Annotated in this window: 54 protein-coding genes; 37 read left to right on the top strand and 17 right to left on the bottom strand. The window is 72.9% G+C overall.

What is annotated here, in order from left to right; translation table 11 throughout:
• The first annotated feature begins 199 nt into the window (after window positions 1–199).
• Entirely contained in the window at window positions 200–862 is a 663-nt protein-coding gene (locus tag ACFVU9_RS31100; protein WP_380509611.1) for a hypothetical protein, read from the top strand.
• A 72-nt stretch (window positions 863–934) separates the two neighbouring features.
• Here ACFVU9_RS31100 and ACFVU9_RS31095 read toward each other — a convergent pair whose 3' ends face one another.
• From ACFVU9_RS31095 to ACFVU9_RS31080, 4 genes are all read right to left on the bottom strand, one after another.
• Entirely contained in the window at window positions 935–1,315 is a 381-nt protein-coding gene (locus tag ACFVU9_RS31095) for a hypothetical protein (protein WP_380446753.1), read from the bottom strand.
• A 137-nt stretch (window positions 1,316–1,452) separates the two neighbouring features.
• Window positions 1,453–1,725, bottom strand: a complete 273-nt coding sequence (locus ACFVU9_RS31090; protein WP_380446751.1) for a chaplin — start codon at window positions 1,723–1,725, stop codon at window positions 1,453–1,455.
• Window positions 1,726–1,831: 106 nt separating this feature from the next.
• A complete protein-coding gene (locus tag ACFVU9_RS31085) occupies window positions 1,832–2,074 on the bottom strand; it encodes a chaplin (RefSeq protein ID WP_329929032.1) in 243 nt (80 codons plus the stop codon).
• 236 nt (window positions 2,075–2,310) lie between these two features.
• A complete protein-coding gene (locus ACFVU9_RS31080) occupies window positions 2,311–2,562 on the bottom strand; it encodes a chaplin (protein ID WP_380449117.1) in 252 nt (83 codons plus the stop codon).
• Window positions 2,563–2,790: 228 nt separating this feature from the next.
• On the opposite strand from ACFVU9_RS31080, the gene ACFVU9_RS31075 reads away from it, so the two are divergent.
• The 5 genes from ACFVU9_RS31075 (at window position 2,791) to ACFVU9_RS31055 (ending at window position 8,502) form a co-directional block, all read left to right on the top strand.
• A complete protein-coding gene (locus ACFVU9_RS31075; protein WP_329929030.1) occupies window positions 2,791–3,030 on the top strand; it encodes a chaplin in 240 nt (79 codons plus the stop codon).
• A gap of 337 nt (window positions 3,031–3,367) precedes the next feature.
• A complete protein-coding gene (locus ACFVU9_RS31070) occupies window positions 3,368–4,966 on the top strand; it encodes an RICIN domain-containing protein (protein WP_387599059.1) in 1,599 nt (532 codons plus the stop codon).
• A 162-nt stretch (window positions 4,967–5,128) separates the two neighbouring features.
• Window positions 5,129–6,412 carry a hypothetical protein gene (locus ACFVU9_RS31065; RefSeq protein ID WP_380444721.1) on the top strand — a complete coding sequence of 428 codons (1,284 nt, stop codon included), beginning with the start codon at window positions 5,129–5,131 and terminating at the stop codon, window positions 6,410–6,412.
• Window positions 6,413–6,509: 97 nt separating this feature from the next.
• Window positions 6,510–6,998, top strand: coding sequence for a MarR family winged helix-turn-helix transcriptional regulator (locus ACFVU9_RS31060; RefSeq protein WP_380444722.1), 489 nt, complete (start codon window positions 6,510–6,512; stop codon window positions 6,996–6,998).
• A gap of 94 nt (window positions 6,999–7,092) precedes the next feature.
• Complete coding sequence (locus ACFVU9_RS31055; protein WP_387599055.1) at window positions 7,093–8,502, top strand: MFS transporter; 1,410 nt, start codon at window positions 7,093–7,095, stop codon at window positions 8,500–8,502.
• An 85-nt stretch (window positions 8,503–8,587) separates the two neighbouring features.
• On the opposite strand, the gene ACFVU9_RS31050 is transcribed toward ACFVU9_RS31055, so the two are convergent.
• A complete protein-coding gene (locus ACFVU9_RS31050) occupies window positions 8,588–9,217 on the bottom strand; it encodes a hypothetical protein (protein ID WP_380444724.1) in 630 nt (209 codons plus the stop codon).
• Window positions 9,218–9,526: 309 nt separating this feature from the next.
• On the opposite strand from ACFVU9_RS31050, the gene hemL reads away from it, so the two are divergent.
• From hemL to ACFVU9_RS31015, 7 genes are all read left to right on the top strand, one after another.
• Entirely contained in the window at window positions 9,527–10,855 is a 1,329-nt protein-coding gene (gene hemL / locus ACFVU9_RS31045) for a glutamate-1-semialdehyde 2,1-aminomutase (RefSeq protein WP_380444726.1), read from the top strand.
• Between the two features lie 62 nt (window positions 10,856–10,917).
• Window positions 10,918–11,568: a histidine phosphatase family protein gene (locus ACFVU9_RS31040; protein ID WP_380444772.1), complete on the top strand. Its 651-nt coding sequence runs from the start codon at window positions 10,918–10,920 to the stop codon at window positions 11,566–11,568.
• 197 nt (window positions 11,569–11,765) lie between these two features.
• Entirely contained in the window at window positions 11,766–12,383 is a 618-nt protein-coding gene (locus ACFVU9_RS31035; protein WP_387599051.1) for a TlpA disulfide reductase family protein, read from the top strand.
• On the top strand, window positions 12,380–13,168 hold the full coding sequence (locus tag ACFVU9_RS31030; RefSeq protein ID WP_380444729.1) for a cytochrome c biogenesis CcdA family protein: 789 nt from the start codon (window positions 12,380–12,382) through the stop codon (window positions 13,166–13,168). Before ACFVU9_RS31035 ends, ACFVU9_RS31030 begins: the two co-directional genes overlap by 4 nt.
• 2 nt (window positions 13,169–13,170) lie before the next feature.
• Window positions 13,171–14,898: a cytochrome c biogenesis protein ResB gene (locus tag ACFVU9_RS31025; RefSeq protein WP_380444731.1), complete on the top strand. Its 1,728-nt coding sequence runs from the start codon at window positions 13,171–13,173 to the stop codon at window positions 14,896–14,898.
• Between the two features lie 3 nt (window positions 14,899–14,901).
• The gene (ccsB, locus tag ACFVU9_RS31020; protein WP_380444732.1) at window positions 14,902–16,098 is read left to right on the top strand and encodes a c-type cytochrome biogenesis protein CcsB; all 1,197 of its coding nucleotides are present in this window, start codon (window positions 14,902–14,904) and stop codon (window positions 16,096–16,098) included.
• Between the two features lie 125 nt (window positions 16,099–16,223).
• The gene (locus ACFVU9_RS31015; RefSeq protein ID WP_380497348.1) at window positions 16,224–16,628 is read left to right on the top strand and encodes a hypothetical protein; all 405 of its coding nucleotides are present in this window, start codon (window positions 16,224–16,226) and stop codon (window positions 16,626–16,628) included.
• 29 nt (window positions 16,629–16,657) lie between these two features.
• Here the strand turns inward: ACFVU9_RS31015 and ACFVU9_RS31010 are convergent, their stop codons facing one another.
• Entirely contained in the window at window positions 16,658–17,707 is a 1,050-nt protein-coding gene (locus ACFVU9_RS31010; protein WP_380444734.1) for a ScbA/BarX family gamma-butyrolactone biosynthesis protein, read from the bottom strand.
• A 353-nt stretch (window positions 17,708–18,060) separates the two neighbouring features.
• Here ACFVU9_RS31010 and ACFVU9_RS31005 point away from each other — a divergent pair, with 353 nt between their 5' ends.
• Window positions 18,061–18,687 carry a ScbR family autoregulator-binding transcription factor gene (locus tag ACFVU9_RS31005; protein ID WP_380444735.1) on the top strand — a complete coding sequence of 209 codons (627 nt, stop codon included), beginning with the start codon at window positions 18,061–18,063 and terminating at the stop codon, window positions 18,685–18,687.
• Window positions 18,688–18,735: 48 nt separating this feature from the next.
• Here ACFVU9_RS31005 and ACFVU9_RS31000 read toward each other — a convergent pair whose 3' ends face one another.
• From ACFVU9_RS31000 to ACFVU9_RS30985, 4 genes are all read right to left on the bottom strand, one after another.
• Window positions 18,736–19,362: a ScbR family autoregulator-binding transcription factor gene (locus ACFVU9_RS31000; RefSeq protein ID WP_380444736.1), complete on the bottom strand. Its 627-nt coding sequence runs from the start codon at window positions 19,360–19,362 to the stop codon at window positions 18,736–18,738.
• Window positions 19,363–19,594: 232 nt separating this feature from the next.
• Window positions 19,595–19,804, bottom strand: a complete 210-nt coding sequence (locus ACFVU9_RS30995; RefSeq protein ID WP_380444737.1) for an acyl-CoA carboxylase subunit epsilon — start codon at window positions 19,802–19,804, stop codon at window positions 19,595–19,597.
• Between the two features lie 107 nt (window positions 19,805–19,911).
• Window positions 19,912–21,513 carry an acyl-CoA carboxylase subunit beta gene (locus tag ACFVU9_RS30990; protein WP_380444738.1) on the bottom strand — a complete coding sequence of 534 codons (1,602 nt, stop codon included), beginning with the start codon at window positions 21,511–21,513 and terminating at the stop codon, window positions 19,912–19,914.
• A 451-nt stretch (window positions 21,514–21,964) separates the two neighbouring features.
• Window positions 21,965–22,369: a PLD nuclease N-terminal domain-containing protein gene (locus ACFVU9_RS30985; RefSeq protein WP_380444739.1), complete on the bottom strand. Its 405-nt coding sequence runs from the start codon at window positions 22,367–22,369 to the stop codon at window positions 21,965–21,967.
• Between the two features lie 106 nt (window positions 22,370–22,475).
• On the opposite strand from ACFVU9_RS30985, the gene ACFVU9_RS30980 reads away from it, so the two are divergent.
• Window positions 22,476–23,927, top strand: a complete 1,452-nt coding sequence (locus ACFVU9_RS30980; RefSeq protein WP_380444741.1) for a menaquinone biosynthesis decarboxylase — start codon at window positions 22,476–22,478, stop codon at window positions 23,925–23,927.
• A complete protein-coding gene (gene mqnP, locus ACFVU9_RS30975; RefSeq protein ID WP_380444742.1) occupies window positions 23,924–24,853 on the top strand; it encodes a menaquinone biosynthesis prenyltransferase MqnP in 930 nt (309 codons plus the stop codon). The genes ACFVU9_RS30980 and mqnP overlap by 4 nt, the downstream gene beginning before the upstream one ends.
• Window positions 24,854–24,873: 20 nt before the next feature.
• On the opposite strand, the gene ACFVU9_RS30970 is transcribed toward mqnP, so the two are convergent.
• A complete protein-coding gene (locus tag ACFVU9_RS30970) occupies window positions 24,874–25,740 on the bottom strand; it encodes an NAD(P)H-binding protein (RefSeq protein WP_387599041.1) in 867 nt (288 codons plus the stop codon).
• A 219-nt stretch (window positions 25,741–25,959) separates the two neighbouring features.
• Window positions 25,960–27,186, bottom strand: coding sequence for an FAD-dependent oxidoreductase (locus tag ACFVU9_RS30965; protein ID WP_387599039.1), 1,227 nt, complete (start codon window positions 27,184–27,186; stop codon window positions 25,960–25,962).
• 102 nt (window positions 27,187–27,288) lie between these two features.
• Between ACFVU9_RS30965 and ACFVU9_RS30960 the strand changes: the two genes are divergently transcribed.
• Window positions 27,289–28,062 carry a TetR/AcrR family transcriptional regulator gene (locus ACFVU9_RS30960; protein WP_387599036.1) on the top strand — a complete coding sequence of 258 codons (774 nt, stop codon included), beginning with the start codon at window positions 27,289–27,291 and terminating at the stop codon, window positions 28,060–28,062.
• A 67-nt stretch (window positions 28,063–28,129) separates the two neighbouring features.
• Window positions 28,130–28,498, top strand: coding sequence for a VOC family protein (locus ACFVU9_RS30955; protein WP_387599033.1), 369 nt, complete (start codon window positions 28,130–28,132; stop codon window positions 28,496–28,498).
• 42 nt (window positions 28,499–28,540) lie between these two features.
• Here the strand turns inward: ACFVU9_RS30955 and ACFVU9_RS30950 are convergent, their stop codons facing one another.
• Window positions 28,541–29,257, bottom strand: a complete 717-nt coding sequence (locus ACFVU9_RS30950; protein ID WP_380444749.1) for an MOSC domain-containing protein — start codon at window positions 29,255–29,257, stop codon at window positions 28,541–28,543.
• 132 nt (window positions 29,258–29,389) lie between these two features.
• Entirely contained in the window at window positions 29,390–30,133 is a 744-nt protein-coding gene (locus tag ACFVU9_RS30945) for a cyclase family protein (protein WP_380444750.1), read from the bottom strand.
• Window positions 30,134–30,199: 66 nt separating this feature from the next.
• Between ACFVU9_RS30945 and ACFVU9_RS30940 the strand changes: the two genes are divergently transcribed.
• The 6 genes from ACFVU9_RS30940 to ACFVU9_RS30915 all read left to right on the top strand — a co-directional run bounded on the left by ACFVU9_RS30940 (window position 30,200) and on the right by ACFVU9_RS30915 (window position 36,137).
• Complete coding sequence (locus ACFVU9_RS30940) at window positions 30,200–30,874, top strand: UbiX family flavin prenyltransferase (RefSeq protein WP_387599031.1); 675 nt, start codon at window positions 30,200–30,202, stop codon at window positions 30,872–30,874.
• Between the two features lie 119 nt (window positions 30,875–30,993).
• On the top strand, window positions 30,994–31,452 hold the full coding sequence (locus ACFVU9_RS30935) for an Lrp/AsnC family transcriptional regulator (RefSeq protein ID WP_329930404.1): 459 nt from the start codon (window positions 30,994–30,996) through the stop codon (window positions 31,450–31,452).
• A gap of 4 nt (window positions 31,453–31,456) precedes the next feature.
• Window positions 31,457–32,419 (top strand): threonine/serine dehydratase, encoded by a 963-nt coding sequence (locus ACFVU9_RS30930; protein WP_380444752.1) that lies wholly within the window; start codon window positions 31,457–31,459, stop codon window positions 32,417–32,419.
• A 51-nt stretch (window positions 32,420–32,470) separates the two neighbouring features.
• Entirely contained in the window at window positions 32,471–33,634 is a 1,164-nt protein-coding gene (gene mqnE, locus ACFVU9_RS30925; RefSeq protein WP_380444753.1) for an aminofutalosine synthase MqnE, read from the top strand.
• A 137-nt stretch (window positions 33,635–33,771) separates the two neighbouring features.
• Window positions 33,772–35,049, top strand: a complete 1,278-nt coding sequence (locus tag ACFVU9_RS30920) for a L,D-transpeptidase family protein (protein WP_387599026.1) — start codon at window positions 33,772–33,774, stop codon at window positions 35,047–35,049.
• A gap of 143 nt (window positions 35,050–35,192) precedes the next feature.
• Window positions 35,193–36,137, top strand: coding sequence for a beta-ketoacyl-ACP synthase III (locus ACFVU9_RS30915; RefSeq protein WP_387599023.1), 945 nt, complete (start codon window positions 35,193–35,195; stop codon window positions 36,135–36,137).
• Window positions 36,138–36,344: 207 nt separating this feature from the next.
• Here ACFVU9_RS30915 and ACFVU9_RS30910 read toward each other — a convergent pair whose 3' ends face one another.
• Window positions 36,345–36,992, bottom strand: coding sequence for a TetR family transcriptional regulator (locus ACFVU9_RS30910; RefSeq protein WP_359964992.1), 648 nt, complete (start codon window positions 36,990–36,992; stop codon window positions 36,345–36,347).
• Window positions 36,993–37,417: 425 nt separating this feature from the next.
• Here ACFVU9_RS30910 and ACFVU9_RS30905 point away from each other — a divergent pair, with 425 nt between their 5' ends.
• Window positions 37,418–39,886: a PQQ-binding-like beta-propeller repeat protein gene (locus ACFVU9_RS30905; protein WP_387599020.1), complete on the top strand. Its 2,469-nt coding sequence runs from the start codon at window positions 37,418–37,420 to the stop codon at window positions 39,884–39,886.
• Here the strand turns inward: ACFVU9_RS30905 and galE are convergent.
• Window positions 39,883–40,872 (bottom strand): UDP-glucose 4-epimerase GalE, encoded by a 990-nt coding sequence (gene galE / locus ACFVU9_RS30900; RefSeq protein ID WP_387599017.1) that lies wholly within the window; start codon window positions 40,870–40,872, stop codon window positions 39,883–39,885. The two genes, ACFVU9_RS30905 and galE, sit on opposite strands and share 4 nt — an antisense overlap.
• 209 nt (window positions 40,873–41,081) lie before the next feature.
• Here galE and ACFVU9_RS30895 point away from each other — a divergent pair, with 209 nt between their 5' ends.
• On the top strand, window positions 41,082–42,179 hold the full coding sequence (locus ACFVU9_RS30895; protein ID WP_387599072.1) for a S1C family serine protease: 1,098 nt from the start codon (window positions 41,082–41,084) through the stop codon (window positions 42,177–42,179).
• Between the two features lie 152 nt (window positions 42,180–42,331).
• On the opposite strand, the gene ACFVU9_RS30890 is transcribed toward ACFVU9_RS30895, so the two are convergent.
• Window positions 42,332–43,501 (bottom strand): sensor histidine kinase, encoded by a 1,170-nt coding sequence (locus ACFVU9_RS30890; protein WP_380444776.1) that lies wholly within the window; start codon window positions 43,499–43,501, stop codon window positions 42,332–42,334.
• 370 nt (window positions 43,502–43,871) lie between these two features.
• Between ACFVU9_RS30890 and ACFVU9_RS30885 the strand changes: the two genes are divergently transcribed.
• The 11 genes from ACFVU9_RS30885 (at window position 43,872) to htpX (ending at window position 54,991) form a co-directional block, all read left to right on the top strand.
• Window positions 43,872–44,288 (top strand): NADH-quinone oxidoreductase subunit A, encoded by a 417-nt coding sequence (locus ACFVU9_RS30885; protein WP_380444760.1) that lies wholly within the window; start codon window positions 43,872–43,874, stop codon window positions 44,286–44,288.
• Entirely contained in the window at window positions 44,279–44,968 is a 690-nt protein-coding gene (locus ACFVU9_RS30880; RefSeq protein ID WP_387599014.1) for an NADH-quinone oxidoreductase subunit B, read from the top strand. The genes ACFVU9_RS30885 and ACFVU9_RS30880 overlap by 10 nt, the downstream gene beginning before the upstream one ends.
• Window positions 44,965–46,080 (top strand): NADH-quinone oxidoreductase subunit C, encoded by a 1,116-nt coding sequence (locus tag ACFVU9_RS30875; protein WP_387599011.1) that lies wholly within the window; start codon window positions 44,965–44,967, stop codon window positions 46,078–46,080. The genes ACFVU9_RS30880 and ACFVU9_RS30875 overlap by 4 nt, the downstream gene beginning before the upstream one ends.
• The gene (gene nuoH / locus ACFVU9_RS30870; RefSeq protein ID WP_380444763.1) at window positions 46,077–47,036 is read left to right on the top strand and encodes an NADH-quinone oxidoreductase subunit NuoH; all 960 of its coding nucleotides are present in this window, start codon (window positions 46,077–46,079) and stop codon (window positions 47,034–47,036) included. Before ACFVU9_RS30875 ends, nuoH begins: the two co-directional genes overlap by 4 nt.
• Window positions 47,033–47,596, top strand: a complete 564-nt coding sequence (locus ACFVU9_RS30865) for a NuoI/complex I 23 kDa subunit family protein (RefSeq protein ID WP_380444764.1) — start codon at window positions 47,033–47,035, stop codon at window positions 47,594–47,596. Before nuoH ends, ACFVU9_RS30865 begins: the two co-directional genes overlap by 4 nt.
• Window positions 47,593–48,285, top strand: coding sequence for an NADH-quinone oxidoreductase subunit J (locus ACFVU9_RS30860; protein WP_380444765.1), 693 nt, complete (start codon window positions 47,593–47,595; stop codon window positions 48,283–48,285). The genes ACFVU9_RS30865 and ACFVU9_RS30860 overlap by 4 nt, the downstream gene beginning before the upstream one ends.
• Window positions 48,285–48,656, top strand: coding sequence for an NADH-quinone oxidoreductase subunit NuoK (gene nuoK / locus ACFVU9_RS30855; protein WP_329930390.1), 372 nt, complete (start codon window positions 48,285–48,287; stop codon window positions 48,654–48,656). The genes ACFVU9_RS30860 and nuoK overlap by 1 nt, the downstream gene beginning before the upstream one ends.
• Window positions 48,653–50,728, top strand: a complete 2,076-nt coding sequence (locus ACFVU9_RS30850) for an NADH-quinone oxidoreductase subunit L (protein ID WP_387599007.1) — start codon at window positions 48,653–48,655, stop codon at window positions 50,726–50,728. The genes nuoK and ACFVU9_RS30850 overlap by 4 nt, the downstream gene beginning before the upstream one ends.
• Window positions 50,729–50,784: 56 nt before the next feature.
• Window positions 50,785–52,341: a NuoM family protein gene (locus tag ACFVU9_RS30845; protein WP_387599004.1), complete on the top strand. Its 1,557-nt coding sequence runs from the start codon at window positions 50,785–50,787 to the stop codon at window positions 52,339–52,341.
• A 1-nt stretch (window position 52,342) separates the two neighbouring features.
• On the top strand, window positions 52,343–53,965 hold the full coding sequence (locus tag ACFVU9_RS30840) for an NADH-quinone oxidoreductase subunit N (RefSeq protein ID WP_387599001.1): 1,623 nt from the start codon (window positions 52,343–52,345) through the stop codon (window positions 53,963–53,965).
• Window positions 53,966–54,127: 162 nt separating this feature from the next.
• Window positions 54,128–54,991, top strand: coding sequence for a zinc metalloprotease HtpX (gene htpX / locus ACFVU9_RS30835; RefSeq protein ID WP_380444771.1), 864 nt, complete (start codon window positions 54,128–54,130; stop codon window positions 54,989–54,991).
• The last annotated feature ends 95 nt before the right edge of the window (window positions 54,992–55,086 follow it).

Raw genomic sequence — 55,086 nt, 5'->3', positions numbered from 1 at the left:
GGGGATTTTTGAAAAGAGTCCGGGAGGCGCGTCCGGGAGTGGTTTCCGGTCGGATTATTAGGCCGAATCGGTTAACCGCCGCAATCGGTACTCCCGCTCACTCGTTGAGACAGATTGCTTTACGGCTGCGGTACTCGGGTAGCGCGGCCGTACCCCCCTCGGAAGATCTCCAGTACGGACAGGCAGAACGGTGAAAAGCATGAAGTTCTCCAAGCGGGCCGGCGCGATGCTGCTGGCGGTCGGTGCGGGCGTGCTCGCCTCCCAGGGGGCGGCCTCCGCCGCCCCCATGAGCCCCGACCAGGTCGGAGCGCTGGAGGACAGGCTGGCCACCCAGCAGGTCCCCGCGGACATCCCGCTCGCCCCGCTGGACAGCCACCTCACCGCGGGCATCCCCACCTCGCTGGTCATGCCGCCGGCGCCGGGGCGGACCACCAGCACCAGCACCGAGCTGCTCCCCGACCGCCTCGTCCCCGAGCTGCGCACCGGCAAGGTGGGCCCGAGCGCCAAGGCCGAGCTGCCCGTCCCGCTGGTGGACCAGAGCACCGACCTCGGCAAGGTGCTGCTGGACGCCCCCGCGGCGCCGCTGCGCGCCGACACCCCGGGCCTCGCCCTCGGCAAGCCGCTCTCGCTCGCCCAGGACGGCACCGGCCAGCTGGCCGGCGGTCGCCTGAAGGTCGACGAGGTGGACCCGCGGCTGGTCACCGGCGCCGTCCAGGCGGTGCCGGGCGCCACGGCGACCCTCGGCAACGAGGACCACCGCCTCTCGGTCACCGACGAGGTGAACGACCTGGCCACGACCACCGCGGCCACCACGACCGGCGTCGTGCAGGAGACCGGGCTGACGGACCTCGCGCAGCTCTGAGTCCTCCGCGCACATGCGAGAGCCCGGCACCCCGCCTCGTACGGGTGCCGGGCTCTCGCGTGTGCGCGGGCCTCAGCCCGGCAGGACGCCGGTCAGTCCGCCGACCAGCGGGAGGTCCTTGGCGCCGCCCCCGGCGCTCAGCGGACCGGTCAGCGTACCGGTGCCGACCGGCGCGAGGCCCTGGTCGGGCTGCACGGTCGCGCCGTTGTTGAGCACGTCGGCCGAGGAGTTCGCCCACGGGTCCAGGCGCAGGCTCTTGATCGGCGCGACGCCGTAGCCGAGCCCGGAGGTCGTCCCGTTCAGCGCCTGGCCGACGTCCGTCTTCGTCAGCGTGGCCGGGCCGGTCTCCGGGACCGGGTGCGGGGCGGTGGCGGCCTGCGCGGAGCCCGCGCCGAGCAGCACCGCGGCGCCGACGGCGGCGGCCAGCCCGGCCCCGCCCTTCTTCGAAACCATGCGGATCACCCTTCGGTGGATCGGGATCCGGTCGGCCGGCGGCCGGCCGGGAGCAGGGGGCCGTCCGGAGATGCCGAACTGCCCCCCGGCCGGTCGGTCGGGGGGCAGTTCGGCCGGAACGCGTGCCGACCGGAGGATCAGCAGTCGTCCGCGTCGTGGTGCGGGTGCATGTCCACGTTGGCGCAGCTGTTGCCGAAGGCCGGGTTCAGCAGGCCGACCACGTTGATGGAGTTGCCGCACAGGTTGATCGGCACGTGCACCGGGACCTGGATCTGGTTGCCGGAACCGACGCCGGGGGAGCCGGCGGCCACGCCCTCGGCGCCCGAGCTGGCGGCGGCGGAGCCGGCCGCGCCGAGCACCAGGCCGGCGGCGGCGGCGGAGAGGACGGCGACCTTCTTCACGTTCTGCATGGGGGTTGATCTCCTCGATCACACACGGGTGGAGCGTGCCGCGCCCCGTCGCGGGGCGCGGCACGGACTCGGTGAATCAGCTGTCGCCGGGGCGGCGACCGCGGGTTCAGCCGACGTTGGCGCAGCTGTTGCCGAAGGCCGGGTTCAGCAGGCCGATGACGTTGACGGTGTTGCCGCAGACGTTCAGCGGGATGTGGATCGGCACCTGGATCTGGTTGCCGGAGAGCACGCCGGGGGAGCCGGCGGCCACGCCCTGGGCGCCGGAGCTGGCGAACGCGCCGCCGGCCGCACCGAGGACCAGACCGGTGGTGGCCAGCGTCAGGACGGCGGCCTTCTTGAGGTTGCGCATGTTATTTCCTCCGTTTTCTGCCCGACGGATCGCGAATGTCGGGAGCCGGGCGAGCAGGAATGCTCGCCCGCTGGCTTCTGGGATTGCCGTGGTTTGTCACTCCGTCGGCGCACACCGGCGTGTTCCGCCCATGGCTCGGGCGTGGCCGCGGTGGCCGCTTCTCGGCGCCTCGCGGACGGTTTCCCGCACGGCCGGGATAAGGTCCGGGGCAAGGCGCGACCAGGAGGAATTCCCGGTCAGGCGTTGAGGCAGTGATTGCCGAACGCCGGGTTCAGGAGGCCCGCCACGTCGACCGAGTTGCCGCACACGTCGAGCGGGATGTGCACGGGGACCTCCACCGAGTTGCCCGAGACCACGCCGGCGGAGCCGGCCGCGACACCCTCGGCGGTCGCGCCGTGCAGGTGGTGGGCGGACGCGACGCCGGCACCGGCGGCGAGCAGGGCGGCGGTGGCCGCGGTGCCGGCGACGCCGTGGGCTAGCTTGCGCATGGGCGGTACTCGATTCGTGTAGGGGCCTGAGTGGAGCGTGTTCCGCCAGGGAGAACGAGGCAGGGCGCGAGGGGAAACGGTCCGGTCCGGTGATCACCCGAATGCCGGGTACCACCACCGTTGCGCCACACGGGTGACATGGCGTGTGCGCTCGCAACCGCTCCCGACGGGTCTCGTTCTAGTTGTCGCACTCCCCGTGCATCTCTGTTGAACAGTCAGGAGGCTCGTATGAGCATCAAGAAGACGGCTGCCGTCGGTGCCGCCGTGGTGGGTATCGTCGCCGCGGGCGCGGGCTCCGCGATGGCCAGCTCGGGCGCCGAGGGCGTCGCCGCGGGTTCCCCCGGTGTCATCTCCGGCAACCAGATCCAGATCCCGGTGCACATCCCGGTCAACCTGTGCGGCAACTCGGTCGACGTCATCGGTGCGCTGAACCCTGCGTTCGGCAACCACTGCGCCAACCTGGGCTGATTCCGCACCCGGTTCGGCCGGGTGTCGAGCCGCCGTCCCGCGCTTCCCTCCTGGGGTGCGGGCGGCGGCTCTTTCGCATGTCCGGGGGCGTCGCGACGGCCCGCGGAGCGTCAACTTCCGCTGCTGTCACAAGCCTTGTTGCGTTACTTGTCAGTACCTAGAATGTGAGACCTGCTCATCTTTCTGCTCCGCGTTCTTGCTCCGCGCCGCTCGGCGCCCCCGGCCGGGCGGTCCCCACCCCCCCCGCAAGGAGTCGCGTGTGATCAGGTCACGACTGTCGGCGGCGCGCAGAACCCGGACGGTTGCGCGCCGCTCCCCGTACGGCGCACTTCTCGCCGTGAGCGCCCTCGTCGCCACCCTCGGCCTGGCCGGCGCACCCGCCGCCCTCGCCGACCAGGCCCCCGCGGCCGACGGCGCCCGCCCGGCCGCGATCGTCGCCCTCGGCGACAGCGCCATCTCCGGGGAGGGCGCCGGCACCGACACCGGTGACGGCTACTTCCCGGACACCGACACCCCCACCAACTACTGCCACCGGCACCCGAAGTCGGAGGTCTTCGTCACCGACATCCCCGGGGTGACCCCGATCGACCTCGCCTGCTCCGGCGCCCAGACCGGCGACCTGGTCAGCGACCCGGAGCTGGCCAAGATCACCGGCGGCGGCAGCGGCGACTTCGGCGAGCCCAAGCAGGACGTCAAACTCGCCGACGCGGCGGGCAAGTACGACGTCAAGATGGTCGTCGTCACGATCGGCGCCAACGACGACTTCGACTTCAGCGGGATCATGATGCACTGCCTCGCGCAGTACTTCCCGATCCCGAAGAGCCAGGGCTGCCGCGACACCATCGGCAGCGCCGACATCGCCCAGCGGGCCAAGCGCGTCCAGCCCAAGGTCGTCGCGGCGCTGCAGAACATCCGGCAGACCATGCGCCGGGCCGGCTACGCGGACTCCTCGTACCAGCTGGTCTACCAGTCGTACTTCAACCCGATCACACCGGACATCCGCCGCAACGACTACCTCGGCAAGATCGCCGACGGCTGCCCGGCCTTCCCCGAGGACCTGGCCTGGGGCCACAACTGGGTGGTGCCGACGTTCAGCGACGCGCTCCGCTCGGCGGCCGAACAGGTGCCCGGCGTCCGGTACCTGGACCAGCGGCGGGTCGCCTTCGGGCACGAGGTCTGCGCCGAGTGGACCAGTTCCCCGTACGAGTACAGCAACGGGGACGTCATCAACCTCTCCGAGTGGGCGCGCAACGGCTGCGACTCGCAGATCGGCATCCCCGGCCTGTGCATGAACATGGTCCGCCAGTCGTACCACCTGCGCGTCGCCGGCTACCGCGGCGAGGGCGTCTGCCTCGGCCAGTTCTTCGCCCGGCCCGACCAGGCGGAGGCCTACTGCACGCTCAACCAGCAGAACACCACGTCCATCCAGCCGCTCACCCCCGGGCAGCCGTTCGGCGACGGCCCCGAGGACGGCGCCTGGTACCAGCTGACCAACGCGGCCACCGGCAACGCGCTCGACCTCACCGGCGGCGGCACCTACGGCGACGCGACCAACGGCCGCGCCGCGATCAGCTACCCGGCCACCGGCGGGCTCAACCAGTCGTTCGTCCTGGAGGCGAAGGCGGGCGGCGGTTACGAGCTCGACTTCAGCGGCAACCGGGACATGTGCCTGGACGCCGACGCCGCGTCCGTCGCCGCCGGCACCCGGATCCAGCAGTGGGGCTGCAACGGCGGCGGCAACCAGCACTGGGTGTTCAAGCCGGCCGGCGGCGGCCGCTACACGGTCGCCGACTCCCAGGACCAGGGCAAGGTGCTCACCGCCGGCGGCGGCCGCGACGCGCAGGGCAACCCGCTCGTCGTGCTCGCGGCCGACACCGGCGCCGCCGACCAGCTGTGGCAGCTCACCAAGCTCGGCATCGTCTACCTCCACGGCTGACACCGCCGCAGACACCGCCGCGCCCCGGTCCGCCGCCCGGGTGTGCCCGCCCGGTTGCGCCCCGCCGCCCCGGGCCGGGCGGGGCCGGTGTCGTAGGCTCACTCGACGTCGCCGCGTTCGCCGGCGCGCCGACCACGAGCCGGGCGGGGAGAGCCACAGCAGATGAGCACGGCATCGAGCACCGAGTCGTCCAGCGCCGAACCCGGCGCCCCGACGCCTCCGGTGACGACGGACGAACGGCCGGAGCCGGAGCGCACCGCCCCGGGCCGCTTCGGCGCCCTGATGGACCGCTTCGCGCCCGCGCTCGGCGCGTACGCCGTGGTCAAGGCCACCGGCCTGACCGTCTTCATGATGCTGCTGGCCCACACCGGGGACTACCTCAAGAAGGACCCGGGCCGCGGCGGCGGCGCCCAGCCGTGGGACGTGCTCGGCACCTGGGACGGCATCTGGTACCAGCGGATCGCCGAGAACGGCTACGACCCGCAGCTGATCCCGCTGCACGGCTTCCCGCTGGCCAGCTACTACGAGAACTCGGCGGCCTTCTTCCCGCTCTACCCGTGGCTGATGCGGCTGGTCGGCGCGGTCACCGGGCTCGGCCCGTACGGCTCCGGAATCGTCGTGTCGGTGCTCGCCTCGTTCGTCGCGGCGGCCGGCATCTTCGCGGTCGCCGAGCGGCTCGGCGGCTGGCGGGCGGGCGTGATCGCCGCGGTGCTCTGGGGCCTGTTCCCGGGCTCCGGCGTCGAGTGGGCGGTCTACTCGGACTCGCTGTTCGTCGCGCTGTCCGCCTGGGCCTGCTACTGCGTGATGACCCACCGCTGGGTCGCCGCCGGGCTGCTGACCCTGGCCGCGGGCCTCAACCGCCCGACCGCCGCCGCCCTGATCGCCGCCGTCTCGGTCGCCGCCCTGGTGGCGCTCGTCCGGCGCACCGACGGCGTCCGCCGCCCGCTCTTCGCGATGCTGATCACGCCGTGGGGCCTGCTCTGGTACGTCGCCTGGGTCGGCTACCGGATGGGGGACTGGGGCGGCTACTTCAAGCTCCAGCGCGGCGCCTGGAACCGCTACTTCGACTGGGGCGCCTCCACCTCCCGCACGGCCCTGGACGTGGTCACCGGGCACTGGAACTTCTGGCAGTCCAACCCGGCCCCCGACCTGATCGCGATCGCGCTGCTGATCGCCCTGCCCGGCCTGCTGGTGCTGCTGCTGCGGCTGCGCCCGCCGCTGGTCCTGGTGATCTACACGCTGCTGACCATCTTCACCGCGCTGAGCAGCAACCAGATCTTCGACAACATCTCGCGCTACCTGCTGCCGGCCTTCCCGCTCTGCGTCGGCCTCGCGGTCGCGCTGCGCCGGGTGCGGACGCCCTCGCTGATCGGGCTGTTCGCGATGCCCGCGATCGCGGCGGGCTGGTACGCCGGGTACGCGCTGTTCGAGATGGGCATCCCGTAGGCCGTCCCGCGCCGGGGCGGTTCGTGTGCGACGGCACGCCGGTTGGTTGGCTACGGGATCATCTGCCGACGGACGGCACGTTGCTAACCTCGGACGCATGACGACGACCCCGCCCGTGCGGCAGATCCGCGACATCTCCGGCCTGCTGGACCACGCGAGCCACGTGCTGGCGACCCGGATGGCGTCGGCCTTCACCGAGCTCGGGATCACCCCCCGCGCGTACTGCGTGCTGTTCCACGCGCAGGAGGCGGAGCGCACCCAGATCCAGCTCGCCGAGCTGGCCGACCTGGACAAGACGACGATGGTGGTCACCGTCGACGAGCTGGAGAAGGCGGGCCTGGCAGAGCGCCGCCCGTCCGCCATCGACCGCCGGGCCCGGATCATCTCGGTCACCGAGGCGGGCGAGCGCGCCGTCGAGCGGGGCACCGAGATCGCCGACCGGGTGCACCGCGAGGTGCTGGACGCCCTGCCGGAGCCCGAGCGCGGGGTCTTCGTGTCGGCGCTGACGCGCCTGGTGGACGGCCACCTGGCGGAGCCCGTGGAGAGCGAGCGGACGGTCCGCCGCGCCCGCCGCGCCCGGAGCTGAGCGGATCGCCGCGAGCTGCTCCCGAGATAGATAGTCCCGAACAAAACAATCTGCTAGCGTCTTACCCGGTACTCGACGAACCGGGAGACCCGCCATGCCCACGCACGCCCCGACCGCGCCCGCCCCGGCGCCCGCCGCCCCCGTCCGTTCCCGCGCACTCGCCCTCGCCGTGCTCTGCGCGGGGATGCTGATGATCGTCCTGGACGGCTCGATCGTCACCGTGGCGCTGCCCGCCATCCGGGACGACCTGCACTTCTCGCCCGCCGGCCTGACCTGGACGGTCAACGCCTACCTGATCGCCTTCGGCGGCCTGCTCCTGCTCGCCGGCCGCCTCGGCGACCTCGTCGGCCGCAAGCGCGTCTTCGTCGCCGGGCTCGGCGTCTTCACCGCCGCGTCGCTGCTCTGCGCCCTCGCCCCCGGCCAGGGCGTGCTGATCGCCGCCCGCTTCCTCCAGGGGGTCGGCGGTGCGACGGCCTCGGCCGTCAGCCTCGGCATGATCGTCACGCTCTTCCCCGAGCCCCGCGAACGCGGCCGGGCCATCGGCGCGTTCAGCTTCGTCGGCGCGGCCGGCGCCTCCGTCGGCCAGGTGCTCGGCGGCGTGCTCACCCAGGCGCTCAGCTGGCACTGGATCTTCCTGATCAACCTGCCGCTCGGCCTCGCCGCCGCCCTGCTCGCCGTCCGCGCGCTGGCGGCCGACAGCGGCCCCGGCCTGCGGGCCGGCGCCGACGGGCTCGGCGCCGCGCTGATCACCGCCGCCCTGATGCTCGGCATCTACGCCATCGTCGGCACCGGCGAGCACGGCTGGGCCTCGGCCCGCACCCTCGGCCTCGGCGCGCTCTCGCTCGCCCTGCTGGCCGGCTTCCTGCTCCGCCAGGCCCGCGCCGCCCACCCCCTGCTGCCGCTGCGGACGTTCCGTTCACGGAACGTCTCCGGCGCCAACGCCGTCCAACTGCTCATGGTCTCCGGGCTGTTCGGCTTCCAGATCCTGATCGCGCTCTACCTGCAGAACGTCCGCGGCTACGGCGCCGCCGCCACCGGCCTCGCGATGCTCCCCGCCGCACTCGCCATCGGCACGGTCTCGCTGGCGCTCTCCGCCCGCCTCAACGCCCGCTTCGGCGAACGCCCGGTGCTGCTGGCGGGTCTCGTCCTGCTGGTCGCCGCCCTCGCGCTGCTCGTCCGGCTGCCCGCCGACGCGGACTACGTCCTCGACCTGCTCCCGACGATGCTGCTCGCGGCCGGATTCGGCCTCGCGATCTCGGCCCTCACCGCGCTGGGCATGTCCGGTGCCGGGCCGGCCGACGCGGGCACCGCCTCCGGGCTCTTCAACACCACCCAGCAGGTCGGCGGCGCACTCGGCGTCGCCGTCCTCACCACCCTCGCCGACCGCTCCTCGGATTCACCCGTGGGGGGCTTCCACGTCGCCTTCGCGGTGGCCGCCGGCCTGCTGGTGCTCGCCACGCTGCTCGCCGCAGTGGTGCTCCGCCCCGCCGGGGCCGACCGGTGACGAGCCGTCAGACACCTTCGCCCCGAGGCCGGTTCGGCCGTCGGGGCGTTCGGTTTCGTCGGATCTGCCGGTCCGTCCGGCCGCGTTACGGCCAGACCAGGCAGTACAGCTGGTGGCCGGCCTCGTGCAGGCGGTTGGCGAAGTCCTGCCACTCGTGCAGCATGCTGTAGATCACGAAGGCGTCGCGCGGGCCCCGGCGGTCGGGCACGGTGGACCAGATGAAGGCCGCCGCGCCGAGCTCGGTCTCGTCGGCCTTGCGCAGCGGTTCGACGACGTTCTGCGGGAGCTGGACGACGGCGTAGTCGGGGTGCAGCACGACGAGTTCCAGCGGCGGGACCTGGTGCAGCGGGACGCCCTGGATGCCGGTGAGGACCATGGCGCTCATGGTCTCCGGCTTGATCTTGGTGGAGAGGTGCCCGTTGGGGGACCCGCTGGTCTCCATCAGGTCGCCGAGGCGCCCCAGCGAGCCCAGCTCACCCGCGTCCAGGCCGAGTCCACCCGGGCCGAGCGCGGTGGGGACTCTGGCGGCCGTCGCACGGTCGGGTGCGCCGAAGTACTTGTACGTCACCCCCACGCGTCCCTCACCCCGCCTCTCGCCGCCGCGGCGACCGCGTCCCGTCCCCGCTCCCGTACCCCCGCGTGCGGCCTCGGCAGGCCTGCGGGAGCCCCCCGCGGCCTCGTCGTAGCCGTCCTGCGCCTCGGACACTCGGACCATCCTCACCGGAATTCGCCGGAATCGACAGACCCCCGCACGCCCGGCGTCCCTCCGGACGTGCTCCTTACCCGTCATGCGCCGCCGTACCCACTCGCGGGCCCTACCCACTCGCGGAAGGCGGCAGTCCTCTCCACACCCCTGCACACAACCGGAGCGCCTGCGCACTCTGAGTGCACAGTCTGACTGGTCCGCGCCGCGGGGCAGTCAGCGCCCCCGTCTCTACGGACAACCGTACAGACAACGGTGCCCGGATCATCGTTCCAGATGATCGGGTCCGACATGCAGAGGTCAAGGACACGATTTGAGACCATGTCTCCCGTGAGCTACCCCTACGAAGCCCCCCAGTCCCAGTCGCTGTTCGACCGCGCGTCGGTCGTCACGCCCGGCGGCGTCAACTCCCCGGTGCGCGCCTTCCGCGCGGTCGGCGGCACGCCGCGCTTCATGGTGTCCGGAACCGGCCCCTACCTCACCGACGCCGACGGCCGCGAGTACGTCGACCTGGTGTGCTCGTGGGGTCCGATGATCCTCGGCCACGCGCACCCCGCGGTGATCGACGCCGTGCAGGCGGCGGTCGTCCGCGGCACGTCCTTCGGCACGCCCGGCCAGGGCGAGGTCGAGCTCGCCGAGGAGATCGTCGCGCGGATCGCCCCGGTCGAGCAGGTCCGGCTGGTCTCCTCGGGCACCGAGGCCACCATGTCCGCGATCCGGCTGGCCCGAGGCTTCACCGGCCGGGCGAAGGTCGTGAAGTTCGCGGGCTGCTACCACGGTCACGTGGACGCGCTGCTGGCCGCCGCCGGTTCCGGCGTCGCCACCTTCGGCCTGCCCGACACCCCGGGCGTCACCGGCGCCCAGGCCGGCGACACCATCGTGCTGCCCTACAACGACCTCGCCGCGGTCGAACAGGCCTTCGCCGCGCACCCGGGCGAGATCGCCTGCGTGATCACCGAGGCCTCGCCCGGCAACATGGGCGTCGTCCCGCCGCTGCCCGGCTTCAACGCCGGCCTGGCCCGCCTCTGCCGGGACAACGGCGCGCTGTTCATCTCCGACGAGGTGATGACCGGCTTCCGCGTCTCCAAGGCCGGCTGGTACGGCCTGGAGGCCGCGCACGAGGGCTGGGCGCCGGACCTGCTCACCTTCGGCAAGGTCATGGGCGGCGGCTTCCCGGCCGCGGCCTTCGGCGGCCGCGCCGACGTGATGGCGCACCTGGCCCCGGCCGGCCCGGTCTACCAGGCCGGCACCCTCTCCGGTAACCCGGTCGCCACCGCCGCCGGCCTCGCCCAGCTGCGCGGCTGCACCGACGAGGTCTACGCGACGGTGGACCGGGTCGCCGCCGAGGTCTCCGGCCTGGTCACCGAGGCGCTCGCCAAGGAGGGCGTGGCGCACCGGCTGCAGACCGCCGGGAACATGTTCTCGGTGTTCTTCACCGAGGCCGCGGTCACCAACTACGACGAGGCCAGGACCCAGGAGGCGTACCGTTTCACCGCCTTCTTCCACGCGATGCTCGCCGAGGGCGTCTACCTGCCGCCGTCCGCCTTCGAGTCCTGGTTCGTCTCGGCGTCCCACGACGAGCGGGCGATCGAGCGGATCGCCGCCGCCCTGCCGGCCGCCGCGCGCGCGGCCGCCGCGGCCACGGCCTAGTCCACCCCGAGCCCCAGGAGTCTTGAGAAGTGAGTGCCGAAGAGATCACCGTCGTCCACCTGATGCGGCACGGTGAGGTGCACAACCCGGAGGGCGTCCTGTACGGCCGCCTGCCGGACTACCACCTGTCCGAGCTGGGCCGGCGGATGGCCGACCGGGTCGCCGAGGACCTGGCCGGACGGGACATCACCCACGTGGTGGCGTCCCCGCTGGAGCGGGCGCAGGAGACCGCCGAGCCGATCGCCAAGGCGCACGGCCTGGAGGTCGCGGCGGACGCGCGGCTGATCGAGGCGGAGAACATCTTCGAGGGCAAGACCTTCGGCGTCGGTGACGGCTCGCTGCGCAACCCGGGCTACTGGAAGTACCTCACCAACCCGTTCAAGCCCTCCTGGGGCGAGCCCTACCTCGACCAGGTCGTGCGGATGATGGGCGCGCTCGGCGCCGCCCGGGACGCCGCCCGCGGGCACGAGGCGGTCTGCGTCAGCCACCAGCTGCCGATCTGGATCGTCCGCTCCTTCGTCGAGCGCCGCCGGCTGTGGCACGACCCGCGCAACCGGCAGTGCTCGCTGGCCTCGCTGACCAGCTTCACCTTCGAGGGCGACAAGATCGTCTCGGTCGGCTACCGCGAGCCGGCCCGCGACCTGCTGCCCGCACACCTGGTGGGCAAGGGCCGCAAGGGCGACAAGCCGGTGGGCAAGAGCTTCGGCGCCTGAGGCTCCGAGGCCCGCGGACGACGCGCCCGAGGGCCCGTTCGAGACTCGCCCGAACGGCCCGTAAGCGGGGTGTAAGTATGGGGCCCGGCCGTCCGAAGATCACCGGACGGCCGGGCCTCGCCGCAGGTCAGAGGGGGTGCGACGCGCAAGGCAGGACCCCCCCGAACCTGCCTGGAACTCCATGCGAAACTTTTCACATGTCTGCCATGGCGCGCCCCCGCCCCCGTGTCGCCGCAGCCGCCGCCGCTACCGCCGCCGCCGCTGCGCTCGTCCTCACCGGATGCTCCTCGTCGGGTTCGTCGAGCAGTGGTGACGGGCAGCTCGGGTTCGTGACGGTCAAGGGCACCAACGTCTCCAAGGCGGAGGCCGGCCACCGCGAGGACGCGCCGGACATCGCCGGGGAGACCCTGGAGGGCAACCAGGTCAAGCTCTCGGACTACCGCGGCAAGGTCGTCGTGCTGAACGTCTGGGGCTCCTGGTGCGGGCCGTGCCGGGGCGAGGCGGACGACCTGGAGCGGGTCTGGCAGAAGTACAAGGACCAGGGGGTCCAGTTCCTCGGCGTCAACACGCGCGACACCGAGAAGGCCAACGCCCTCCGCTTCGAGCAGGAGAAGGGCGTCACCTACCCGAGCATCTTCGACCCGGCCGGCACCCAGCTGATCAAGTTCCCCAAGGGCAGCCTCAACCCGCAGTCGATCCCGACCACGCTGATCATCGACCGGGACGGCAAGCTCGCCGCCCGCGCCGTCGGCGGCACGGTCGACGACGCCCTCGAGTCGGTGCTCCAGCCGGTGGTCGCGGAGCCGAAGCAGTGAGCGCGGAGGCCGCCGGCACCGTCCTGCGGCTCGCCGACACCACCGCGACCGTGCAGAGCGGGGCGCTGCTGGTCGCGGCGCCGGTCGCGCTCGCGGCCGGGCTCGTGTCGTTCTTCTCGCCGTGCGTGCTCCCGCTGGTGCCGGGCTACCTGTCGTACGTGACCGGCTTCTCCGCCGCCGACCTGGCCGACGCGCGCGGCACCCGGCGCGGCCGGATGCTGCTCGGCGTGCTGCTGTTCATCCTCGGCTTCACCGCCGTCTTCGTCTCCACCGGCGCCCTGTTCGGCTACTTCGGCCAGGAGCTGCAGGGCTACAAGCGGACCATCGACATCGTGCTGGGCGGGCTCACCGTCGTGATGGGCCTGGCCTTCATGGGCCTGGTCCCCGGGCTGAGCATGCGCGAGGTGCGCTCGCACCGCCGCCCGGCGGTCGGCCTGCTGGGCGCCCCGGTGCTGGGCGTGGTGTTCGGCGTCGGCTGGACGCCCTGCATGGGCCCGACCCTGACCGCGGTGCAGAACCTGGCGCTCAACCAGGCCGACGCCCAGCGTGGCGCGCTGCTGACCACCTTCTACTGCCTGGGTCTCGGCGTACCGTTCATCCTGGCCGCCGTCGCCTTCCGCCGAGCGCTCGGCGCCTTCGGGTGGGTCAAGCGGCACTACCCGCTCGTCATGAGGATCGGCGGCGGCATGCTCGTCGCGGTCGGTCTGCTGCTCGTCACCGGTGTCTGGGACGCGATGATGTACCAGCTGCAGTCCTGGACCGCCGACTTCCGGATCGGAATCTGACCGTGAGCAACACCACGACCGACACCGAGCAGCCGCCCCCGGCGCCGGCCGACGCGGCGGCCGAGCGGCTCAGCACCGCCCCGGTCGAGTCCGACGGTCCCACCGGCATAGGGGTGCTCGGCTGGCTGCGCTGGATGTGGCGCCAGCTGACCTCGATGCGGGTCGCGCTGATCCTGCTCTTCCTGCTGTCGCTGGCGGCCATCCCGGGCTCGCTGATCCCGCAGAACGGCCAGAACCAGTTCAAGGTCGAGACGTGGAAGGCGCAGCACACCACGGTCGCGCCGATCTACGAGAAGCTCCAGCTGTTCGACGTCTACAGCTCGGTCTGGTTCTCGGCGATCTACATCCTGCTGTTCCTCTCGCTGGCCGGCTGCATCGTCCCGCGCACCTGGCAGTTCGTCGGCGTGCTGCGGGCCCAGCCGCCGGCGGCGCCGCGCAACCTGACCCGGATGCCGGTCTACGCGGCCTGGCGCACCGGGGCGGACGCCGAGGTCGTCAACGCCGCCGCGCACCGGCTGCTGCGCCGGCGCCGGTTCCGGGCGCACCTCGCCGGCGGCGCGGTGGCCGCCGAGAAGGGCTACCTGCGCGAGGTCGGCAACCTGCTGTTCCACCTGTCGCTGTTCGCGCTGCTCGGCGGCTTCGCCTGGGCGAGCCTGGCGGCCGGCACCGGCGGCAAGCTGATGGTGGAGGGCGACGGTTACTCCAACACCATCACCCAGCTCGACGACTTCACCGGCTCGGCCTTCTACACGAGTGACGACCTGGACCCCTTCTACCTCAAGCTGAAGGGCTTCACGGCCAAGTTCCAGGACCAGGGCGACCAGATCGGCGCCGCGCGGCAGTTCACCGCGAACGTCGAGTACTACGCGGGCGACGACGCCGCGAAGCTCAAGCAGGGCACGATCGAGGTCAACCACCCGCTGGAGATCGGCGGTTCGAAGGTCTTCCTGATCGGCCACGGCTACGCCCCGGTCATCACCGTGCGCAACGGCAAGGGCGAGGTCGTCTACACCGGCGCGACGCCGTTCCTGCCGCAGGACGCCAACATGACGTCGACCGGCGTCGTGAAGGTGTCCGACTACGGCATCGGGCCGAAGGGCACGAAGACCCAGATGGGCTTCTCCGGCTTCTTCCTGCCGACCGCCCCGCTGAGCTTCGCGGGCACCGGCCCGATCTCGCTCTTCCCGGGCGACGCCGCCCCGGAACTGGTGCTGAACGCCTACGAGGGCGACCTCGGCACCGACTCGGGCCTGCCGCAGAACGTGTACCAGCTGAACACCAGGAACATGACCCAGCTGCAGCTGGACGAGCAGCCGGCCAAGGCCCTGCTGAAGCCCGGCCAGGGCTGGACCCTCCCGGACGGCTACGGCAGCGTCACGTTCGAGGGCTACAAGCAGTGGGCCAGCTTCAACGTCTCGCACCGTCCGGGCAACGCGATCGCCCTGACCGGCGCGGTGCTGGCGATCCTCGGCCTGATCGGCTCGCTGTTCGTGCAGCGCCGCCGGATCTGGGTGCGGGCGGTCGCCCTGCCGGAGGGCGGCACCCTGGTCGAGCTGGCCGGGCTGGCCCGCAGCGAGTCGGCGAAGATCGCCGAGGAGCTGGCCGAACTCGCGGTGGACCTCCAGGACGACGCCCCGGCGTCCGAGGAGGACGAGGACGACGAACCCGACCGGGCACCGGAAGCACCCGCGGACCCCACAGCCCCTGCCGACCAGAACTCCAAGGAGTAGACGGTGCATCTCGCCTCGGGGGTCGACCCACAGCTGGCCGACCTCTCCAACAAGCTGATCTATTCGGCGATGGCGGTCTACACGATCGCCATGTTCGCCCACATGTTCGAGTGGACGTTCGGTAGCAAGGGCGCCGTCGCCGTCCGCTCGAAGGAGCAGTCGGGCAGCCTGGCCGAGACCGTCGCCGCGGCGGGGAACCAGCCGGCCAGGGCCGCGAAGAAGGTCACCGTCACCGTGGCCGGCGCGGGCGGCGGCACCACCACGCTCACCCGCACCGCCCTGGCGGGCGAGGGTGCCACGGTGGTCACCAGCGGCCGCGGCGACGACGAGGTGGACGGCCCCGGCGCGGCCGGCAGCAGCGAGAAGGCCGACCTGGCCGGCCGCATCGCGGTCTCGCTGACCGTCCTGGCGGCACTGCTGCACGTGGGCGGCGTGGTCACCCGCGGCCTGTCGGTGTCCCGCTGGCCGTGGGGCAACATGTACGAGTTCTCCTGCGCGTTCGCGCTGGCCATGACGGCCGCGTACCTGGTGCTGCTGGCGGCGAGGAAGAACGTCCGCTGGCTCGGCCTGCCGGTCACCGTCGCGGTGCTGCTCACGCTCGGCATCGCCACCACCGTGCTCTACACCGACTCCGAGCAGCTCGTCCCCGCGCTGCACTCGTACTGGCTGGCGATCCACGTCTCCACCGCGATCTTCTGCGGCGGCGCCTTCTACGCGGCCTTCATCGCCACGCTGCTGTACCTGTTCCAGGACTCCTACCACCGCCGGGTCGAGGCCGGGCTGTACGAGTACCTGAAGCCGGGCGCCGCCCGCACGGCCGGCAAGCAGCAGAGCGACCTGCGCACCGGCCTGGCCCGCGTCCGGGTCTCGGTCTGCAACCGCCTGCCCGCCGCGTCGACGCTCGACAAGCTGTCGTACCGGATCAACGCCCTGGTCTTCCCGCTGTGGACCTTCACCATCATCGCGGGCGCGATCTGGGCCGAGGCGGCCTGGGGCAAGTACTGGGAGTGGGACCCGAAGGAGACCTGGTCGTTCATCACGTGGGTGGCCTACGCCTGCTACCTGCACGCCCGTGCGACGGCCGGCTGGAAGGGCCGCAAGGCGGCCTACCTGGCGCTGGCGGCCTTCGCCTGCTGGCTCTTCAACTACTACGGCGTGAACATCTTCGTCACCGGCAAGCACTCGTACGCGGGTATCTGACCGGAGCGGAACACACCCACCGGCCCGGCGCTCCACGGTTGGAAGCCGGGCCGAGGTGCGACAGGGGTAGTTCGTGCCGGCCGCCCTGTGCCGGTACGGGGAGGAACTGAGGAGGAAATCGCGCAATGGAGTGCGACGAGGTCATGCTGACCGTCCGAATCACCGCCGCAGAGCGCACGCTGCTCCGCCGGCTCGCCCAGGGGCACCGCAGCGACGTGTCCGAAGTGGTGGCCGACGGGCTGCTGGACATCATCCCCACGATCAGCTCGCCGTCCGACGCCTACCGGCTGCTGGGCGCCCTCACGGCGCCCGCGCCGTGCGCGCTGACGGTCTGGCTGCCGACCGCGCTGGCCGACCTGCTGGTGCCGGGCGCGGCGAGGCTGGCCCAGGTGACGGGCATCCGGGTCGGGTCGGCCAGTGCCATGCTGGGCGCCGCACTGCGGCTCTGGCTGGCCCAGGACCCGGTCCGGCTGGCCGCCAACCTGAGCGTGATGCACGCCGGCCGCCCGTCCGCGCTCGTCGCGGCGTAGGGCGGCGTAGGTGGCGTAGGGCGGCGGGCTCAGCAGGCCAGCGGCAGTCCGGTGCCGCCGAGGTCCGGCGCGGTGGGGCGGCCGTCGAAGCCGTCCCGCCGGGCCGAGGGGACGCACGGGCCGTCCAGCGGCTCGGTGAGCAGCCGGCAGTCGGCCGCCGTCCGGCCGTCCTGGATCAGCAGCACCCGGACGGGCACCCGGCGGCCGTCCGGGGCCCCCTCGCGGACGGCGCGCACGAGGCAGGGCCGGTCCAGCTCGATGTAGCGGTCGAACGAGGAGACCAGTTCGACCGGGGCGACCGGTTCGGGGTGCCGCAGCCGCTGGGCGGCCTGCCGGGCGGCCTCCAGCACCAGCATCCCGGGCACGTGGTCGAGCGTGTGGTCGAACAGCACCGGGTGCGCGGCGTCCGTCCGCAGCACCCAGCTGTCGGGCAGCAGGGTCGGGCTGAGCACGACGTCGGAGGGGTGCGCGCGGCCGACCAGCTCGGGAGTCGTGGGCGGGCCGGGGCGGACGGGCGTGACGCCGCGCCGCGCCGGGCCGCGCAGCCGCGCGTAGGAGGCGGGGGAGATGACCCGCAGCTGCCCCGAACCGCGTCCGACCGTCCGGCCGCCCCGGGTGATCTCGGCGTGCATCCGCAGGGAGGCGAGCCGGCCGCCGCGCATCCGGACGTCCTCGCAGACGGCGTCGAGCATCAGCGAGGCGGGTTCGGTGGTGACGGCGAGGCCGGCCAGTCCGGCCGGGCCGAGCGAGTAGTCGAGGTCGTCCATCGCGAAGTGGTGGCCCTTGGGCACGCCGAAGCCCACGTGCCCGATCAGCAGACCGGCCTGCCGGACGGTCTCGGCCATCAGCACCGGGTCGTGGTGGCGGTCGCCGGGCAGCCGGTAGAAGCCGTGCATCCGGGGCCACTGGGCGCCGATCCGGAACTCGTACGGGCCGGCCGCCTGCCAGCCGGTGAGGAGCACCTCGGACACCGAGGTGCGGTGGACGAGGTGGCGGGAGACGGTCCGTTCGTGGAAGTCGTAGCCGGTGACGGGGTGGGCGTAGGGGTCGCGGGCATCCGGCTCTACGATCAGTGGCATGACGGGCCCCACTCCAGGGTGTCGGTCGAGCGGCCGGTGCGGACGCTTGGCAAGCAAAACATACAGACCACCCGGTTTGTGAGTCGCGTTCGGGGTCGCCCCCGTCGGGCGGCCCGACGGGACCACGCTACCGGGCCTCTGGGCTGCGGGAATGCCTGGCGTCCGGCACCCAGGACCTTGGGCGGGGGTGCCTCCCCGCTGGACGGCGGGGTTGGCCGAGGCGGTAGATTAGATACCAACCATGCGGTTTAGGTGGCGTCCGTCCGCATGCGAGGCGTCGTACCCCACCTCGTCGGCGCCCTGACACCAGCCGGGCGGCGGGGCCGCGGCCGGTCGAGTCCGGAGGGGCCTCAGTGGTCAAGCAGGAACGCGCGGGGCGGACCAGGCAAGCCGTGCTGCTCGCCGCGGCGAGCACGTTCGCGGACGTGGGCTTCGAGTCGGCGAGCCTGGTCGACATCAGCCGCCGGGCCGGCGTCAGCAAGGGCGCCCTGTACTTCCACTTCGTCTCCAAGCAGGCCCTCGCCGACGGCGTGCGCGCCGCGGCGGGCCGGGAGATCGGCTCGGCCGCGCTGCGGGCCCTGCGCGCCGGCGGGCCCGCCGTCCAGGACCTCGTCGACCTCTCGCACGAACTCGCCCGGCTGCTGCGCGAGGACGTGGTGGTCCGGGCCGGCGTCCAGCTCGGCCGGGCCGGCCACGGCCCCCGCCGGGACGCCGCCGACCCGTCCGGCTCCGGCGCGGCCTGGCGCAGCTTCACCGCCGTCGTCCACCGCCTGCTCGGCCGCGCCGCCGAGGCCGGCGAACTGCGCCCCGGCATCGACCGCTGGGCCGCCGCCGAACTGCTCACGACGCTCGCGGCCGGCCTGGTCCTGCTCGCCGCCGAGGACGCCGCCCGGCTCGGCCCGGAGGCCGTCCGCGGGACCTGGGCGGCCGCGCTGCCCGCCCTGGTGGACACCGGCCGCTGCGCCGCCTACCGGCTCTGACGCCGGCCGGCCTCGGGGCCGGTGGGCCTCAGGGAGCCTCAGAACGCGTCAGGAAGCCGCCGGGACGCGCTCGACGACGCTCAGCCTGGTCAGCGCGTGCGGCTGGACGAGACCGGGCAGCAGCAGCGTCCAGAGGTCGGCGATCCGCTCGATGAGGTCCTGCCGGTCGGTCAGCACCTGGGAGCTCAGCTGGATGCCGGTGACGGCCCCCTGCAGCACCAGGGCCGCGCCGCGCAGGTCGATCCCCGGGTGCAGCTCCCCGGCCTCCTGCGCGCGCTCCAGCAGCTCCCGCGTCGCGTCCGACCAGCCCTGGTAGGCCGCGACCTGGGGCTGGGTGAAACTGCCGTGCTCGATCGTCAGACGGATGCTGCCGCGCACCAGGACGTCGTCCTGGAGGGCGCGGGCGAACGCGTAGGACAGGTCGATCAGGGTCTGCATCGGGCTGTCGGAGGACGGCTCCCAGGTGGCCAGCCACGCGCTCTGGCCCTCCAGGATGACGGCCAGCGCCAGCTCCTCCTTGGAGCGGAAGTGGAAGTACAGCGCGCCCTTGGTGACGCCGGCCCGCTCCAGGATGTCCGACATCGTGGCGGCGGCGTAGCCGCGCTCGTCGAACACCTCGGCCGCCGCGAGGAGTACCGCCTGGCGGGTCGCCAGTGCGCGGGCCTGCCTGGCCATCGCAGCCTCCCTGGATAGTTCTGGTACCTCGGCAGCGGCCGATCCTATGGGGGCCGACGGGCGGGCGGGCCGCATACCGTCCAGTAGGTATCCTACCGAGCCGCTCGCGGCCCGGTCCGGGGCTTCCTCCGGGCCGGCCCGGCCGGGCGGGTACGAACGGCGGAACCGCGACGGCCGGCCACCCGGTGGGGCGGCCGGCCGTCGGCGGCGAATCGTCAGGAGGGGCGGGCCGTCAGGCGGCCTGCTGCCAGCTGACCGGCGAGTAGTAGGCCGGGCGGCGCTCCAGGCGCTGCCAGTTGGCGATCGGCTCGACCGGCGCGACGGCGGCGGCCTGCTGCGCGGCGGCGGCGCGCGCCATCAGGACGGCCGTGAGGGCGGCCAGCTCCTCGTCGGAGAGGGAGCCGCGGACGATGCGGACGAGGGGTTCGGCGGAAGCGGTCATGGTGTGTGGTTTCTCCCCCGGGCTGTGGTGTGTGGTCTCGCTCGGTGCCGTGCGCCGTGGGGCGCGCGGTCTTCCGGGTGCTGCTGCGACGCGGTGGCCCGCGACCGCTACATCGGCGGGTTGCCGTGCTTGCGGCTGGGCAGGTCGGCGTGCTTGGTGCGGAGCATGGCGAGCGCCGAGGCGAGCACCTCACGGGTCTCGGCGGGGTCGATGACGTCGTCCACGAGGCCGCGCTCGGCCGCGTAGTACGGGTGCATCAGCTCGTTCTTGTATTCCTTGATCTTCTGGGCGCGCATGGCGTCCGGGTCCTCGGCGCCGTTGATGTCGCGGCGGAAGATCACGTTGGCGGCGCCCTCGGCGCCCATGACGGCGATCTCGTTGGTCGGCCAGGCGTAGGTGAGGTCGGCGCCGATGGACTGGGAGTCCATGACGATGTAGGCGCCGCCGTACGCCTTGCGCAGGATCAGCGAGATCCGCGGCACGGTGGCGTTGCAGTACGCGTACAGCAGCTTGGCGCCGTGGCGGATGATGCCGCCGTGCTCCTGGTCGACGCCGGGCAGGAAGCCCGGGACGTCCAGCAGGGTGACCAGCGGGATGTTGAACGCGTCGCACATCTGGACGAAGCGCGCGGCCTTCTCGCTGGCGTTGATGTCGAGGACGCCGGCCAGCGACTGCGGCTGGTTGGCGATGATGCCGACCACGTGGCCGTCGACCCGGGCCAGGACGCACAGGACGTTGGTCGCCCAGCGCTCGTGGACCTCCAGGTACTCGCCGTGGTCGACGATCTCCTCGATGACCTTGCGCATGTCGTACGGGCGGTTGCCGTCCGCCGGCACCAGGTCGAGCAGGCTGTCGTTGCGGCGCGCGACCGGGTCCTCGCTGAGGACGGACGGCGGCATCTCGCGGTTGTTCTGCGGCAGCAGCGACAGGAGGTAGCGGACCTCCTCGATGCACGACTGCTCGTCGTCGTAGATGAAGTGCGCCACGCCGGACACGCCCGCGTGGACGTCGGCGCCGCCGAGGCCGTTCTGGCTGATCTTCTCGCCGGTCACGGCCTGGACGACGTCCGGGCCGGTGATGAACATCTGCGAGGTCTCGCGGACCATGAAGACGAAGTCGGTCAGCGCGGGGGAGTACGCCGCGCCGCCGGCGCACGGGCCGAGCATGACGGAGATCTGCGGGATGACGCCCGAGGCCTTGGTGTTGCGCTGGAAGATGCCGCCGTAGCCGGCGAGGGCGGTGACGCCCTCCTGGATGCGGGCGCCCGCGCCGTCGTTCAGGGAGACCAGGGGCGCGCCGGCCGCGATGGCCATGTCCATGATCTTGTGGATCTTCTGCGCGTGGGCCTCGCCCAGGGCGCCGCCGAAGATCCGGAAGTCGTGCGCGTAGGTGAAGACGGTCCGGCCGTGGACGGTGCCCCAGCCGACGACGACGCCGTCGGTGTGCGGCTTCTTGGCCTCCAGGCCGAAGCCGGTGGCGCGGTGCCGGCGCAGCGGCTCGACCTCGTGGAAGGAGCCCTCGTCCAGGAGCAGGTCGATGCGCTCGCGGGCGGTCAGCTTGCCCTTCGCGTGCTGGGCCTCGGTGGCCTTCTCGCTCGGGCCGCGCCGGACCTTCTCGCGCAGTTCGTGCAGCTCGGCGACCCGACCTCGGGCGTCGGCCGGGATCTCCGGGATCTCGCCGCCGACCGGCGCCTCATGCACAACCGTCATCTCGAACCACTCCAAGGGTGAGGGAACTGTCCGACAGCCAACGTCTGCTGTGCCCCCGGCTGCGAATCACTTTCTTCACTTATGACTGTACGAGGGGCCGTGCGCTGGTTTCGGCGTCGATTCCGTACAAGGTCGGGAGCGTTTGGCTGTCAGGCCTGCACAGAAGCGACCGGGCCTCACCCGATGCGCTCGGTGTCCGTTCGAATACCGGGGGTTGTCGGACAGATGATGGTCCGATGATCTGAGCATGAAGGAAAGCGCAGGTCAGGGCCGTCACCCAGGAGCGTAGGCGAGCCGACTGGGGCCCCGCTCAAGCGTCGCTAAAGTCTGGTGGGACGACCGGGGGAAGTCGTGGTAGTGGAGCCGAAGTCGTAGGGAAGCGCCAAAAACGCCACAGCCCACCCGACGCCTGCCGGGTGGGCTGTCCGAGCGATCCCCCGAACGGGCCGGGTCAGCCCTTGGAACCGTCCTCCGGCTCGTCCTTGCCGCGCAGCTCCCGCTCGCGGCGGCGCAGGTCCGCCTCCCACTGCTTGAGCATGTCCTCGTGCCCCTTGTCGTCCTTCTTCAAGGAGGCGAGGAACTCCGGGTCGTCGTCCGGTGCGAGCGGACGGCCGCCGCGCGGGCCCGCGTGCTCCGGACGGCCGGAGGCCGGCCCGCCGCCGGCGACCCGCGCGCCGCCGCGCTGCTTGCCCGCCACGAGCCAGGCGATCGAGCCGACCAGCGGGAACAGCAGCACGATGATGACCCACACCACCTTGGGCAGGTGCTTCACCTCGTCCTCGGGCGTGGTCAGGCAGTCGATGAAGGCCCACACCCACAGGGCGAGCGGAACGACGAAGGTCAGGATCCTGAGCACGGCTGCGATCTCCCCCGGCGACGGCGAGTGTGGCGGGCTGCGTCCTGGGGCCCTCCCCGGGGGCCCTTGACGAAGCCAGGCTATCGGGTGGCGGATACTGACTGGCATGGCATACGACGATCTCCGCTCGTTTCTCCGGGCCCTCGACCGCGAGGGTGACCTCAAGCGCATCAAGGCGGAGGTGGACCCGCACCTGGAGATCGGCGAGATCGTCGACCGGGTGCAGAAGGCCAAGGGCCCGGCGCTGTTGTTCGAGAACGTCAAGGGCTCGTCGATGCCGCTCGCGATGAACGTCTTCGGCACCGAGCGGCGCCTGGCCAAGGCGCTCGGCCTCAAGGGACCGGACGACATCTCCGAGAAGATCGCCGGCCTGCTCAAGCCCGAACTGCCGCAGGGCTTCACCGGCTTCCGGGACGCCTTCGGCAAGCTCGCCTCGATGGCGCACGTCCCGCCGCGGCACGTGAAGGACGCCCCGGTGCAGGAGGTCGTGCTCACCGGCGACGACGTCGACCTGGACGAGCTGCCCGCGCTCTTCACCTGGCCGATGGACGGCGGCTCCTTCTTCAACCTGGGCCTCACCCACACCAAGGACCCGGACACCGGCATCCGCAACCTCGGCCTCTACCGGCTCCAGCGGCACGACCGCCGGACGATCGGCATGCACTGGCAGATCCACAAGGACAGCCGCAACCACTACGCGGTGGCCGCCAAGCGCGGCGAGCGCCTGCCGGTCGCGATCGCCTTCGGCTGCCCGCCGGCCGTCACGTACGCGGCCACCGCGCCGCTGCCGGGGGACATCGACGAGTACCTGTTCGCCGGGTTCGTCGCCGGTGAGCGCGTGCGGATGGTCGACTGCAAGACCGTCCCGCTCCAGGTGCCGGCCGACGCCGAGGTCGTGCTGGAGGGCTGGCTGGAGCCCGGCGAGATGCTCCCCGAGGGGCCGTTCGGCGACCACACCGGCTTCTACACGCCGCAGGAGCCGTTCCCGGCGCTGAAGATCGACTGCGTGACGATGCGCCGCCGCCCGGTCCTGCAGTCCATCGTGGTCGGCCGCCCGCCGACCGAGGACGGCCCGCTGGGCAAGTTCACCGAGCGGTTCTTCCTGCCGCTGCTGAAGATCATCATCCCGGACATCGTCGACTACGACCTGCCCGAGGCCGGCGGCTTCCACAACTGCGTGATCGTCTCGATCGACAAGAAGTACCCGAAGCACGCCCAGAAGACGATGCACGCGATTTGGGGCGCGCACATGATGTCGCTGACCAAGCTGATCATCGTGGTGGACGCGGACTGCGACGTGCACGACTACCAGGAGGTCGCCTGGCGGGCCTTCGGGAACGTCGACTACAGCCGCGACCTGACGGTCGTCGAGGGCCCGGTCGACCACCTCGACCACGCCTCCTACCAGCAGTTCTGGGGCGGCAAGGCGGGCATCGACGCGACCCGCAAGCTCCCCGAGGAGGGCTACACCCGCGACGGCGGCTGGCCCGAGATGGTCTCCTCGGACCCGGCCACGGCCGCTCTCGTGTCGCGTCGCTGGAAGGAGTACGGGCTGTGAGCACGGGAGTCGGTACGCTCGGCAACGGAGGACAGGGCGAATCTCCCCGCACCCGCGGGGGTGTGTCGGCCTTCCTGCGGCTCGTGATGATCGAGCACTCGGTCTTCGCCCTGCCCTTCGCCTACATCGCCGCGCTGACGGCCATGTTCCTCGCCGACAAGCGGGTGCACTGGGGCCAGCTGTTCGTCGTCACGGTCTGCATGGTCGGCCTGCGGACCTTCGCGATGGCCGCCAACCGGATCATCGACCGCGAGATCGACGCCCGGAACCCGCGCACCGCCGGGCGCGAACTCGTCACCGGCGCCGTCTCCCTGAAGACGGCGTACACCGGCTCGGCGGTCGCCCTGGTGGTGTTCCTGGGCGCCGCGGCCATGCTGAACCCGCTGTGCCTCGCGCTCGCGCCGGTGGCCGTCGTGCCGATGGTCGTCTACCCCTACGGCAAGCGGTTCACCGACTTCCCGCAGGCGATCCTCGGACTGGCGCAGGCGATGGGCCCGGTGGGCGCCTGGCTCGCGGTGACCGGCACCTGGTCCTGGGAGGCCGTCGTGCTCGGCGCGGCGGTCGGGATCTGGATCGGCGGGTTCGACCTCATCTACGCCTGCCAGGACGTGCAGTCCGACCGGCACGGCGGCGTGCGCTCGGTGCCGGCCCGCTTCGGCATCCCGGCGGCCATCCGGGGCGCCCGCGCCTGCCACCTCGTCACCACGGCCCTGCTGGCCTGGTTCGGCGTCCTCACCGGCGCCGGCGTCGCGTTCTGGATCGGCCTGGTCGTCGTGGCCGGCGCGTTCGTCTACGAGCACACCATCGTGCGGCCGAACGACCTGTCCAAGCTCAACCGCGCGTTCTTCCAGACCAACGGCTTCGTCGGCATCTCGCTGTTCTTCTTCGCCCTGGTGGACCTGGTCATCCGGGGGCTCGGGGTCTGACCGGCGGCCCCCGGGCGCGCTCAGCGGAACAGGGCCGCGTGGTCGGCGGCCCAGTTGCGCAGGCTGCGCGGCGGGCGGCCGGTGATGTCCTCGACCGTGCTGGTGACCGGCTCGGGGTCGCCGATGCGGGCGTGGACGAAGTCGAGGGCGCGGTCGACGATGGCCGGGGGCCAGCCGGCGGTGAGCATCCGCAGGCGGGCGGCGTCGCGGGGGAGCTCCTCCCAGCGGGCCGGGAGGCCGACCGCCTCGCCGATGATCCGGACCTGCTCCTCCTGGCTGGGGGACTCCGGGCCGGTGAGCACGTACCTGGCGCCCTCGTGGCCGTCCTCGGTGAGGGCCCGTACGGCGACGGCGGCGATGTCCCGCTCGTCGACCAGGTTGAGCCCGGCCCCGCCGCCGAAGCCGCGGACGGCGGCGTCGGTGCGGATCTCCTCGGCCCAGCGCAGGGTGTTGGCGGTGAAGCCGTGCGGGCGCAGGAAGGTGTACCGGACTCCGCTGCCGGCGATCAGGGCCTCGATCACGGCGTCCGGCCGGCCCGGCGACTCGGGGCCCCGGCCGGGCACGTCCCGGACGGCGGCGGAGGAGAGGAAGACCACCTTGCGGACGTGCCGCGCCATCGCCGCGACGGCGGCGGCGGCGCCGTCGGCCGTCGGGTAGGGCCAGATCAGGAAGGCGGCGTCGGCGCCGGTGGCGGCGGCTTCCAGGCTGTCCGGGTCGAGCAGGTCGCCCTGGACGTACCTGGGCTGCCGGGCCAGGTCCGGGTGGCGGGTCAGCGCCCGGACGCGCACTCCGGAGGCGAGCAGCTGCAGGGTGACGTGCCGGCCGACGGTTCCGGTGGCGCCCACCACGAGTATGTCCGACGAGCCGTCAATTCGCTTCTGTGTCATGTCTCGACGGTATGCGGCGAAGATGAGACCCCCCATGCGCGCGGATCTCCGGTTCATGCGCGATCGTCTACCGTCGTGCGCCCTCCGGACCGGCGCCCCCGGCGCGGCCGCGGCCGGTCCCGCGCCTCTCGCGTATGGACGCGTGGAGGCGCACGGCGTCCGCCGCGCGCCTCCCGTGCGACTTCGAGCCCCTCGGCGCCGCCGCCGTCGGCCGACCGGTCAGGCCGACGCCCGGCGGGCGAAGGCCGGCGCGTGCTCCGGGCGCGGGCCGAGGGCGATCAGGCGGGACGGGATCTGCCGGAAGCCCGGCACGAAGCGGGCGAGCAGGACGAGCCGGGTGGGCGGGCCGACCCGGCGGCCGGCCAGGACCGGGGCGAACATCACCTCGTGCAGGAGCCGCTGCATGCGCTGGATCACCGCCATCGGCAGCCACCGGCGCCGCTGCACCCGCGCGAGGTCGGCTTCGGTGACGCGCCCGCGCCGCAGCGGTTCGGCGAGCAGCGCGGCGGTGGCCACCGCGTCCTGGATGGCGAGGTTGATGCCCACCCCGCCGGCGGGGGACATCGCGTGGGCGGCGTCGCCGATCAGCAGGAGGCCGTCGGCGTACCAGCGGTGCAGCCGGTTGAGCCGGACGTCGAGCAGGTGGACGTCGTCCATGCCCGCCAGCTGGTCGACCCGGTCCGCGTACCGCGGCATCAGCCGGGCGATCCGGGCGCGGAAACGCTCGATCCCTTCTGCCCGCAGGCGGGCGTCGGAGCCCTTGGCGGTGAAGTAGGCGATCTGGAAGTAGTCCTCGCGGGTGAGGCTGATCGCCAGCTCGCCGCGCCCGAACGCGGGCGCGAGGTTCGGCGGGACACCCTGCTCGTCGGGGTGCCGGGGCAGCCGGAACCACCAGGTGTCGAACGGGACGGGGAACTCCTCGGGCACCAGCCCGGCCTCCCGGCGGAGCACCGAGTGCCGGCCGTCGGCGGCGACGGTGAGCGCGGCGCGGATCTCGCCCTCCTCGCCGTCCCGGGTGCGGTAGCGCACCCCGGCGACCCGGCCGCCCTCCCGGATCAGGCCGGTGGCCTCGGTGTTCATCCGGACGGTGAACGAGGGCTCCTGCTTCGCCTGCCGGAGGAGGAAGTCGAGCAGGTCCCACTGCGGGATCATCGCGATGTAGTTGTACGGCGCGGGCAGCTTCTCGAAGGCGCTCAGCGCGACGTCGCCCACTCCGGGCACCGGCACCACCATGTTGCCGAGCCGGCTCTGCGGCAGCTTCGCGAACTCGCGGCCGAGCCCGAGCTCGTCCATCAGCCGCACGGTGGACGCGTGGACGGTGTCGCCGCGGAAGTCGCGCAGGAAGTCACCGTGCTTCTCCAGCACGGTCACCTCGACGCCGGCCCGGGCCAGCATCAGGCCCAGCATCATGCCGGCCGGTCCGCCCCCGGAGATGACGACGCTCATGACAGTTCTCCCCTCAGTGCCTGGCTGGTCACTCTCTGCGTGGAACTCGCATAAACAGGCTCTCTGGAACCGTCTCAGGTGTCAAGTAGTACGATGCTCCACATGAAGGATCTGGTGGCCGCGGCGCTGGCGGCGGCGAAGGAGCGCGGCCAGGACGTCGCGGACGTCCCCCTGACGGCGATCGCGACGGCCGCCGGCGTCTCCCGCAGCACGCTGCTGCGCCGCCTCGGCGGCTCCCGGGGCGCCCTGGACGAGGCCGTCCGGCAGGCGGGCGTCGACCCGGGCGGGCGGCGCCCGGTGCGCGAGCGCGCGGTCGACGCGGCGGCCCGGCTGGTGGCCGAGCGCGGCCTGGGCGGGATCACCCTGGACGCCGTCGCGGACCGCGCGGGGTGTTCGCTGCCGAGCCTGCACGCCGTCTTCGAGGGGCGGGACGGCCTGCTCTCCGCCGTGTTCGAGGCGCACGGCCCGCTGCCCGACCTGGAGGCCCTCGCGGCCGATCCGCCCGAGCAGCTCGCGGACACCGTGCGGGCGCTCTACCGGCTGTACGCGGCGGCCCTGGAGCACGAGCCGCGGATCGTCCCCGCGGTCTTCGCGGACCTGTTCAGCCGTCCGGACGGCCCGGCCGCGCGGATGATGACCGCCCACCTGCCCCGGATGGTCGACGGCCTGGGCCGGCTGCTGCTGCCGCACGTCGAGGCCGGGCGGCTGCGGCCGCTCCCGATGCCGGTGCTGGTCCAGCTGCTGCTCGGCCCGGTGATCAACCACGTGCTGCTGCGGCCGGTCCTCGAACCCGCGCTCGGCGCCGGGCTGCCCTCGCTGGACGAGACCATCGAGCTGTTCACCGAGGCCTACCTGCGGGCGGTCGCGCTGCCCTGAGCTCCGGACCGCCCGTCCGGCGGCGAGAATCGGCCCCGGACGCAACCACCGGAGGACGGAGAAGGCCGTGATCGGCAAACTGCAGTGCCTGGTGCTCGACTGCCCGGAACCGGCCGTGCTGGCCCGCTTCTACGCGGGCCTGCTGGGCGGCGAGGTCGACCGGCCGGATCCGCGCTGGGCACTCGGCGACGGCTGGTCCACGCTGCACCTGGACGGCGGCGCGGTGCTCTGCTTCCAGCGCGTCGCCGACCACCGCCCGCCCCGCTGGCCGGATCCGGAGCACCCCCAGCAGGCGCACCTGGACGTCGACGTCGAGGACCTGGACGCCGCCGAGCGCGCGGTGCTCGCGCTCGGCGCCGTCCGTCTGCACGACGCCGGCGGCTGGCGGGTCTTCGCGGATCCGGCGGGGCATCCGGTGTGCCTGATCCGTAGCTGACGCATCGTCAAGTCATTGACCTGCGTGCTCCATTGCGATGGATCAGGCGAGCGTCAGCCGGTCGCCCACGCGCAGCCGGCCCGGCGCGGCGACCTCCGCGAGGGCGTCGAGCCGGCCGTCGTGGGCGGCCACGACGGCCTTGAGCAGCTCCGGCGCGTGCGGGAGCCCCGGCTGGGCGGCGGAGGTCATGGCGCAGCGCTCGCTGGAGCGGACGAAGGCGAGCCGGGCGCCGTCCGGGGCTTCGGTGCGGCCCTCGCGGCCGAACCAGGTGTCCTCGACGAACGGCGGGGTGCCGGGCGGGGTGCGCAGCACGATGTTGGGCCGGAACCGGCGTTCGTCGACGACGGTGAGCGGGGCGGCCTCGCGGGCCCAGTCGAGGGTGGCGGTGGTGATCACGCTCACCGGCAGCTGGTCGAAGTGCGAGACGGCGTCCTCGCGGGCGAGTTCGACGTCCTCGCGCTGGAGGTAGGCGCGCAGGAAGGCGGTCGGGTCGGCGACCGGGCGCCCGAGCGGGTCGAACAGCTCGGGGCCGTCGAGCCGGTGGCCGAGTCTGGAGGAGAGCCGGAGCAGGCCGTCCATCCGCCGGAAGCGGCGGGTGTTCTTGCCCGAGCCGAACCTGCCGGCCGCGTCGCGGACGGCGTAGAGGCGGTCGCCGGCCAGGCCGCGCCGCTCCACCTCGACGGAGTCGAGCCGCTCGCCGCCGGTGGACTTCACGGGGTAGCGCCAGAGTCGCTCGATCACTCCGATGATCTCTGCCATGGGCGGACAGCGTACCGGCGGGTCCGGGGGATGGTCTAGACCAAGTCTGGCTGGGCAGTTGGCCGGAACCGGACGCTCCCGGACCGGCCCGGAAAAGGGCGCGGGCGCGACCCGTTCCCGCGCCCACCGGGGTCACCCCAGCCGGGCCACCGCCCGGACCGGTGCGCCGTCCGCCGCGACCAGCCGCAGCGGGAACAGCGAGACCTCCACCGGCAGTCCGGCCTCCTGGGCGTCCAGCAGGGCCCGCAGGTCGGTCAGGTTCTCCGCGATCACCCCACCGCCGGGCGCCCCCAGCAGCACCCGGTGCGCGGCCAGGGTCGGCTCGTCGGCGGCCGGGTGGTCGTGCTCGTCGGTGAGGTCGGCGAGCAACGCGGCCACCGCCGGGTCGCCCGGCCCCGGGTCGGGGGTGGGGTCGACGCTCAGCGCGTCCACGCCGACCGTGCGGACCCCGGCCGCGACGATCGCCTCGGCCGCGTCGGGGGTCAGGCTCGGGTGCGCGAAGTACGCGTCGGTGGCCCAGTGCCGCGCCCAGCCGGTGGCCAGCAGCAGGACGGTCCCCTCGCCCGCCCGCTCCAGCGCGGGCGCGAGCAGCTCGGGGGTGACGGCCGCCCGGGGCTCCAGCCCGCGCAGGTCGGCGACCACCGCGGGGCCCGTGAAGCGCTCCAGCGGGAGCCCGTCGAGCGTCGGCCAGGTCACGTCCACGTGGTACGGGGCGTCCACGTGCGTCCCGGACTGCGAACCGAGGTGCAGGGCCAGCACGTTCACCCCGGCGGTCGCGGTGGTGAGCGCGGGCTCCAGCACGACCGCCGGATCGCCGGGGTAGACCGGCATCGCGGTGGTCACCTGGTGGGTGAGGTCGACGAGGGTCGCTGCCATGGCCTCATCCTCGCAGGGGGACGCGCGGATGCGGCCACGCCGGGTGGGGCCGGATAGAAATGGCCCATGGGAACAGTGAAGCGTCAACCGTGGGTGGTCGGGGTCTCGGGTGCGTCCGGGACGCCGTACGCCGCGTCCGTGATCCGTGCGCTGCTCGCGGCCGGGGAGTCCGTCGACCTGGTCGTCAGCCGGGCCGCCCGGCTCACCATCCTGGACGAGACCGGCATCTCCTTCCGGGACGCCCACTGGCGCACCGACCTCGCCGAGTGGCTGGGCGGTGACGAGGACCTGGACGACGTCCGCTACTGGTCCGCGGGGGACTTCGCGGCCGGCCCGTCCAGCGGCTCGTACCCGGCCAAGGGCATGCTGGTCGTCCCCGCGACCACCGGCGCGGTGGCCGGGATCGCGCTCGGCCTGAGCAAGGACCTGCTCCAGCGGGTGGCCAGCGTCACCCTCAAGGAGCGCCGCCCGCTGGTCGTGTGCGTCCGCGAGACGCCACTCAACGGGGTGACGTTGAAGCACTTGGTGGAACTGGACGCGCAGGGCGCGGTCGTGCTCCCCGCGTCGCCCGGTTTCTATGCGGGCGGCTCCACCGTGCGCGAACTCGTCGATTTCGTCGCCGGCCGGGTGCTGGACGCCGTCGGCGTGCCGCATTCCCTGTACCTGCGCTGGGAAGGGGAGTTGGGCGCGGCGGCGCGCCGGAGCGGCGGCGGCGCACCGGCGACGGCTGAGGGGGAGTGAGGAAGCCGGGGCCGGGAGAGTATGTTCTCTGCGATATCCGGGTTGGTCCCTGCACGGCGCCTTTGAATCCGGATAATGATCTGTGGGTCTGGTGAGGTTCGGAAGGACGCGGACGGTATATGGACACGGTGGACAGACAGCTCATCCAGGCGCTCCGGGAGAACGGCCGTGCGTCCTACGCCGAGCTGGGCCGGTTGGTCGGACTCTCCGGCCCGAGCGTCACGGACCGCATCAACCGCCTGGAGCAGGCCGGTGTCATCACCGGCTACCGCGCGACGGTCAACCCGGCCTCGCTCGGCTTCGGCGTCACGGCCCTGATCGGTCTCCAGCTGACCGACGCGGCCGACCACGAGGACGTCGCGTTCCGGCTGAAGGACCTCAACGAGGTCGAGGACTGCTGGTTCATCGCGGGTGACGACTCCTACATGCTCAAGGTCCGGGTGGCCGACGTGGCCGGCCTGGAGTCGGTGGTGAAGCGGATCTCGGGCACGAAGGGCGTGGCCCGCACCCGCACCACCGTCGTACTCTCCACCAAGTGGGAGAACCGGGTGAGCGATCTCCCTCCCGAAGGAGAGTGACGTCATGGCACTGGTCGGTCTGGAGGAGCTGCACGCGGCCCGGGAGCGGATCGCGGGGGTCGCGGTGCGCACCCCGCTGGTCCCCGCCCCGTGGGCGGCCGAGGGCGAGCGCCGCCTCTGGCTGAAGCCGGAGAACCTCCAGCCGACCGGTGCCTTCAAGACCCGCGGCGCCTACAACCGGCTGGCCGTGCTCACCGACGACGAGCGGGCCCGCGGGGTGGTCGCGCAGTCGAGCGGCAACCACGCGCAGGCGGTCGCGTACGCGGCCGGGCTGCTGGGGATCAAGGCCGTCATCGTCATGCCGGACACCTCGCCCGCCGTCAAGGTGGAGGCCACCCGCGGGTTCGGCGCCGAGGTGATCCTCGTGCCGCCGGGGGAGCGGGACAGCCTGCCCGGCGAACTGGCCGAGCGGCACGGCTACGTGTGGGTGCCGCCGTACGACGACCCGTACATCATTGCGGGCCAGGGCACGGTCGGCCTGGAGATCGCCGAGGACGCCCCGGCCGGACTGGACACCGTCCTGGTGCCGGTCAGCGGCGGCGGCCTGATCGGCGGGACGGCGGCCGCGCTCAAGCTCACCCGTCCGGAGATCCGGGTGGTCGGCGTCGAGCCGGAGCTCGCGGCGGACGCGCGGGAGAGCCTGCGCACCGGCCGCCGGGTCGAGTGGCCGGTCGCCGACACCTACCGCACCATCGCGGACGGCCTGCGCACCCCGTCCGTCGGGGTGCTCCCGTACGAGCACCTGACCGCCTACGTGGACGACATCGTCACCGTCACGGAGGACGAGATCCGGGCCACCGTCGCCCTGCTCGCCCGCCGCGGCCGCCTCGTCGCCGAACCCTCCGGCGCGGTCGCCCCGGCCGCCTACTTCCACCGCGCGGAGCAGACCGGCGGCCGGTCGGTCGCGGCCGTCGTGAGCGGCGGGAACATCGAACCGGCACTGCTCGCGGAGCTGCTCTCGGCATAGGCGTACGCTCGTTCCGGCAAGGAATCGAAGTCGGAGGAGGCGGGTCACCGCATGGACGCAGGGCTCAAGCGCGAGCTGGAGGCGAAGGTCTACGCGGGTGAGCGGCTGACCCGCGAGGACGGGATCGCGCTCTACGAGAGCGACGACCTGGCCTGGCTGGGCGGCCTGGCGCACCACGTGCGGACGCGGAAGAACGGCGACGTCGTCCACTTCAACGTCAACCGCCACCTCAACATGACCAACGTGTGCAGCGCGTCCTGCGCCTACTGCTCGTTCCAGCGCAAGCCGGGCGAGAAGGACGCGTACACGATGCGCATCGAGGAGGCCGTCCGCCTCGCCAAGGCGATGGAGGTCGAGTCCCTCACCGAGCTGCACATCGTCAACGGCCTGCACCCGACCCTGCCCTGGCGCTACTACCCGCGCTCGCTGCGGGAGCTGAAGGCGGCCCTGCCGAACGTCTCGCTGAAGGCCTTCACCGCCACCGAGATCCACTGGTTCGAGAAGATCAGCGGCCTGTCCGCGGACGAGATCCTCGACGAGCTGATCGACGCCGGCCTGGAGTCGCTGACCGGTGGCGGCGCGGAGATCTTCGACTGGGAGGTCCGCCGGCACATCGTCGACCACGACACCCACTGGGAGGACTGGTCGCGGATCCACCGGCTGGCGCACTCCAAGGGCCTCAAGACGCCCTGCACCATGCTGTACGGGCACATCGAGGAGCCCCGCCACCGCGTCGACCACGTGCTGCGGCTGCGCGAGCTGCAGGACGAGACCGGCGGCTTCCAGGTCTTCATCCCGCTGCGCTACCAGCACGACTTCCACGACTCCAAGGACGGCGTCGTGCGCAACCGCCTGATGGCGCGCACCGAGATGGCCACCGGCGCCGAGGCGCTGAAGACCTTCGCCGTGTCCCGGCTGCTCTTCGACAACGTCCCGCACGTCAAGGTCTTCTGGGTGATGCACGGCGTCACCACCGCCCAGCTGGCGCTCAGCCACGGCGCGGACGACATGGACGGCTCGGTGGTCGAGTACAAGATCACCCACGACGCGGACAACTTCGGCACCCCGAACAAGCTCGGCCGCGACGACCTGCTCGGCCTGATCCGCGACGCCGGCTTCCGCCCGGTCGAGCGCAACACCCGCTACGAGGTCATCCGCGAGTACGAGGGCCCCGACCTGACGCTCCGCGAGACCCCGCAGGCGATGCGCCTCTGAGCTGCGCCCGTCGCGCTCCCACCTGCACGTTCCCGTCCCCCGGGCCGCACCGCCGGCCCGGGGGACGGGCGTCTTCACAGCTCCCGTACAACGCCCCGGGTTTACCAACGGGTACGCCGTTTGGCAGGATCGGCCCCATGTCCGGTTCACATCGCGCCACCGCGTACCCGCCGTACGAGCCGATGCAGGAGCCGGCGCACGGCGTGCCGCAGCAGCCGCACGAGCCGTCGTACGGCTCCTACGAGCCGTACCAGGAGCCCGTCCACGAGGCCCCGTACGGCCAGTACCAGCCGTACGCGCAGCCGGCTGACGGGTACTTCGCCGCGTACGACGAATCGTTCCAGCCGTACGCGCAGGCACCGGAGGCCTACGAGGCTCCGGAGCCGCTGTACGAGCCCGAGCCGCTGTACGAGGCGGCGTCGCTGTACGAGCCCGAGCCGCTTTACATGCCCGAGCCGCTGTACGCGCCGGAGCCGCCGTACGAGCGCGAGCCGGTCTACCTGTCCGAGCCCGCGCCGCAGGCCGCCGCCACCCCCGCCGTGGGCGCCAGGACGGCCGCCCGGGGCCGCCGCCGCAAGGCGAAGAAGAAGAGTCACGGCAAGGCCGTGATGGCCGGCACCGCGCTGCTGGTCGCGGCCGCCGCGGGCTGGTACACCGTCGGCCAGGACACCGCCAAGCCCGGCGTCACCACCGCCGACGGCCCCGGCCCGGAGGGCGTCAGCACGCCCGACCGGCCCGCCCCGGCCGCCGCCGCCCAGGCCGCCGCGGACCGGCAGAACCAGGCCGCCGTGGCCGGCCGGAGCGAGACCCGCGACGACGGCTCGGTGGCCGCGATACCCGGCCTCGGCGCGTCCTTCACGGCCCGGATACCCACGCAGACCAACCAGGTCGTGGTGGCCACCGGCCAGGGCAAGGACACCGACAAGAACAGCGTCACGCTGTGGACCCGGACCCCGGAGGGCCGCTGGCTGCCCGGCGAGACCTGGCAGGGCCACAACGGCAAGAACGGCTGGACCACCGGCCACAACGAGGGCGACCTGCGCAGCCCGATCGGCGTCTTCTCGCTGACCGACGCCGGCGGCCGCAACGCCGACCCCGGCAGCAAGCTCCCGTACGACAAGGACCCGAGCTTCGTGGTCTCCGGGACGGGCTTCTTCGGCGACCAGCTGGCCGGCTCCTTCGACTACGTCGTGGCGATCAACTACAACCGGGTCCCCGGCTCCTCCCCGCTCGACCCGCGCCGCCCCGACGGCAAGTCCAAGGGCGGCGGCATCTGGCTCCACGTCGACCACGACGGCCCCACCCACGGCTGCGTCTCCATCCCCGAGGACAAGATGGCGCAGCTCATCCGCACCCTGGATCCGGCCGCCCACCCGGTCATCGTGATGGGCGACGCGACCTCGCTGGCGGCCTGACCCCGGACCGGACGATCCGGCCGCGGGCCAAGCGGAACCCCAAGTGCCGCAACGCCCCTTGTCGGCTACCTACAGTTCACGGGGGCGGATCCTGTAGCCGATGGTGCCCGGCTGACCAGCGGGTAACCCGGTTGCATGGCAGCATGAGCGGTTCGCGCATCGTGGCACTCGGTCACTACCAGCCCCCCAAGGTCCTCTCCAACGACGACCTGGCCATGCTCGTCGACACGACCGACGAGTGGATCCGTGCCCGGGTGGGGATCAGGACCCGGCACATCGCCGAGGGCGAGACCCTGGTCGACATGGCCACCGAGGCGGCCCAGAAGGCGCTGGCCCGCAGCGGCCGCACCGCCGACGAGATCGACCTCGTCGTGGTCGCCACCTGCACCGCCGTCGAGCGCAGCCCCAACACGGCCGCCGCCGTGGCCGCCCGGCTCGGCGTCCGGGCGCCCGCCGCCTACGACATCAACACGGTCTGCTCCGGCTTCTCGTACGCGCTGGCCACCGCCGACCACGCGATCCGGGCCGGCGCGGCCCGCCGGGCGCTGGTGATCGGCGCCGAGCGGATGTCCGACACCCTCGACTGGACCGACCGCTCGACCTGCGTGATCTTCGGCGACGGCGCCGGCGCCGCGGTCGTCGAGGCCCAGGAGGACGGCGCCGAGCCGGGCATCGGCCCGGTGGTCTGGGGCTCCGAGCCGGAGAAGGGCGACGCCGTGGTGATCACCGGCTGGGACCCGGTGATCAGCCAGCAGGGCCAGTCGGTCTTCCGCTGGGCCACCACCCAGCTCGCCCCGCTCGCCCGGCAGGCCTGCGAGCGGGCCGGGATCGACCCGTCCGAGCTGAAGGGCTTCGTGCCGCACCAGGCGAACCTGCGGATCATCGACGCGATCGCCAACAAGCTCGGCGTCACCGACGCGGTGGTGGCCAGGGACGTCGTGGAGTCCGGCAACACCTCGGCCGCGTCGATCCCGCTGGCCTTCTCCAAGCTGGTCGAGCGCGGCGAGCTGTCGCCCGGCGACCCGGTCCTGCTGTTCGGCTTCGGCGGCGGTCTGGCCTACGCCGGCCAGGTGGTCCGCTGCCCCTGAGGCGGCCCCGGCGCCGTCCCGGCGCCTGACGCGGAACATGCCGGTGGGCGGGCACCCTGTGTGAGGGGTGCCCGCCCACCGGCATGTCTGGCCCTGGCGCGCTGCGGTACGTCGGCGGACCTCCCCCGAGGACACGGCCGCCGTCCGTCGTTCCCCGGACAGGAGGCCGGGGCTGCGCGCGGGCGGATGGTCGGATGAGCGGATGGTCTACTTGGGCGCCTTCTTGCCGGTGACGCCCAGGTACACCAGGGGAGCGAGGTTGGGCTTGAGGTCCTTGACCTTGACGCCCCAGGAGGTGAAGGCCTTCTGGTGCTCTGCCGCCGAGGCGAGCAGCGAGACCAGGGCCCCGGAGACGGCGTTGGGATCGAGTGACTTGTCGGCCTGTCCCTTCGCCTGGAGTTCCCGGACGGCATCCGCGAGCGGCTTGGCGACCGCGTTGAGGACGGTCATGCGGATCTTGAAGAACCGCTTGTCCCCTTCGGCGGCACCGAGCGTGACCACTCGGAGAATGGCGTCGTTCTTGCGCCAGAAGGCGAGGAATCCGTCGACCAGTTCTTCCGAAGTGGTCGGTCCGGACTTCCCTGCCCAGGACTTTCCGGCCACCAGCTCTTTGAGGGTGTCGGCGTCCTTGGCCATTTCCTCGGCGATTTCGAGGACAGCGCCCTCGACATCCGGGAAGTACTGGTAGAAGGTCGCGGGGGAGGTACCCGCCATACGGGCGACGTCGATGACCTTGACGTCCCGATAGGGCGACGTGCTGAGCATCTCGCGGAGGCAGTCGAGCAGCTTCTGCCGCGTCTCCTGTCCGCGTCGCCCGGCGACGCGACCGTCGACGGTGCGAACTTGTCCTGTCATGCCGTCAGCTTACCGTGGCACGATCTTGGCGCGATTCGGTGATGCGACTATTACTCCGCTCGGGGGTTCCTATAGGGGCATGAACCACTTCGGACGGATATTCACCGCGTCCCGATGTAGCCCCCCCGTGTGCTTTCGATCTCACAGCGTGACGGCGAGTCCGCTGAGGGGTGGTCGGGTGACAGAGCGTGACGGAAACCCGGCGTGGACGACGTGCGGCCGGTGAGCCCGTCGGACGGCCCGGGCGCAAGCCCCCGCCGGAGCGGGCGTCAGAATCCGGCCGTTCCGCGACCACTGACCTGGCGGTGCCGTCCGTGCGGCCCCCGGCGCTCCTGGGCGGGGGAGGTTGGAGATGGGCCGGGCGGCCATGGAGAATCGGGTCCGGCACCACGCGGCGGGTGCCTGGACGGGGAGGTGGCAGCGGAGTGGACCAGCTGACGGCGCACGATCCGAGGCGGATCGGGCCCTTCGAGGTGCTGGGGCGGCTCGGCGCGGGCGGGATGGGCCTGGTCTACCTGGCACGTTCCGCCTCCGGCCGGCGCGTGGCCATCAAGACCGTCCGGGGGGAGCTGGCCGAGGACGAGCTGTTCCGGGTCCGCTTCGCGCGGGAGATCGCCGCGGCCAAGACGGTCGGCGGCTTCTACACGGCGGCCGTCGTGGACGCCGACGCCGACGCGCGCGTGCCCTGGCTGGCGACCGCCTACATCCCGGCGCCCTCCCTGGAGGACCTGGTCGAGGAGTGCGGCCCGCTGCCGGTGGACGCCACCCGCTGGCTGGTCGCCGGCATCGCCGAGGCGCTGCAGTCCATCCACGCCGCCGGGCTGATCCACCGCGACCTGAAGCCCTCGAACGTCCTGGTGGTCGAGGACGGCCCGAAGGTGATCGACTTCGGCATCGCCGCCGGGGTGTCCAGCACCCGGCTCACCATGACCAATGTCGCGGTCGGCACCCCCGCCTACATGTCGCCCGAGCAGGCCCGCGACAGCCGGACCGTCCAGGGCGCCAGCGACATCTTCTCGCTCGGCTCGCTGATGGTCTTCTGCGCCACCGGGCACCCGCCCTTCCGCGGCTCGAACCCGGTCGAGACGGTGTTCCAGCTCCTGCGCGAGCAGCCCGACTACTCGGGGATGCCGGTCGAGCTGATGGACCTGGTCCGCGCCTGCATGCGGCCCTCGCCCGAGCACCGGCCCACCCCGGCGCAGATCCAGACCGAACTGGCCCCGCACCTGTTCTCCCGGGACGACGCCTCCGGTGAGGCCGGGGACTGGCTCCCGGCCAACGCGCTGGAGCTGATCGAGCGCAAGCGCGGCCGGCGCCAGCCTGCCGCGCCGCCCGCACCCCCGGCACCTCCCGCGCCGCCCGTGACCCCGCAGGGCGCCGGGCCGCTGCACCCGGCCGAGGCGCCGGCCCCCGTCCCGCCGGGGCCCGTCCCGCACCAGAGCGTGCCGCACCAGAACGTGCCGACGCAGCGTCCCGGCGTCGAGGACCCGCGCACCCAGCACCCGGGCGGCCACGCCCCGCCGCCGCTCGGTCCGGTGCACGTCCGGCCGGGCCAGGCGTCCGAGGCCGAGATCGCCACCGAGAAGATCCGCTCGCCCAACAAGCACCGGGCGCCCACCGACGGCGGCGGCGCCGAGGTGCGGCTGCCCGGCGCGTCCGTGCGGATAGGCCCCGGTCCGCGGGCCGAGCACGAGCAGACCGGCCCCGGTGCCACGCCGGCCGAGACCGAGTGGGTGCGCCGGGCGACCCCGCCGCCGGCCCGGACGCCCCTCCCGGCGCCCGTCCAGCCCCCGGCTCCGGCGCCGCGCTGGCGGCCCTGGCGGTTCCGGATGTCCAACGACGTCTGGGGCACCCCGGTGGTCGCCGACGGCACCCTGTTCGTCTCCAGCTTCGAGGTGCACGCGCTGGACATCGCCTCCGGCCAGCGCCGCTACAAGACCCGGGACGTGGCCTGGGCGCTCGCCGTGGACGCCGGCCGGGTGCACGCGGCCGACGGACCGCACCTGTACACCGTGGACGTCGCGGACGGCACCGAGCGCTGGCGCACCTCGCTGGACGGCTGGGTCTACTCGCTGTCCGCCGCCGACGGCGTGCTGTGCTGCGGCGTGCGCGGCGGCGGCGTCCAGCTGCGTTCGGCCGCCACCGGCGCCGAGCTGTGGCGCGCCGACGACGCCCAGCAGGACTACGAGAACCCGCAGTCCGGGCCCGTCCTGGTGGCCGGCGCCGCGTACTACTACGGCGCCGGGCGGCTGCGCTGCGTCGACCCGCGCGGCGCGGGCCTGCGCTGGTCCTTCCCGGTCGGCGAGGACGTCCCGTCGCACCCCGTCGAGCGCGGCGGCGTGCTGTACGTGACGGCCGGCACCCGGGTGTACGCCCTGGACGCGGCGAGCGGCGCCGAGCGGTGGCGCTTCGAGGCGCCGGTGGTGCTCTTCACCCCGCCCGCGCTGGACGCGGACGCCGTCTACGTCGCCGACTACCTGGGCACCGTGTACGCGCTCGACGCGGCCACCGGCCGGGACCGCTGGCGCGGTGCCACGGGCGGCCGCCAGGGCGCCGAGCCGGTCGTGGTCGGCGAGGGCATGGTGCTGGTCGGCAGCGGCGAGGTGCTGTACGCCTTCGAGGCGGCCACCGGCCGGGAGCGCTGGCGCTACACCGCGCGCGGCGAGATCGTCGGCTCCCCGGCGGTCGCGGACGGCCTGGTCCACCTCGGCAGCCGGGACCACTCGCTGCACACGGTGGACCTGGCGAGCGGTCAGCTGCGCTGGGAGCTCGGCACCAAGGGCGAGCTGACCGGCTCCCCGGTGGCGGTCGGCGGCCGGGTGTTCGTCGGCTCCAAGGACCGCTGCGTGTACGCGCTGGACGCCTTCTACGGCACGGCGGTGCCCGCCCGCTAACGCTTGTCGCGGGCCTCCGGGTGGTGGTGGCACCAGCCCTCCCACGCGGAGGCGACCATCTCGGCGACGTCGTACCGGGCGTGCCAGCCCAGCTCGCGGCCGATCAGGTCGGCGGAGGCCACCACCCGGGCCGGGTCGCCGGGGCGGCGCGGGGTCACCTCCGGGGTGGTGTCCCGCCCGGTGACCTCGCCGATCAGGGCGAGCATCTCGTGGACGCTGACGCCCTCGCCGCGGCCGATGTTGAGCACCAGCGCGGTGTCGCCCGGCGGGTCGGCGGCGAGCCGGCGGGCGGCCGCGACGTGGGCCGACGCGACGTCGGCCACGTGGATGTAGTCGCGCACGCAGGTGCCGTCCGGGGTGGGGTAGTCCGCGCCGAAGACGCGCGGCGCCCGGCCGGTGGTGAGGCGCTCGAAGACCATCGGGACGAGGTTGAAGACCCCGGTGTCGGCCAGCTCCGGCGTGCCGGAGCCGGCCACGTTGAAGTACCGCAGCGAGATCGTCGACATGCCGTGCGCCCGCCCGGCGGCGGCGACCAGCCACTCGCCGGCCAGCTTGGTCTCGCCGTACGGGTTCATCGGCGCGCAGGGGGTGGCCTCGGTGACCAGGTCGACGTCCGGCATGCCGTAGACGGCGGCCGAGGAGGAGAACAGGAAGCGCCGCACGCCCTCGTCGGCGGCGGCCTCCAGGACGGTCTGCAGGCCGAGCATGTTCTCGCGGTAGTAGAGGAACGGGCGCTCGACCGACTCGCCCACCTGCTTCTTCGCGGCGAAGTGCAGGATCCCCGTCACCGCGTGCTCGCGGATGGCGGCGGACACGACGGCGCGGTCCAGCGTGGAGCCCTTGACGAGCGCGACGTCGGCCGGCAGCCGGCTCGGATCGCCGGTGCTGAGGTCGTCCAGGACGGCCACGCTCTCGCCCGCGTCGAGCAGCTGACGGACCACGTGCCCGCCGATGTATCCGGCACCGCCAGTGATCAACCAGGTCATGCTCCGATCCTAGGCCGTCCCGTTTTGACCGGTGTGGCCGGGCGAGTCCAGCCAGCAATTCGGACAAATCGGTGAAATGCTGACAAAGATTTCTGTGCTCTCGGCCTGGTGACGAATCGGAGGCAGCCAAGGTGAGCCGAAAGAAGGAACACAACCGTCCCCTCCCGGCCGGTCCGCGGCCTACCGGCCCCAAGGCGTTCCGCGGGTGGCTGCGCGCCCCCGGTGCGGTCGCCGTCCTGGCGGCCGCCGCGCTGGCGCTGACCGGGTGCAGCAGCGGTTCGTCGTCGGCCAAGTCCTCGGCCACGGGCCAGGCCTCGTCCTCCGCGGCCCCGTCACCGGCCGCGTCGGGCTCCTCGGCCCCGCCCATGACCGGCAACCAGCTCCAGGACGCCTACCAGAAGGTCATCGCCGACGTCCTGCCGTCCGTGGTGCAGATCACCACCGGCGACAGCCTCGGCTCGGGGATCGTCTACGACGACAAGGGCGACATCGTCACCAACGCCCACGTGGTCGGGTCCGCCACCACCTTCACCGTCACCCTGGCCAACAGCACCAAGTCCCTGGACGCCGCTCTGGTCGGCAGCTACCCCGACTCCGACCTCGCGGTGATCAAGCTGAGCAGCCCGCCGAGCGGCCTCAAGCCCGCTACCTTCGGGGACTCGGGCAAGGTCCAGTTGGGCCAGATCACGCTCGCCATGGGCAGCCCGCTCGGGCTCTCCAGCAGCGTCACCCAGGGCATCGTCTCGGCCACCGGGCGGACGGTCTCCGAGCCCAGGGGCGGCGGATCGCCGGGCGCGACGATCGGCAACATGGTGCAGACCTCGGCCGCGATCAACCCGGGCAACAGCGGCGGCGCGCTGGTCAACCTGGACAGCCAGGTGATCGGCATCAACACCCTCGCGGCCACCGAGCCGCAGGCCAACGGCGCCGCCGCGCCCGGCATCGGCTTCGCGATCCCGGCGTCCACCATCACCAACATCACCGACCAGCTGATCAAGCAGGGCAAGGTGACCAACTCCGGCCGGGCCGCGCTCGGCGTCACCGCCCGGACCAGCTTCAACCAGCAGTTCCAGCCGGCCGGCGCGGTGATCGTCTCGGTCACCGCGGGCGGCCCGGCCGCCTCGGCGGGGCTCCAGCCCGGGGACGTCATCACCAAGATCGGCGACGCCGCGGTCGACTCGCTGAACGCCCTGACCACGGCCCTCGCCTCGCTCACGCCGGGCAGCAAGGCCACCGTGACGTACACCCGGGACGGCAAGGCGCAGACCGCCGACGTCACCCTCGGCACGCTGGAGACGACCTCCTAGGGCCGCACCGGCCCCCCCGGACCCCGGTACGGCCACCGGCCGGGCCGCACGACCGCGCAAGGGTTCCGCGGTCCGGCCGTGCCGCACCGGAGCGGCGCCGGCGCCCCGTCACTGCCTCGGCGGGGCGCCGGCGCCTTCGTGTGCCCGGGTGTTCAGTGGCGGGCGGCCCGGGTGTGCCAGGGCAGCTCGACGGTGACGGTGGTCGGGCCGCCCTCCGGGCTCTCCACCAGGAACACCCCGTCCACCGCCTGGACCCGCTCGGCCAGCCCGGCCAGGCCGCCGCCCGGGTAGGCGGTCGCGCCGCCCCGGCCGTCGTCCTGGACCAGCAGCATCAGCTGGTCGTCGGAGCGCCAGACCTCCACCGAGGCGCTCCGCGCGCCGGAGTGCTTGGAGACGTTCGTCAGGAGCTCGCTGACCGTGAAGTAGGCGATGCCCTCGACCGCCGAGTCCGGGCGCTCGGCCACGCCGTCGGGGCCGCGCAGCTCGACGTTCACCCGGACTCCGCCGGGGACGGTGCAGCGGGCGGCCACCGAGGACAGCGCCGCGTCCAGGCCGCGGTCGGTGAGCACCGCCGGGTGGATGCCGCGGGCCAGGTCGCGCAGCTCCTTCAGGGCCAGCTTCACCTCGCCGTGCGCGTTGTCGACCATCGACGCCGCGGCGGCCATGTCCGCCGGGGTCTCCACCTCGCGCAGCCGCTCCTTGGCCATGCCGAGGTCCATCGCCAGCGCGACCAGGCGGGCCTGGGCGCCGTCGTGCAGGTCGCGCTCGATCCGGCGCAGGTCGGCGGCGGCGGTGTCGACCACCGTGCCGCGGTCCTCCTCCAGCTCGCGCACCCGCTCGGACAGGGCGCCGGGGAACAGCAGCGCCTCGACCAGGATCCGGTCCACCGCCGCCTCGGCGCGGATCACCCACGGCAGCACCGGCCACAGCACGACGACGCTGACCAGGGTGACGGTGAAGCTCAGGATGCCCCACGGCAGCAGCAGTACGTTGTACAGCGCCGAGCGCCAGTTCAGCAGGTCGGTCAGGTTGGCGATGGCGAAGCCGGTGACGCCCGGGCGGCGCCGGACCACCGGCTCCGGCTCGCTGATCTCCGAACCGTGCGCCGACCGCGCCCGGCGCCGGGCCAGCGCGCCCAGACCGCGGCAGCCGGCCAGCCCGGCGGCCAGCACCGGCAGGCCGATCACCGTCACGGACAGCCCGAGGCCGACCGACAGCATCACCGCCGCGAAGACGAACCCGCCGATGCCCAGTGGCAGGTTCAGCATCAACTGCCCGGCCTGTCGCCACATCCGGGCGCCGTACAGCGGGCCGCGCTCCATCCGCGCGTCCTGCTCCTTGACGGCCGCCACGGCGCGCCGGGTCAGGGGCTTCATCAGGATCCACCCTCCCTCTCGCTCTAGTGGTCCAAGCTTCCCGAACACGGGGCGGGTGGTGCCATGGGGGTGATACATCTCCTGGGCCGGGGGTTATCCCCACCCCTGCCGGCCCCTCCCCGTCCCTCTCCGGACGGCTCCGGGCGGTACGGGGGTGTCCACCGGTTGTCCACGTGATGTCTTGCGGAGCGGGCTGGGTTCGGGTGGAGCGGAGCCGTCCCCTTAGACTCACGCATTGGCCATGGTTATGACCGTGTAAAGAAGCGACGTAGAACTGCCTTGAGGGGCGGTTCACGGCCGAGTGGAGGGCGAAGGCATGGAGTGGCGGCAAGCGGCTGCCGTCGCGGCCGACCCGGCGGTCGGCAGCGGCTACTTCGACGCGTACGCCGCGATGGGACTGCTCGCCGTCATCGGCGTGCTGTTCGTGACCGTCGCGTTCACCGCCAACCGGCTGCTGCGTCCGGTGGTGTACTCGCCGGAGAAGCTCCTGGCCTACGAGTGCGGCGTGGACCCGGTGGGCGAGGACTGGGCGCACACCCAGATCCGCTACTACGTGTACGCCTTCCTGTACGTGATCTTCGCGGTCGACGCGATCTACCTGTTCCCGTGGGCGACCGTGTTCGCCACCGCCGGGTACGGGGCCGGGACGCTGATCGAGATGTTCCTCTTCATCGGCTTCCTCGCGGTCGGGCTGCTCTACGCCTGGAAGAAGGGCGTTCTGGAATGGACATGACGCACAACCACTCGCACGCCGCGCCGGGCGGACCGGTCCCGCTCGGCCTCCCGGACCCGTCGCGCCCCGGCGCCGTCGAGCGCCGGAGCATCGGCCCGCTGGCCCGGCTCGCGCCGGACCCGGTCAAGGTCGTGCTCAACTGGGGCCGCCGCTACAGCCTCTGGTGCTTCAACTTCGGGCTGGCCTGCTGCGCGATCGAGTTCATCGCGGCGTCCATGGCCAAGCACGACTTCATCCGGATGGGTGTCATCCCGTTCGCGCCCGGCCCCCGGCAGGCCGATCTGATGATCGTCTCGGGGACGGTGACGGACAAGATGGCGCCCGCCGTCAAGCGCCTCTACGAGCAGATGCCCGAGCCGAAGTACGTCATCTCCTTCGGCGCCTGCTCCAACTCCGGCGGTCCGTACTGGGACTCGTACTCGGTGACCAAGGGCGTCGACCAGATCATCCCGGTCGACGTCTACGTGCCCGGCTGCCCGCCGCGGCCCGAGGCGCTGCTCCAGGGCATCCTCAAGCTGCAGGAGAAGATCGCCGCCGAGTCGCTGCCCGCCCGCTACGCCGCGCCCGCGTCGGCGCTGCGGCGTCCGCTGGTGGCGGGGCCCGCGGGCCCCGCGGGGTCTTCGGGCTCTGCGGAGCCTTCGGGGTCTTCGGGCTCTTCGGCAGAGGGAGGGGTCTCGTGACCACGGCAGAGCAGTACGCGGCGTCGGTCGGGGAGTGGGCGACCGGCGCCGAGGCGTACGGGCTGATCACCGTCGACGTGCCCGCCGAGCACTGGATCGAGGCGCTCACCGCCGCCCGTGACGGGCTCGGCCTGGGCTTCTTCGACTGGCTGAGCGCCGTCGACGAGCTCGCCGACGGCTTCTCCGTGGTCGCCCACCTGGCCTCGGCCGAGGGACACGCGGTGCGCCACCTCGCGCTGCGCACCCGGGTGCCGCGGGACAAGGCCGCCCTGCCGACGGCCGTGTCGGTGTACGCCGGTGCCGCGTGGCACGAGCGCGAGACCCACGAGATGTTCGGCATCGACTTCCCCGGGCACCCGCACCTCGTCACCCTGCTGCTGCCGGACGGCTTCGAGGGACACCCGCTGCGCAAGGAGTTCGTGCTCGCGGCCCGCGTCGCCAAGGCCTGGCCGGGCGCCAAGGAGCCGGGCGAGTCCGACCACGGCGACGGGCCGGCGCGGCGCAAGATGCAGCCGGCCGGCGTGCCGGACCCGAACGAGTGGGGCCCGCTCAAGGGCACCCTGCCGCCGGTCGCCGAGCGGCCCGCGCGTGGTGCGCGGGCGGCGGGCGCGGCGGCGCGCACTCCACGGGCCGCCGCGGCGGCTGCCGGTGCTGCCGGTGCCGCCGTCGCCGAGGGCGCTGCCGGTGAGGCTCCGGCCGTGCGGGCGGACAGGCCGCGGCGGACCCGGTCGGTGTCGGACGGTTCGGCGAGCCAGGCGGGAGCCGAGGCTGCCGAGGGCGCCGTCGCCGAGGGCGCTGCCGGTGAGGCTCCGGCCGTGCGGGCGGACCGCCCGCGGCGGACCCGGTCGGTGTCGGACGGTTCGGTCAGCCAGCCGGTCGAAGCGCCCGGTGCCGACGCGCCGAAGGCCGCTGACGAGCCCAAGGCCGAGCGATCCACCCCCACGCGGACGCAGTCGTCGGACGCGCCCTGGCACAACCCGGTGCCCGCCCACGACGCGAAGCCTGCCGAGGAACCTGCGGAGGGGCCGGCGGCGGAACCCGCCGAGGCCCCGGCGGAGAAGAAGGACGACCCGTCGGCCCGCCCGGCCGGCCAGGACGGAGACGGCACGTGAACCTGCTCGACACGGTGCTGCGCTGCGTCGCCACGCTCGTCGTCTTCCTCACCGTCCCGCTGATCATCGGCCAGACGGAGCACAAGGTCATGGCGCACATGCAGGGCCGGCTCGGCCCGATGTACGCCGGCGGCTTCCACGGCTGGGCGCAGCTCGTCGCCGACGGCGTGAAGTTCGCGCAGAAGGAGGACATCGTCCCCGCCGGGGCGGACCGCCGGATCTTCCAGCTGGCGCCCGCCGTCTCGCTGCTGCCGTACCTCTTCGTGCTGCTGGCGATCCCGGTCGGCCCGGACGGCTTCGTCGGCCAGGCGGTCGACGCCGGGCTGTTCTTCGTGCTGGCCGTGATGGGCGTCGGCGTGATCGGCAAGCTGATGGCCGGCTGGGCCTCGGCGAACAAGTTCTCGCTGCTCGGCGGCCTGCGCACGGCCGCCCAGCTGATGTCCTACGAGCTGCCGATGGTGCTGGCGGCGGCCTCGGTGGCGATGGCCGCCGGCACGCTGTCGCTGCCCGGGATCGTGGACTCCTGGCAGTGGTACTGGCTCCCGTGGCAGCTCATCGGTGCGTTCGTGTTCTTCACGGCCGGTCTGGCCGAGCTCCAGCGCCCGCCGTTCGACATGCCGGTGGCCGACTCGGAGATCATCTTCGGCGCGTACACCGAGTACACCGGCCTGCGCTTCGCCCTGTTCCTGCTCTCCGAGTACGTGGGCATCCTCGTGGTGTCCGGGCTGACCGCCGTGCTGTTCCTCGGCGGCTGGCACGGCCCGATGCCGGACCAGCTCGGCTGGCTCTGGACCCTGCTGAAGACCTTCGCGCTGGCCTTCGTGGTGATCTGGCTGCGGGTGACGTACCCGCGCCTGCGCGAGGACCAGCTGATGCGCTTCGCGTGGACCGTGCTGATCCCGCTCGCCCTCGTCCAGCTCGCCCTCACCGGCATCATCAAGGTGGCGATCTCATGAGTTTCCCGGGTGCCGGCCTCGCCAAGGGGCTGGCCGTGACTCTGCGGACGATGACGAAGAAGACCGTCACCGCGCAGTACCCCGACGTGCAGCCGGTGCTGCCGCCGCGCTCGCGCGGCGTCATCGCGCTGCTGGAGGAGAACTGCACGGTGTGCATGCTCTGCGCGCGCGAGTGCCCGGACTGGTGCATCTACATCGACTCCCACAAGGAGACGCTGCCGGCCGCCGACCCGAACGCGCGCGCCCGCACCCGCAACGTGCTGGACCGCTTCGCGATCGACTTCTCGCTCTGCATGTACTGCGGGATCTGCATCGAGGTGTGCCCGTTCGACGCGCTGTTCTGGTCGCCGGAGTTCGAGTACGCCGAGACGGACATCCTGGAGCTGACCCACGAACGGGACCGGCTCCGCGAGTGGATGTGGACCGTCCCGGCGCCGCCGGCGCTGGACCCGGCGGCCGAGGAGCCCAAGGAGATCGCCACCGCGCGCAAGGCGGCGGACAAGCTGGCCGCGGCCGCCGCGGCGGCCGTCGCCCCCGAGGAGAAGGGTGAGACCGAGTGACTGCTCTTGCCCTGCTCGCGGCGACCGGCCCGCTGGCCCCGGCCTCCCGTTCGTTCCTGTCGCCGACCGGCGTGGAGGTCGTCTTCCTGCTGATCGGCATCACCGTGCTCGGCTCGGCCGTCGTCGCCGTGAGCACCAAGCAGCTGGTGCACGCCGCGCTGTGGCTGGTGGTCGCGCTCGGCGGGCTCGCGATCGAGTTCCTGCTGCTCACCGCCGAGTTCATCGCCTGGGTGCAGGTGCTGATCTACCTCGGCTCGGTGATCGTCCTGGTGCTGTTCGGGCTGATGCTCACGAAGGCGCCGATCGGGCGCTCGCCGGACGCCGACTCGAAGAACCGCTGGGTCGCCCTGGCGGTCGCGCTGGCCTCCGCCGGAACGCTCGTGACCCTGGTCGTGGACGCCTTCCGCACCTCCTGGATCGACCTCGGGGGTGGCGGCGGATCGGCCGCCGTCACCGGGGCGAGCCTGTTCCGCACGTGGGTCCTGCCCTTCGAGGCGCTGTCCGTGCTGCTGCTGGCGGCACTCGTCGGCGCGATCGTGCTGTCGCGCGGCTCGAAGCGCCGGGTGCCGCCGCCGCGGGCCGGCCGGCTGCGCACCGGGCGGCCGGTCGGGTCCAACGGGACCGTCGCCGCGACCGCTCCGCGCACCGCTCCGGAGGCCGCCGCCCCGCCCGTGACGGAGGAGAGCTGATGCACCTCGCCTACCCCGTCGTCCTCGCCGCGCTGCTGTTCAGCGTCGGCGTGTACGGCGTGCTCGCCCGGCGCAACGCCGTCCTCGTCCTGATCTCCGTCGAGCTGATGCTCAACGCCGTCAACCTGAACCTCGTCGCCTTCGACGCCTGGCTGCGCGACTCCCTGCACGCCGGCCAGGCGCTGACGCTGTTCACCATCACGATCGCCGCCGCCGAGATCGGCCTCGGGCTCGCCATCGTCCTGCTGCTGTTCCGGGCCAGGGGCACCGCGGACATCGACCGGGCCACCGCGCTCGGCGACCCGGCCGAGACGCTCGCCGAGGAGGCGCCGGCCGGCGCCGGGGCGCTGAAGGGCCAGGCCACCGCATGAACCTCGCCCTGCCCGTCCTCGTTCCCGCGCTGCCCGCGCTCGGCGCCGCCGCCACCCTGGCCGCCGGGAAGAAGGCCCCCGGCCTGGCCCGGCCGCTCGCCATCGTCCCGGTCGCCGCCTCGGCCGTGCTCGCCCTCGTGGTCGCGCTCCAGCTCGGCACCGGCCAGGCGCTCGACGCCGCCACCCGGCTGACCCCGACCGGCGGCCCGGACATCGCGCTCGCCCTCCACCTGGACGGCTTCAGCTCGCTGATCTCCGTGCTGGTCGGTCTGGTCGCCACGTGCGTCCAGGTCTACTCGACCGCGTACCTGAAGGAGGACCCGCGCTACCCCTCGTACGCGGCGCTGGTCTCGCTCTTCACCGCGGCGATGTTCCTCGTCGTGTACTCGGGCGACCTGATCGTGCTGCTGGTCGGCTGGGAGGTCATGGGCATCTGCTCGTACTTCCTGATCGGCCACCACTGGGAGAGCGCGGACGCCCGCTCGGCCTCGCTGAAGGCCTTCCTGGTCACCAAGCTCGGCGACGTGCCGTTCCTGTTCGGGATCTTCCTGCTCGGCGCCGACGCCCACAGCTTCCGGATCCCGGACGTGCTGGCCGCCGCCACCGACGGGAAGCTCGGCCACCCGACGCTGATCGCGCTGCTGCTGCTCGCCGGGGTCGCCGGCAAGAGCGCGCAGTTCCCGCTGCACACCTGGCTCCCGGACGCGATGGCCGGCCCGACGCCGGTCTCCGCGCTGATCCACGCCGCCACCATGGTCGCGGCCGGCATCTACCTCGTCGCCCGGCTGCTGCCGGTGTTCCTGCTCTCGGGCGCGGCGCTCGTCGTGCTCGCCGTCATGGCCGCCGTGACGATGATCGGCTCGGCGCTGTGCGCGCTCGCGCAGGACGACCTCAAGCGGGTGCTCGCCTACTCGACCGTCGGCCAGCTCGGCTACATGGCCGGGGCGCTGGCCAGCGGCGACCGCGAGGCCTCGGTGTTCCACCTGGTCAGCCACGGCGCCTTCAAGGCGCTGCTGTTCCTGGCCGCCGGCGTGGTGATCCACGCCGCGCACACCAACTCGATCTCCGCGATGTCCCGGATCCCCGGGCTGCGCAAGCGGGTGCCGGACGCCTACTGGACGATGGGCATCGGCCTGGTCGCGCTGACCGGGCTGCCGCCGTTCTCCGGCTTCTTCAGCAAGGAGGCGGTCCTCGGCGCCGCCGAGCACGCCGCCAACGGCGAGGCGATGACCAACGGCCTCGGCCCCGCCTCGGCCGTGCCGCAGATCGCCGGGTGGATCGTGCTGGTCTCGGCGGCGCTGACCGCGCTGCTCACCGCCGCCTACGCCACCCGGCTCTTCCTGCTCGCGTTCCACAGCCCGGCCGGTGCCGCCGCGGCGGCCCCCGAGGTGGTGGCCCCCGCCGTCGCCGACCGGGCCACCGTCGTGGCCGACCACGAGGCCGACGCGCCCTACTCGCCCGAGCTCGACGAGGCCGACCCGGCCACCGCCGAGCCGCACGCGATGCGCTGGCCGCTGTGGGTGCTGGCCGTCCCGACCATGGCCTTCGGCATCGCCGGGCTGCGCTCCGACTGGCTGCCCGCCCTGCTTGACGGCGGCTCGCTGCGCCCCTCCGGCGTCACCGCCGTCACCGGCACCGGGCTCGCCGTGGCGGGCGCGCTGCTGGCGTACGGCGCCTGGCGCTCGGCCACCGCCCGGCTGGGCGCGGGCCGCCCCGCCCCGGCCGGCCGGGTGCCCGAGCAGGCCGGGGCCCCGGCCGCCGAGGTACTGGCCACCGAGGTGCTGGTCGCCGACCCCGGGCGCACCCTGCTCGGCCCGCTGTTCGGCCCGGCCCGGCACGGCTTCGGCGTCGACCGGCTCTACGCCGCGCTGTTCGTCCGCCCGGTGGCCGCCGCTGCCCGGCTGGTCCGCTTCCTCGACCGCGAGGTCGTCGAGGGCTATGTGCAGGGCAGCGGGATCGGTGCCAACCTGCTCGGCCGGGCCGTCCGGCTCGCGCAGACCGGCAACGCGCAGACCTACCTCAGCGCGCTGCTCGCCGGCGTCGTCCTGCTGGCCGTCCTGGTGGCGGTGTAGCGGATGCCGTTCCCCGTCCTGTCCCTCCCCCCGACCGTCGCGCGTAGGAGTCCCCGATGAACGCGGTCCTCATCGCCCTCCTGGCGCTGCCGCTGCTCGGTGCAGCCCTCACCCTGGCGCCGGTGTTCGGCCCGGACGCGGGCGTCGCCGACCGGCGCGCGCTGCGGCTGAACTCGGTGCTCACCGGCGCGGTGCTCCTGGTCAGCCTCGCCCTGGCGGCCGGGTTCGACCGCGGCGAGCCCGCCCGGATGCAGGCCACCACGGACGTGTCCTGGATCCCCGCGATCCACGTGCGCTTCCACCTCGGCGTGGACGGCGTCTCGCTGCCGCTGATCGTGCTCACCGCGCTGCTCACCTTCCTCTGCGCGCTGTACTCGGAGAAGCGGCTGCCGGCCGGGGACAACGTGCCGTCGGCGCGGGCCTTCGTCGGGCTGTTCCTCCTCCTCGAAGTCGGCATGCTCGCCACCTTCGCGGTGCTGGACCTCCTCCTCTTCTTCATGGCCTTCGAGATCGTGCTGATCCCGATGTACTTCCTGATCGCCCGCTGGGGGAGCGGCGCGAAGGTGCCGGCCGCCAACCGGTTCATCCTGTACACGCTGCTCGGCTCGGCCGTGATGCTGCTCGGCTTCCTGCTGATCGGCAGCAAGGCGGGCACCTTCGACATGCAGGCCCTCGCCGCCGGGCACGGCAGCGGCCTGAGCCACACCACCCAGGTGACCGCCGCGCTGGCGATCATGATCGGGCTCGCGGTCAAGGCCCCGGCCTGGCCGCTGCACAGCTGGCTCCCCGACGCGCACACCGCCGCCCCGACGGTCGGCTCGGTGCTGCTCGCCGGCGTGCTGCTGAAGATGGGCACCTACGGTCTCGTCCGCGTCCTCCTCCCGGTCGTGCCCGACGGCACCACGACGCTCGCCCCCTACCTGGGCGCGTTCGCCGCCGTCGGCATCGTCTACGGCTCGCTGGCCTGCCTCGCGCTCGCCCGCCGCGGCTCCAAGGGCGACCTCAAGCGCCTCATCGCGTACTCCTCCGTCGGCCACATGGGCTTCGTCCTGCTGGGCATCGCCTCCCTCACCCCGGTCGGCGTGAACGGCGCGCTGTTCGCCAACATCGCGCACGGTCTGATCACCGGCCTGCTGTTCTTCCTCGTCGGAGCGCTCAAGGACCGCTACGGCACGGCCGACCTCGACACCCTGTCCGGCACCACCGGCGCCGCCCTCTACGGCCGCGCGCCGCGGATCGGCGCCCTGCTCGCCTTCGCCGCCGTCGCCAGCCTCGGCCTGCCCGGGCTGGCCGGCTTCTGGGGCGAGCTGCTCGCCATGTTCGGCGCGTTCGACCCGGCGGCGGGCCTGTCCCGCCCGGCCTTCGTCACCTACATGGTCCTGGCCGGCCTCGGCACCCTCCTCACCGCCGCGTACCTGCTGATCGTCGTCAAGCGCGTCTGCATGGGCGACCCCGAGCAGCCCGCGCCGGTGGCCGAGCTCGCCGACCTGCGTCCGTACGAGGCCGTCAGCTGGACGCCGCTGGCCGCCCTCACCCTGCTCGCCGGCCTCTGGCCCGCGCTCCTGCTCGGCCTCTCCGACCCAGCCGTCAAGCACCTCCTCGGAGGTGGCTGACATGTTCGGAGCCCGGCTCGCCGAACTCGGACCTCACTCCACGGGGCAGCACACTGTGACCTCCCTCGCCGTACCCAACGCGGGCAGCCTGATCCAGTCCGTGGACTGGGTCGCGATCGCGCCGCCGCTGATCGCCGCCGTGGCCGCCCTCGCGGTGCTGGTCGCCGACCTCTTCCTGCCCGAGCGCCACAAGAAGTGGCTTGGCCGCCTCACCGCGGCCGGACTCGCCCTCGCGCTCATCTCGCTCCTCCCCCTCACCGGGGGGGCACCCCGGGCGACGTTCTGTGCGCAGAACGTAGCAGGGGCCACTGACAACGCGGGCTGCTCGTACGTCGCGGACCACTTCGCCCTGGTGTTCCAGCTGCTCGCCCTCGGCGGCGCGCTGATCGCCGCGCTGCTGTCCGCGCACACTGTGGAGAGCGAGAAGCTGCCCGGCGGCGAGTACTGGTTCCTGCTGCTCTCCAGCGCCACCGGCGCCGCCCTGCTGCCCGCCTCCCGCGACCTCGCCACCATGGTGGTCGCCCTGGAGGTCGCCTCGCTGCCCGCCTTCGCGCTGGTGGCGCTGCGCCGGGACGGCCGGGGCGCCGAGGCCGCGCTGAAGTTCTTCGTCTCCTCCGTCACCGCGACCGCCGTGATGCTGCTCGGCGTCTCCTTCGTCTACGCGGCCAGCGGCAGCCTGCACCTCGGCGCCGTCGCCGAGGGCCTGGAGCACGCCCCCGCGCAGCTCAAGCCGCTAGCCGAGGCCGGTGCCGTTCTGACCCTCGTCGGCTTCGCCTTCAAGGTGGCCGCCGTCCCGTTCCACTTCTGGGTGCCCGACACCTACACCGGCGCACCGCTGCCCGTCGCCGGCTACCTGTCGGTCGTCGGCAAGGCGGCCGGCCTCTCCGGCCTGGCGCTCGCCACCACGGTGGCGTTCCGCCCGTACGCCCACACCTGGGGCCTGGTGCTCGCGGTGCTCGCCGCCGTCACCATGACCGTCGGCAACGTCGGCGCGCTGCGCCAGCGCTTCGACACCCGCTACAGCGCGGTCCGGCTGCTCGCCTGGTCCTCCGTCGGCCAGGCCGGGTACCTGCTGGTGCCGCTCGCCGCCGCCGGCTACGCGCCCACGGCCGCCGACCCGCTGGGCGCCACCGCCGCGTACGCGCTGATCTACGGGGTCGTGAACCTCGGTGCGTTCGGCGTGGTCGCGGCGGTCGGCCGGCGGGCCGGCACCAGTGTGGACGACTTCCGCGGGCTGTTCGCGCGGAGCCGCTGGACGGCGCTCGCCCTGGCCTTCTTCCTGCTCTGCCTGGCCGGGCTGCCGCCGGGCGTGATCGGGCTCTTCGGCAAGGTCGTGGTGTTCCGGGCGGCCGTCGACGCCGGGCTGGGCTGGCTGGCCGTGGTCATGGCCGTCAACGTCGTCGTCGCGCTGTACTACTACCTGCTCTGGACGGCCCGGTTGTTCGCTCCGGCGGCGGTCGCGGCCGGCGTCGAGGCAGGCACCGGGGCAGGCGTCGAGGGAGGCGTCGAGAGTCGGCTTCCGTTGAGTCTGACGGCGACGCTGGGGCTCACCGCTTCGGTCGCCGTGGTGTTGTCGGTCGCTCCGCAGCTCGTGCTCCAGGTGGCGGGTGGCAGCCTGTTCTGACCCGTCGGGCGGGCTCTGAGGTGGGTGGGCACTCGGGGGTGAGGGTGGTGTCACCTCTGTCGGCTGTGTCACAAGGGAACAAGGTCCCCGGCCCCGCCCGTTGACCGGGCAAGAGGGACGAGGCAGAAAGGGCTTCCCCACCGCGCCATTGGAGGGCCTGACGTGCACCGCCGGCACAACGGACTGAGGACCGCCGTCCTGCTCGGCGGCCTCTCGGCGCTGATCCTGGTGATCGGCGGCTTCTTCGGCCGGAGCGGCCTCGTGATCGCCCTGCTGGTCGCCGTCGGGACCAACGCCTACGCGTACTGGAACAGCGACAAGCTCGCGCTGCGGGCCATGCGGGCCCGGCCGGTCAGCGAGATCGAGGCGCCGCAGCTCTACCGGATCGTCCGGGAGCTCTCCACCTCCGCCCGCCAGCCGATGCCCCGGCTCTACATCTCGCCCACCCCCGCCCCCAACGCCTTCGCCACCGGCCGCAACCCGCGCAACGCGGCGGTCTGCTGCACGGACGGCATCCTGCAACTGCTCGACGAGCGCGAGCTCCGGGGGGTGCTCGGCCACGAGCTGAGCCACGTCTACAACCGGGACATCCTGATCTCGTCGGTCGCCGGGGCGCTCGCCTCGGTGGTGATGTTCCTCGTGAACTTCGCCTGGCTGATCCCCTTCGGACGCAGCGAGGACGACGACGGGCCGGGCCTGTTCGGGATGCTCGCGATCATGATCCTCGGACCGCTGGCGGCCGGGCTGATCCAGCTCGCGGTCAGCCGCTCCCGCGAGTACCAGGCCGACGCGGACGGTGCCCGCATCACGGGGGATCCGCTGGCGCTGGCCAGTGCGCTGCGGAAGCTGGACGCCGGTACGCGGCGGCTGCCCCTGCCGCCGGAGCCTCAGTTGCAGACGGCGAGCCACATGATGATCGCCAGTCCGTTCCGGCCGGGTGAGGCTGGGGCCCGGTTGTTCTCGACGCATCCTCCGATGGGGGAGCGGATCGCTCGGCTTGAGCGGATGGCGGGGTATCGGGGCTGAGGGTTCCGCTGCGCGGGGCTTGGGGTGCGGGGTGGGCTTTCGGGTGGGTGGGGGGTGCCGGGGGTGGCTGCGGGGGTGGCCGCTCCGGGGGCTGG

This window comes from Kitasatospora sp. NPDC057936 (genome assembly GCF_042887525.1).
GTDB lineage: Bacteria > Actinomycetota > Actinomycetes > Streptomycetales > Streptomycetaceae > Kitasatospora.
Note: the sequence above shows the minus strand (reverse complement) of the source record. Positions and strands in the feature narration are given on the sequence as shown.

Coding starts and splice junctions, on each gene's coding strand:
- ACFVU9_RS31100 (WP_380509611.1), top strand. CDS start 200: ATGAAGTTCTCCAAGCGGGCCGGCGCGATGCTGCTGGCGGTCGGTGCG.
- ACFVU9_RS31095 (WP_380446753.1), bottom strand. CDS start 1,315: ATGGTTTCGAAGAAGGGCGGGGCCGGGCTGGCCGCCGCCGTCGGCGCC.
- ACFVU9_RS31090 (WP_380446751.1), bottom strand. CDS start 1,725: ATGCAGAACGTGAAGAAGGTCGCCGTCCTCTCCGCCGCCGCCGCCGGC.
- ACFVU9_RS31085 (WP_329929032.1), bottom strand. CDS start 2,074: ATGCGCAACCTCAAGAAGGCCGCCGTCCTGACGCTGGCCACCACCGGT.
- ACFVU9_RS31080 (WP_380449117.1), bottom strand. CDS start 2,562: ATGCGCAAGCTAGCCCACGGCGTCGCCGGCACCGCGGCCACCGCCGCC.
- ACFVU9_RS31075 (WP_329929030.1), top strand. CDS start 2,791: ATGAGCATCAAGAAGACGGCTGCCGTCGGTGCCGCCGTGGTGGGTATC.
- ACFVU9_RS31065 (WP_380444721.1), top strand. CDS start 5,129: ATGAGCACGGCATCGAGCACCGAGTCGTCCAGCGCCGAACCCGGCGCC.
- ACFVU9_RS31060 (WP_380444722.1), top strand. CDS start 6,510: ATGACGACGACCCCGCCCGTGCGGCAGATCCGCGACATCTCCGGCCTG.
- ACFVU9_RS31055 (WP_387599055.1), top strand. CDS start 7,093: ATGCCCACGCACGCCCCGACCGCGCCCGCCCCGGCGCCCGCCGCCCCC.
- ACFVU9_RS31050 (WP_380444724.1), bottom strand. CDS start 9,217: ATGGTCCGAGTGTCCGAGGCGCAGGACGGCTACGACGAGGCCGCGGGG.
- hemL (WP_380444726.1), top strand. CDS start 9,527: ATGTCTCCCGTGAGCTACCCCTACGAAGCCCCCCAGTCCCAGTCGCTG.
- ACFVU9_RS31040 (WP_380444772.1), top strand. CDS start 10,918: ATGCGGCACGGTGAGGTGCACAACCCGGAGGGCGTCCTGTACGGCCGC.
- ACFVU9_RS31035 (WP_387599051.1), top strand. CDS start 11,766: ATGTCTGCCATGGCGCGCCCCCGCCCCCGTGTCGCCGCAGCCGCCGCC.
- ACFVU9_RS31015 (WP_380497348.1), top strand. CDS start 16,224: ATGGAGTGCGACGAGGTCATGCTGACCGTCCGAATCACCGCCGCAGAG.
- ACFVU9_RS31010 (WP_380444734.1), bottom strand. CDS start 17,707: ATGCCACTGATCGTAGAGCCGGATGCCCGCGACCCCTACGCCCACCCC.
- ACFVU9_RS31000 (WP_380444736.1), bottom strand. CDS start 19,362: ATGGCCAGGCAGGCCCGCGCACTGGCGACCCGCCAGGCGGTACTCCTC.
- ACFVU9_RS30995 (WP_380444737.1), bottom strand. CDS start 19,804: ATGACCGCTTCCGCCGAACCCCTCGTCCGCATCGTCCGCGGCTCCCTC.
- ACFVU9_RS30990 (WP_380444738.1), bottom strand. CDS start 21,513: ATGACGGTTGTGCATGAGGCGCCGGTCGGCGGCGAGATCCCGGAGATC.
- ACFVU9_RS30980 (WP_380444741.1), top strand. CDS start 22,476: ATGGCATACGACGATCTCCGCTCGTTTCTCCGGGCCCTCGACCGCGAG.
- ACFVU9_RS30970 (WP_387599041.1), bottom strand. CDS start 25,740: ATGACACAGAAGCGAATTGACGGCTCGTCGGACATACTCGTGGTGGGC.
- ACFVU9_RS30965 (WP_387599039.1), bottom strand. CDS start 27,186: ATGAGCGTCGTCATCTCCGGGGGCGGACCGGCCGGCATGATGCTGGGC.
- ACFVU9_RS30960 (WP_387599036.1), top strand. CDS start 27,289: ATGAAGGATCTGGTGGCCGCGGCGCTGGCGGCGGCGAAGGAGCGCGGC.
- ACFVU9_RS30950 (WP_380444749.1), bottom strand. CDS start 29,257: ATGGCAGAGATCATCGGAGTGATCGAGCGACTCTGGCGCTACCCCGTG.
- ACFVU9_RS30945 (WP_380444750.1), bottom strand. CDS start 30,133: ATGGCAGCGACCCTCGTCGACCTCACCCACCAGGTGACCACCGCGATG.
- ACFVU9_RS30940 (WP_387599031.1), top strand. CDS start 30,200: ATGGGAACAGTGAAGCGTCAACCGTGGGTGGTCGGGGTCTCGGGTGCG.
- ACFVU9_RS30935 (WP_329930404.1), top strand. CDS start 30,994: ATGGACACGGTGGACAGACAGCTCATCCAGGCGCTCCGGGAGAACGGC.
- ACFVU9_RS30930 (WP_380444752.1), top strand. CDS start 31,457: ATGGCACTGGTCGGTCTGGAGGAGCTGCACGCGGCCCGGGAGCGGATC.
- mqnE (WP_380444753.1), top strand. CDS start 32,471: ATGGACGCAGGGCTCAAGCGCGAGCTGGAGGCGAAGGTCTACGCGGGT.
- ACFVU9_RS30920 (WP_387599026.1), top strand. CDS start 33,772: ATGTCCGGTTCACATCGCGCCACCGCGTACCCGCCGTACGAGCCGATG.
- ACFVU9_RS30915 (WP_387599023.1), top strand. CDS start 35,193: ATGAGCGGTTCGCGCATCGTGGCACTCGGTCACTACCAGCCCCCCAAG.
- ACFVU9_RS30910 (WP_359964992.1), bottom strand. CDS start 36,992: ATGACAGGACAAGTTCGCACCGTCGACGGTCGCGTCGCCGGGCGACGC.
- galE (WP_387599017.1), bottom strand. CDS start 40,872: ATGACCTGGTTGATCACTGGCGGTGCCGGATACATCGGCGGGCACGTG.
- ACFVU9_RS30890 (WP_380444776.1), bottom strand. CDS start 43,501: ATGGAGCGCGGCCCGCTGTACGGCGCCCGGATGTGGCGACAGGCCGGG.
- ACFVU9_RS30885 (WP_380444760.1), top strand. CDS start 43,872: ATGGAGTGGCGGCAAGCGGCTGCCGTCGCGGCCGACCCGGCGGTCGGC.
- ACFVU9_RS30880 (WP_387599014.1), top strand. CDS start 44,279: ATGGACATGACGCACAACCACTCGCACGCCGCGCCGGGCGGACCGGTC.
- ACFVU9_RS30865 (WP_380444764.1), top strand. CDS start 47,033: ATGAGTTTCCCGGGTGCCGGCCTCGCCAAGGGGCTGGCCGTGACTCTG.
- nuoK (WP_329930390.1), top strand. CDS start 48,285: ATGCACCTCGCCTACCCCGTCGTCCTCGCCGCGCTGCTGTTCAGCGTC.
- ACFVU9_RS30850 (WP_387599007.1), top strand. CDS start 48,653: ATGAACCTCGCCCTGCCCGTCCTCGTTCCCGCGCTGCCCGCGCTCGGC.
- ACFVU9_RS30845 (WP_387599004.1), top strand. CDS start 50,785: ATGAACGCGGTCCTCATCGCCCTCCTGGCGCTGCCGCTGCTCGGTGCA.
- ACFVU9_RS30840 (WP_387599001.1), top strand. CDS start 52,343: ATGTTCGGAGCCCGGCTCGCCGAACTCGGACCTCACTCCACGGGGCAG.